The organism is Stenotrophomonas sp. 1337 (genome assembly GCF_031455455.1).
Taxonomy (GTDB): Bacteria; Pseudomonadota; Gammaproteobacteria; order Xanthomonadales; family Xanthomonadaceae; genus Stenotrophomonas; species Stenotrophomonas indicatrix.
Genome location: NZ_JAVDSR010000001.1, coordinates 111,023 through 166,360 on the forward strand (window position 1 = coordinate 111,023; position 55,338 = coordinate 166,360).

The 55,338-nt window shown below is 67.9% G+C and carries 51 protein-coding genes (1 of these 51 running past the window's edge); 27 read left to right on the plus strand and 24 right to left on the minus strand.

The features are described 5' to 3' along the window. Positions 1–56: 56 nt before the first annotated feature. From J2X70_RS00545 to J2X70_RS00585, 9 genes are all read left to right on the plus strand, one after another. Entirely contained in the window at positions 57–524 is a 468-nt protein-coding gene (locus J2X70_RS00545) for a hypothetical protein (RefSeq protein WP_032952020.1), read from the plus strand. Between the two features lie 557 nt (positions 525–1,081). Next, complete coding sequence (gene mnmG, locus J2X70_RS00550; protein ID WP_309908354.1) at positions 1,082–2,971, plus strand: tRNA uridine-5-carboxymethylaminomethyl(34) synthesis enzyme MnmG; 1,890 nt, start codon at positions 1,082–1,084, stop codon at positions 2,969–2,971. 149 nt (positions 2,972–3,120) lie between these two features. Next, positions 3,121–3,651, plus strand: coding sequence for a gamma carbonic anhydrase family protein (locus J2X70_RS00555; protein ID WP_059065523.1), 531 nt, complete (start codon positions 3,121–3,123; stop codon positions 3,649–3,651). A 124-nt stretch (positions 3,652–3,775) separates the two neighbouring features. Beyond that, the gene (locus J2X70_RS00560; RefSeq protein WP_032976856.1) at positions 3,776–4,465 is read left to right on the plus strand and encodes an RDD family protein; all 690 of its coding nucleotides are present in this window, start codon (positions 3,776–3,778) and stop codon (positions 4,463–4,465) included. Then, positions 4,462–5,454, plus strand: a complete 993-nt coding sequence (locus J2X70_RS00565; protein ID WP_032976855.1) for a stage II sporulation protein M — start codon at positions 4,462–4,464, stop codon at positions 5,452–5,454. The genes J2X70_RS00560 and J2X70_RS00565 overlap by 4 nt, the downstream gene beginning before the upstream one ends. Beyond that, positions 5,444–7,078: a DUF4129 domain-containing protein gene (locus J2X70_RS00570; protein WP_223483006.1), complete on the plus strand. Its 1,635-nt coding sequence runs from the start codon at positions 5,444–5,446 to the stop codon at positions 7,076–7,078. Before J2X70_RS00565 ends, J2X70_RS00570 begins: the two co-directional genes overlap by 11 nt. Next, the gene (locus J2X70_RS00575; protein ID WP_099785795.1) at positions 7,075–8,265 is read left to right on the plus strand and encodes a DUF4350 domain-containing protein; all 1,191 of its coding nucleotides are present in this window, start codon (positions 7,075–7,077) and stop codon (positions 8,263–8,265) included. The genes J2X70_RS00570 and J2X70_RS00575 overlap by 4 nt, the downstream gene beginning before the upstream one ends. Further along, a complete protein-coding gene (locus J2X70_RS00580; RefSeq protein WP_025877520.1) occupies positions 8,262–9,248 on the plus strand; it encodes a MoxR family ATPase in 987 nt (328 codons plus the stop codon). The genes J2X70_RS00575 and J2X70_RS00580 overlap by 4 nt, the downstream gene beginning before the upstream one ends. After that, positions 9,245–10,543, plus strand: a complete 1,299-nt coding sequence (locus tag J2X70_RS00585) for a DUF58 domain-containing protein (RefSeq protein ID WP_309908359.1) — start codon at positions 9,245–9,247, stop codon at positions 10,541–10,543. The genes J2X70_RS00580 and J2X70_RS00585 overlap by 4 nt, the downstream gene beginning before the upstream one ends. 163 nt (positions 10,544–10,706) lie before the next feature. On the opposite strand, the gene J2X70_RS00590 is transcribed toward J2X70_RS00585, so the two are convergent. From J2X70_RS00590 to J2X70_RS00600, 3 genes are read right to left on the minus strand one after another with little or no spacing between them, the layout of a single operon-like run. Next, the gene (locus tag J2X70_RS00590; RefSeq protein ID WP_025877524.1) at positions 10,707–11,354 is read right to left on the minus strand and encodes a hypothetical protein; all 648 of its coding nucleotides are present in this window, start codon (positions 11,352–11,354) and stop codon (positions 10,707–10,709) included. Further along, on the minus strand, positions 11,354–12,532 hold the full coding sequence (locus tag J2X70_RS00595; RefSeq protein ID WP_025877526.1) for a glutathionylspermidine synthase family protein: 1,179 nt from the start codon (positions 12,530–12,532) through the stop codon (positions 11,354–11,356). The genes J2X70_RS00590 and J2X70_RS00595 overlap by 1 nt, the downstream gene beginning before the upstream one ends. 7 nt (positions 12,533–12,539) lie before the next feature. After that, positions 12,540–13,109, minus strand: a complete 570-nt coding sequence (locus tag J2X70_RS00600; protein WP_032976852.1) for a DUF1190 domain-containing protein — start codon at positions 13,107–13,109, stop codon at positions 12,540–12,542. 364 nt (positions 13,110–13,473) lie between these two features. Between J2X70_RS00600 and ilvD the strand changes: the two genes are divergently transcribed. Together ilvD and J2X70_RS00610 are read left to right on the plus strand one after the other, a co-directional pair. Continuing rightward, entirely contained in the window at positions 13,474–15,312 is a 1,839-nt protein-coding gene (ilvD, locus tag J2X70_RS00605; RefSeq protein ID WP_025877530.1) for a dihydroxy-acid dehydratase, read from the plus strand. Positions 15,313–15,433: 121 nt separating this feature from the next. Then, positions 15,434–16,033, plus strand: a complete 600-nt coding sequence (locus J2X70_RS00610) for a hypothetical protein (protein ID WP_309908362.1) — start codon at positions 15,434–15,436, stop codon at positions 16,031–16,033. Between the two features lie 65 nt (positions 16,034–16,098). Here J2X70_RS00610 and dinG read toward each other — a convergent pair whose 3' ends face one another. The 3 genes from dinG to aroE all read right to left on the minus strand — a co-directional run bounded on the left by dinG (position 16,099) and on the right by aroE (position 19,553). Then, entirely contained in the window at positions 16,099–18,201 is a 2,103-nt protein-coding gene (gene dinG / locus J2X70_RS00615) for an ATP-dependent DNA helicase DinG (protein ID WP_025877533.1), read from the minus strand. Between the two features lie 152 nt (positions 18,202–18,353). After that, positions 18,354–18,704 carry a hypothetical protein gene (locus tag J2X70_RS00620; RefSeq protein WP_025877535.1) on the minus strand — a complete coding sequence of 117 codons (351 nt, stop codon included), beginning with the start codon at positions 18,702–18,704 and terminating at the stop codon, positions 18,354–18,356. A 3-nt stretch (positions 18,705–18,707) separates the two neighbouring features. Continuing rightward, complete coding sequence (gene aroE, locus J2X70_RS00625) at positions 18,708–19,553, minus strand: shikimate dehydrogenase (protein ID WP_033832490.1); 846 nt, start codon at positions 19,551–19,553, stop codon at positions 18,708–18,710. 48 nt (positions 19,554–19,601) lie between these two features. On the opposite strand from aroE, the gene J2X70_RS00630 reads away from it, so the two are divergent. Further along, positions 19,602–20,465, plus strand: a complete 864-nt coding sequence (locus J2X70_RS00630) for a hypothetical protein (RefSeq protein ID WP_309908365.1) — start codon at positions 19,602–19,604, stop codon at positions 20,463–20,465. A 253-nt stretch (positions 20,466–20,718) separates the two neighbouring features. Here the strand turns inward: J2X70_RS00630 and J2X70_RS00635 are convergent, their stop codons facing one another. The 4 genes from J2X70_RS00635 to J2X70_RS00650 all read right to left on the minus strand — a co-directional run bounded on the left by J2X70_RS00635 (position 20,719) and on the right by J2X70_RS00650 (position 23,320). Beyond that, positions 20,719–20,988 (minus strand): SHOCT domain-containing protein, encoded by a 270-nt coding sequence (locus tag J2X70_RS00635; RefSeq protein ID WP_309908367.1) that lies wholly within the window; start codon positions 20,986–20,988, stop codon positions 20,719–20,721. A gap of 33 nt (positions 20,989–21,021) precedes the next feature. Beyond that, complete coding sequence (hemB, locus tag J2X70_RS00640; RefSeq protein ID WP_032976846.1) at positions 21,022–22,011, minus strand: porphobilinogen synthase; 990 nt, start codon at positions 22,009–22,011, stop codon at positions 21,022–21,024. Between the two features lie 19 nt (positions 22,012–22,030). Then, on the minus strand, positions 22,031–22,948 hold the full coding sequence (locus J2X70_RS00645) for a bestrophin family ion channel (protein ID WP_093819441.1): 918 nt from the start codon (positions 22,946–22,948) through the stop codon (positions 22,031–22,033). Between the two features lie 123 nt (positions 22,949–23,071). Further along, a complete protein-coding gene (locus J2X70_RS00650; protein WP_032952021.1) occupies positions 23,072–23,320 on the minus strand; it encodes a hypothetical protein in 249 nt (82 codons plus the stop codon). Between the two features lie 181 nt (positions 23,321–23,501). Here J2X70_RS00650 and J2X70_RS00655 point away from each other — a divergent pair, with 181 nt between their 5' ends. Next, complete coding sequence (locus tag J2X70_RS00655; protein WP_025877548.1) at positions 23,502–23,960, plus strand: hypothetical protein; 459 nt, start codon at positions 23,502–23,504, stop codon at positions 23,958–23,960. Between the two features lie 73 nt (positions 23,961–24,033). On the opposite strand, the gene J2X70_RS00660 is transcribed toward J2X70_RS00655, so the two are convergent. From J2X70_RS00660 to J2X70_RS00675, 4 genes are all read right to left on the minus strand, one after another. Continuing rightward, positions 24,034–25,845 carry a DUF885 domain-containing protein gene (locus J2X70_RS00660; RefSeq protein ID WP_309908370.1) on the minus strand — a complete coding sequence of 604 codons (1,812 nt, stop codon included), beginning with the start codon at positions 25,843–25,845 and terminating at the stop codon, positions 24,034–24,036. A gap of 76 nt (positions 25,846–25,921) precedes the next feature. Continuing rightward, positions 25,922–26,437, minus strand: a complete 516-nt coding sequence (locus J2X70_RS00665; RefSeq protein WP_080149602.1) for a cytochrome c oxidase assembly factor Coa1 family protein — start codon at positions 26,435–26,437, stop codon at positions 25,922–25,924. A 25-nt stretch (positions 26,438–26,462) separates the two neighbouring features. After that, complete coding sequence (locus J2X70_RS00670) at positions 26,463–28,688, minus strand: DPP IV N-terminal domain-containing protein (protein WP_025877552.1); 2,226 nt, start codon at positions 28,686–28,688, stop codon at positions 26,463–26,465. Positions 28,689–28,845: 157 nt separating this feature from the next. After that, complete coding sequence (locus J2X70_RS00675; RefSeq protein ID WP_033832494.1) at positions 28,846–29,535, minus strand: glutathione binding-like protein; 690 nt, start codon at positions 29,533–29,535, stop codon at positions 28,846–28,848. Positions 29,536–29,648: 113 nt separating this feature from the next. On the opposite strand from J2X70_RS00675, the gene J2X70_RS00680 reads away from it, so the two are divergent. Together J2X70_RS00680 and J2X70_RS00685 are read left to right on the plus strand one after the other, a co-directional pair. Continuing rightward, positions 29,649–30,278 (plus strand): TIGR00645 family protein, encoded by a 630-nt coding sequence (locus J2X70_RS00680; protein WP_127564843.1) that lies wholly within the window; start codon positions 29,649–29,651, stop codon positions 30,276–30,278. A 200-nt stretch (positions 30,279–30,478) separates the two neighbouring features. Next, positions 30,479–31,486 carry an energy transducer TonB gene (locus J2X70_RS00685; protein WP_309908375.1) on the plus strand — a complete coding sequence of 336 codons (1,008 nt, stop codon included), beginning with the start codon at positions 30,479–30,481 and terminating at the stop codon, positions 31,484–31,486. Positions 31,487–31,560: 74 nt separating this feature from the next. Here J2X70_RS00685 and J2X70_RS00690 read toward each other — a convergent pair whose 3' ends face one another. Further along, the gene (locus J2X70_RS00690; RefSeq protein WP_140228319.1) at positions 31,561–31,815 is read right to left on the minus strand and encodes a hypothetical protein; all 255 of its coding nucleotides are present in this window, start codon (positions 31,813–31,815) and stop codon (positions 31,561–31,563) included. A gap of 75 nt (positions 31,816–31,890) precedes the next feature. On the opposite strand from J2X70_RS00690, the gene J2X70_RS00695 reads away from it, so the two are divergent. Next, positions 31,891–32,694: a helix-turn-helix transcriptional regulator gene (locus J2X70_RS00695; protein WP_309908377.1), complete on the plus strand. Its 804-nt coding sequence runs from the start codon at positions 31,891–31,893 to the stop codon at positions 32,692–32,694. Positions 32,695–32,766: 72 nt separating this feature from the next. Here the strand turns inward: J2X70_RS00695 and J2X70_RS00700 are convergent, their stop codons facing one another. From J2X70_RS00700 to J2X70_RS00710, 3 genes are read right to left on the minus strand one after another with little or no spacing between them, the layout of a single operon-like run. After that, on the minus strand, positions 32,767–33,951 hold the full coding sequence (locus J2X70_RS00700) for an ABC transporter permease (RefSeq protein WP_025877563.1): 1,185 nt from the start codon (positions 33,949–33,951) through the stop codon (positions 32,767–32,769). Further along, positions 33,948–34,694 carry an ATP-binding cassette domain-containing protein gene (locus tag J2X70_RS00705; protein ID WP_059065551.1) on the minus strand — a complete coding sequence of 249 codons (747 nt, stop codon included), beginning with the start codon at positions 34,692–34,694 and terminating at the stop codon, positions 33,948–33,950. The genes J2X70_RS00700 and J2X70_RS00705 overlap by 4 nt, the downstream gene beginning before the upstream one ends. Continuing rightward, on the minus strand, positions 34,691–36,217 hold the full coding sequence (locus tag J2X70_RS00710) for an alpha/beta hydrolase (protein ID WP_059065553.1): 1,527 nt from the start codon (positions 36,215–36,217) through the stop codon (positions 34,691–34,693). The genes J2X70_RS00705 and J2X70_RS00710 overlap by 4 nt, the downstream gene beginning before the upstream one ends. Before the next feature lie 271 nt (positions 36,218–36,488). Here J2X70_RS00710 and J2X70_RS00715 point away from each other — a divergent pair, with 271 nt between their 5' ends. The 3 genes from J2X70_RS00715 to J2X70_RS00725 all read left to right on the plus strand — a co-directional run bounded on the left by J2X70_RS00715 (position 36,489) and on the right by J2X70_RS00725 (position 39,768). Then, the gene (locus J2X70_RS00715) at positions 36,489–36,974 is read left to right on the plus strand and encodes a DUF1203 domain-containing protein (RefSeq protein ID WP_309908381.1); all 486 of its coding nucleotides are present in this window, start codon (positions 36,489–36,491) and stop codon (positions 36,972–36,974) included. A gap of 236 nt (positions 36,975–37,210) precedes the next feature. After that, a complete protein-coding gene (locus tag J2X70_RS00720; protein WP_025877568.1) occupies positions 37,211–38,380 on the plus strand; it encodes a lytic polysaccharide monooxygenase in 1,170 nt (389 codons plus the stop codon). A gap of 215 nt (positions 38,381–38,595) precedes the next feature. Continuing rightward, positions 38,596–39,768, plus strand: coding sequence for a lytic polysaccharide monooxygenase (locus tag J2X70_RS00725; RefSeq protein WP_025877570.1), 1,173 nt, complete (start codon positions 38,596–38,598; stop codon positions 39,766–39,768). A 64-nt stretch (positions 39,769–39,832) separates the two neighbouring features. Here J2X70_RS00725 and J2X70_RS00730 read toward each other — a convergent pair whose 3' ends face one another. Then, positions 39,833–40,582: a ferredoxin--NADP reductase gene (locus tag J2X70_RS00730; RefSeq protein WP_025877574.1), complete on the minus strand. Its 750-nt coding sequence runs from the start codon at positions 40,580–40,582 to the stop codon at positions 39,833–39,835. An 84-nt stretch (positions 40,583–40,666) separates the two neighbouring features. On the opposite strand from J2X70_RS00730, the gene J2X70_RS00735 reads away from it, so the two are divergent. The 4 genes from J2X70_RS00735 (at position 40,667) to J2X70_RS00750 (ending at position 44,991) form a co-directional block, all read left to right on the plus strand. Further along, a complete protein-coding gene (locus J2X70_RS00735; protein WP_051501690.1) occupies positions 40,667–41,635 on the plus strand; it encodes an ABC transporter ATP-binding protein in 969 nt (322 codons plus the stop codon). After that, positions 41,632–42,432, plus strand: coding sequence for an ABC transporter permease (locus J2X70_RS00740; RefSeq protein WP_088101854.1), 801 nt, complete (start codon positions 41,632–41,634; stop codon positions 42,430–42,432). Before J2X70_RS00735 ends, J2X70_RS00740 begins: the two co-directional genes overlap by 4 nt. A 692-nt stretch (positions 42,433–43,124) precedes the next feature. Then, positions 43,125–44,063, plus strand: a complete 939-nt coding sequence (panE, locus tag J2X70_RS00745) for a 2-dehydropantoate 2-reductase (RefSeq protein WP_309908384.1) — start codon at positions 43,125–43,127, stop codon at positions 44,061–44,063. 4 nt (positions 44,064–44,067) lie between these two features. Next, positions 44,068–44,991, plus strand: coding sequence for an NAD-dependent epimerase/dehydratase family protein (locus J2X70_RS00750; RefSeq protein WP_309908386.1), 924 nt, complete (start codon positions 44,068–44,070; stop codon positions 44,989–44,991). A gap of 89 nt (positions 44,992–45,080) precedes the next feature. On the opposite strand, the gene J2X70_RS00755 is transcribed toward J2X70_RS00750, so the two are convergent. Further along, the gene (locus tag J2X70_RS00755) at positions 45,081–45,878 is read right to left on the minus strand and encodes a TatD family hydrolase (protein WP_309908387.1); all 798 of its coding nucleotides are present in this window, start codon (positions 45,876–45,878) and stop codon (positions 45,081–45,083) included. Positions 45,879–45,946: 68 nt separating this feature from the next. Here J2X70_RS00755 and hrpB point away from each other — a divergent pair, with 68 nt between their 5' ends. Both hrpB and J2X70_RS00765 read left to right on the plus strand, forming a co-directional pair. Then, on the plus strand, positions 45,947–48,454 hold the full coding sequence (hrpB, locus tag J2X70_RS00760) for an ATP-dependent helicase HrpB (RefSeq protein WP_309908389.1): 2,508 nt from the start codon (positions 45,947–45,949) through the stop codon (positions 48,452–48,454). 128 nt (positions 48,455–48,582) lie between these two features. Then, positions 48,583–48,972 carry a hypothetical protein gene (locus J2X70_RS00765; protein ID WP_025877588.1) on the plus strand — a complete coding sequence of 130 codons (390 nt, stop codon included), beginning with the start codon at positions 48,583–48,585 and terminating at the stop codon, positions 48,970–48,972. A gap of 90 nt (positions 48,973–49,062) precedes the next feature. Here the strand turns inward: J2X70_RS00765 and J2X70_RS00770 are convergent, their stop codons facing one another. Both J2X70_RS00770 and J2X70_RS00775 read right to left on the minus strand, forming a co-directional pair. Next, positions 49,063–49,602 (minus strand): pseudouridine synthase, encoded by a 540-nt coding sequence (locus J2X70_RS00770; RefSeq protein ID WP_134833251.1) that lies wholly within the window; start codon positions 49,600–49,602, stop codon positions 49,063–49,065. Between the two features lie 80 nt (positions 49,603–49,682). Further along, positions 49,683–50,540 carry a methyltransferase gene (locus tag J2X70_RS00775; protein WP_309908391.1) on the minus strand — a complete coding sequence of 286 codons (858 nt, stop codon included), beginning with the start codon at positions 50,538–50,540 and terminating at the stop codon, positions 49,683–49,685. A 169-nt stretch (positions 50,541–50,709) separates the two neighbouring features. On the opposite strand from J2X70_RS00775, the gene J2X70_RS00780 reads away from it, so the two are divergent. Further along, positions 50,710–51,666 (plus strand): aldo/keto reductase, encoded by a 957-nt coding sequence (locus tag J2X70_RS00780; protein ID WP_032976826.1) that lies wholly within the window; start codon positions 50,710–50,712, stop codon positions 51,664–51,666. Positions 51,667–51,732: 66 nt separating this feature from the next. Here J2X70_RS00780 and J2X70_RS00785 read toward each other — a convergent pair whose 3' ends face one another. Both J2X70_RS00785 and J2X70_RS00790 read right to left on the minus strand, forming a co-directional pair. Next, positions 51,733–52,638 (minus strand): NAD(P)/FAD-dependent oxidoreductase, encoded by a 906-nt coding sequence (locus tag J2X70_RS00785; protein ID WP_080149589.1) that lies wholly within the window; start codon positions 52,636–52,638, stop codon positions 51,733–51,735. Beyond that, positions 52,628–53,083, minus strand: a complete 456-nt coding sequence (locus J2X70_RS00790; RefSeq protein WP_025877596.1) for an Rrf2 family transcriptional regulator — start codon at positions 53,081–53,083, stop codon at positions 52,628–52,630. Before J2X70_RS00790 ends, J2X70_RS00785 begins: the two co-directional genes overlap by 11 nt. A gap of 183 nt (positions 53,084–53,266) precedes the next feature. Here J2X70_RS00790 and J2X70_RS00795 point away from each other — a divergent pair, with 183 nt between their 5' ends. Further along, positions 53,267–55,338: the 5' portion of a methyl-accepting chemotaxis protein gene (locus J2X70_RS00795; RefSeq protein WP_309908394.1), read on the plus strand. It continues 49 nt past the right edge of the window; 2,072 of the gene's 2,121 nt are visible here — the first part of the coding sequence; it begins with the start codon at positions 53,267–53,269; its stop codon lies beyond the right edge, outside the window.

The following is a 55,338-nucleotide window of genomic DNA, read 5'->3' on the forward strand; positions in this document are numbered from 1 at the left end:
GATTCAACGCCGGCGGCTGAAGCTGCCTGCATACCCGTCCTCTGGGGGGACCCATCATGAAAACGCGCCTGATGCTTGCCGGTGGCCTGCTGCTGGCCCTGACCGGTTGCACCACCTATGACTATGTCGGTGGCCGCGGCGGTGGCTACTACCACGGTGCGCCGTCGGTGGAGTACCGCTACCCCTATGGCTACCCGGCCGACTACGGCTATCCGTATTACGGCGGCGGTGGCTATTACGGCTATGGTGGCCCGTACTACCAGCGGCCGATCTACCGCCCGCCGCACCACAACCACCGCCCGCCACCGCGTCCCGGCAACGGCGGCGAAAACCGCCCGCCACCGCCGCCGCGCCAGAACAATGGCGGCTCGCCCTGGCGCAACATGGATTCGATGCGTCGACCGCCGCAGCCTGCACAGCGGGTCGAGCGCCCCTCGCCGCCGCCGCAGGCGCGTCCGGCTCCGGCTCCGCGTGCGCCGAGGATGAACAGTTCCCCTTGGCGTGCCATGGATCGTGAGAGATAGCGCACAGTTGACGCTTGTTCCATCTTGCATTTCACACGGTCCAAGCCTCAATCTACGCAGGTGGTGACGGCCAGCGTCACAAAGTGACAAAAGCGTTAAGGGCCCGTCCCAAACAGCTCTACGTCGATATCCGACAGGAACATCTGGATCCCCCCTGTTCCGGCCCTGTCGGATGTCGGCACCTTTAAAGACGAACGGCCCCGCACTGCGGGGCCGTTCGTTGTTTGGGACATCAGGGCGCGCGGGCAGTAGATCCACGCCATGCGTGGATGACGCGTTCCCAGCCGCCCCAAAAAACAGGGCCGGACAGTCCCCCGACTGCCGGCCCCTCTGCTTCCCCACCGTGCGCCTGTACCGGCCCCTGTTCCAATTCCGGTCACCAGCGCCTGCGGCGCCAGCCACGGTGGGTGCTATTGGGTTATCTGCAAAAATCCTGCCAACTTTAGGGTTGATTTCGACGCCGGCCGGCCGGCGCCAACGTCCCTGCCCCGATTGGCGCTAAAATCGCCACCCCGGCGCCGTCTCCGGCTGCGCCTGCCCCTTGCTGAACAGCCCCCATGATCGATTCCTTCCATCGTTACGACGTCATCGTCATCGGCGGTGGCCACGCCGGCACCGAGGCCGCGCTGGCTGCGGCCCGTACCGGCGTGCGCACCCTGTTGCTGACCCACAACATCGAAACGGTGGGAGCGATGAGCTGCAACCCGGCCATCGGTGGCATCGGCAAGGGCCATCTGGTCAAGGAAATCGACGCCCTCGGCGGTGCGATGGCGCATGCCGCCGACCGCGCCGGCATCCAGTGGCGCACCCTCAACGCCTCCAAGGGCCCGGCCGTGCGCGCCACCCGCTGCCAGGCCGACCGCAACCTGTACCGCATGGCGATCCGCGCCATCGTCGAGGGCCAGGCCAACCTGACCGTGTTCCAGGCGGCGGTGGATGACCTGGTCATCGAGGGCGACCACGTGCGCGGGGTCCTCACCCAGACCGGCCTGCGTTTCGATGCCGAGGCCGTGGTGCTGACCGCCGGCACCTTCCTGGCCGGCAAGATCCACGTCGGCCCGACCCAGTACGCAGCCGGCCGCATGGGCGATCCGCCCGCCACCACGCTGGCTGCACGCCTGCGCGAGCGGCCGTTCCAGGTGGACCGCCTGAAGACCGGCACGCCACCGCGCATCGACGGCCGTTCGCTGGACTACAGCGTGATGGACGAGCAGCCCGGCGACACGCCGCGCCCGGTGATGTCCTTCCTCGGCTCGGTGGATGAGCATCCGCAGCAGGTCAGCTGCTGGATCACCCACACCAGCGAGCAGACCCACCAGATCATCCGCGACGCCCTGCACCGTTCGCCGCTGTACAGCGGCCAGATCGAAGGCATCGGCCCGCGCTACTGCCCCTCCATCGAGGACAAGGTGGTGCGCTTTGCCGAGAAGGCCAGCCACCAGATCTTCGTCGAGCCCGAAGGCCTGGGCATCGTCGAGATCTATCCCAACGGCATTTCCACCTCGCTGCCGTTCGACGTGCAGCTGGAGATGGTGCGCAGCATCCGTGGTTTCCAGAACGCGCACATCACCCGCCCCGGCTATGCCATCGAGTACGACTTCTTCGATCCACGCGGGCTGAAGGCTTCGCTGGAAACCAAGCTGGTCAACGGCCTGTTCTTCGCCGGCCAGATCAACGGCACCACCGGTTATGAAGAAGCTGCCGCACAGGGCCTGCTGGCCGGCCTCAACGCCGCTCGCCAGGTGCGTGGCGTCGAGGGCTGGTGCCCGCGTCGCGACGAAGCCTACCTCGGCGTGCTGGTGGATGACCTGATCACCCACGGCACCAACGAGCCGTACCGCATGTTCACCAGCCGCGCCGAGTACCGCCTGCAGCTGCGCGAAGACAACGCCGACCAGCGCCTGACCCCGGCCGGCCGAGACATGGGCCTGGTCGATGATCGTCGCTGGCGTGCCTTCGAAACCAAGCAGGCTGCCGTGGCCGCCGAGCGCACGCGCCTGGGTGCGCTGTGGGCCACGCCGGCCAATGCGCTGGGCCGAGAAGTGCAGGAAACGCTGGGCGTGGCGGTCAGCCGCGAAACCAACGTGCTGGACCTGATCAAGCGCCCGGAACTGGATTACGCGCAACTGATGCGGGTGCCCTCGCTCGGCCCGGCCGTGGCCGATGGCAAGGTGGCCGAACAGGTGGAGATCGGGGTGAAGTACGCCGGTTACCTGGATCGCCAGCGCGAGGAGATCGAGCGCCAGCAGCGCCATGAAGCAACGCCGATTGCCGGCGATTTCGACTACGCCATCGTGCGCGGGCTGTCGGCCGAAGCGCTGCAGAAGCTCGAGCGGGTGCGTCCGCAGACCATCGGCCAGGCCCAGCGCATTCCGGGCATGACCCCGGCGGCGATCTCGCTGCTGCTGGTGCACCTGGAGCGCGCACGGCGCGGACGCGTGGCATGAAAAAACGGTAGTGCCGGCCGCTGGCCGGCAACCCGATGCACCTTCGGCAGAACCTCTGCAGTTGCCGGCCAGCGGCCGGCACTACCGGCAGGGCTGCGTGCTGCACGCGGTATCATCATCGCGATTGCCCTGCTCTTCCGGAGATGCCGATGACCCCGCTGCGCCCCTTCCGCGACAAGATGCCGGTGCTCGGCCAGCGCGTGTATGTCGATCCGGCCTGCACGATCATCGGTGATGTCGAACTGGCCGATGACGTATCGATCTGGCCGGGCACGGTCATCCGTGGCGACGTCAATTTCGTGCGCATCGGTGCACGCACCAACGTGCAGGACGGCACGATCATCCACGTCAGCCACCACAGCCCGTACAACAAGGCCGGCTACCCGACCCTGATCGGCGAAGGCGTCACCGTCGGCCATGGCTGCATCATCCACGCCTGCAGCATCGGCGATTACAGCCTGATCGGCATGGGCGCGTGCATCCTCGACGGTGCCCGGGTCGAGCGCCATGGCTTCGTCGGTGCCGGTGCGGTGGTCGGCCCCGGCAAGGTGGTGGGCGAGGGCGAGCTGTGGGTGGGCAACCCTGCCCGTCCGGCGCGCACGCTCAGCGACAAGGAGATCGAGTCGCTGCACTATTCGGCCGACCACTACGTGCGGCTGAAGGACGAATACCTGGGCTGAGGCCGCCTCGCCAATGGCCGGGCTCTGCTAAAGTCTGGGCCCGACCAGGAACCGTCGAGACCCCCATGCCCGTGGCTGCACGCCGGAGAGGACTCCAGCGCCCACTTCGGCGGCCATCGCGCTGATGGCCGCGCCGATGCTCGATACCTACCGCGAGGTGGTAACGCCGGAAGGCGTGCCGCTGCAGTTGCCTGCGGCCGGCCCGATGCCGCGTGCGCTGGCCTGGCTGATCGACCTGGCCGTCCGCTTCGGCGCGCTCACCGCGCTGTCCATTCCGCTGGCCCTGCTCGATGAGTTCGGCCGCGGCCTGTACATGGCGCTGATGTTCCTGCTGATGTGGGCCTACCCCATCGTCTGCGAAGCGCTGTGGGGCCGTACCCTCGGCAAGCGCGTGCTGGGCCTGCGGGTGCTCGCGCAGGATGGCGCACCGGTGGGCTGGATGGCCTCGATCACCCGCAACCTGCTGCGCACCGTGGACATGCTGCCTTTCGGCTACGCACTGGGCCTGATCAGCAGCCTGTTCGATCCGCATGGCCGCCGCCTGGGCGATCTGGTTGCCGGCACGATGGTGGTACATGCACCGCCGCATTACCTGCCGCCGCCGGCCACCATCGACAGCGCGCTGGCGCCGCCGCAACCGCTGCGGCCGGAGGAACAGGCGGCGGTGATGGCCTTCGCCGAGCGCGCGCCACGCCTGTCACCCGCACGCCAGCAGGAACTGGCCGGCATCGCCGAGCCGTTGACCAGCGCGTCCGGCCAGGTCGGTGTGCTGCGCCTGTATGCAATGGCCAACTGGTTGCTGGGACGACGATGAAGCAAGAGCAGTTCGTCGCCCGCCATCAACAGGAATGGCATGACCTGGAGCAGTGGCTGCAGCATCGCGCCGGTGCCTCGCGTCGGCGTCGGCGCAGGCCGGGCGCGGAAGAAGCCGGCGATGTCAGCTTCCCGCAGCGTTACCGACGGCTGTGCCAGCAGCTGGCGCTGGCCCGCGAACGCGGCTACAGCCCGCAGCTGGTGCAACGCCTGCAGCAGTTGATGCAGCACGGCCATGGCGTGCTGTACCGCACGCCGCCGACCCGCTGGCGGCGCGCGCTGGAATTCCTGGTTGCTGATTTTCCGCTGCTGGTGCGCAGCCAGGCGCGCAGCATGTGGGCAGCGCTGGCGATGTTCGCAGTGCCGGCGCTGGCCTGCTTCGTGCTGGTGCAGGTGTACCCGGACAGCATCCACCTGCTGATGGACAATGGCCAGATCGCCGAGATGGAGCGCATGTACGATCCATCCGCCGAGCGCCTGGGCCGCGACAGCGGCACCGACTGGATGATGTTCGGCTACTACATCATGAACAACATCAGCATCGCCCTGCGCACCTTCGCCAGCGGCCTGCTGGCGGGGTTGGGCACGCTGCTGGTGCTGCTCTTCAATGGCATCACCATCGGCGCGGTCGCCGGCCACCTGCAGCACATCGGCCATGGCGGCCCGTTCTGGCGCTTTGTGGCCGGCCACGGTGCGTTCGAGCTGACCGCGATCGTGATTGCCGGCGGCGCCGGCCTGCAGCTGGGCATGAAACTGCTGGCTCCCGGGCGGCGGCGCCGCCTGGATGCGCTGGTCGAAGGCGGGCGCATCGGCGCGCGGCTGTGCCTGGGCGTGGCCTTCATGCTGCTGCTGGCCGCGTTCGTGGAAGCGTTCTGGTCTTCCATCGCCGACATTCCGGCCGCAGTGAAGTTCAGCGTGGCCGGGGTGCTGTGGGCCGGCGTGCTGCTGTGGCTGTGGCGCGGTGGACGCGGAGGTGGCCATGCGGATTGACCATCTGGACGTGGTGCTGCGCGCGCGCAGCAGCTGGGAAGCGATGGAGTTGGGCAGCGCGCTGGCCCGCCGCCACGCCCGCGGTGTGTGGGGCAGCTGGCTGCTGGCCAGTGCACCGTTGTTCGTGCTGTTCAATGCACTGGCCTGGTGGCTGGATGCCTTCGGCTGGGCGTGGCTGGCGATGTGGTGGTGCAAACCGTTGTTCGAACGCGCACCGCTGTACGTGCTCTCGCGCGGCATCTTCGGCGAACGGGTCGGCCCGCGCGATGCGCTGCGCGCACAGCGGCAGTGGGGCGGCAGCGGCTTCTGGGGCTATCTGGGCTGGCGCCGTTTCAGCGGCCTGCGCAGCCTGTGCCTGCCGGTCAATCTGCTGGAGGGCAATGCGCCCGCCCAGCGTGGCCCACGCAGGCGTGCAGTCGCCGCCGGCGCTGCGGGCCCTGCGCTGGTGCTGGCGGTGATCTGCCTGGCATTCGAACTGGTGCTGGTGGTGGGCGCGATCGCCACTATCTTCATCTTCATCCCGCTGGAACTGCTGCCCGAATCCTGGCGCGCAGCGTGGGCGATGGTCAGCGTGGAGGCGCCTGCGTGGGCCAAGCTTGGCTTCAACCTGTTGTGCTGGCTGGCGGCGGCGCTGATCGGGCCGTTCTACGTGGGCGCCGGCTTCGGCCTGTACTTGAACCGACGCACGCAGATGGAAGCCTGGGACGTGGAAATCGCCCTGCGCCGCCTGCGCGAACGCCTGCTGCCGGTCGCCTCTTCGTTGGTGCTGCTGTTGTGCCTGGCGCTGCCGTTGGCGCCCGTGCACGCACAGGACGCCGACACGCCGGACGCCGCGCAGACCGCCACGGCCAACGCCGATGAAGACGAAGAAGCGGAAGACGCTGAAGAAGCCGAAGAAGCGGCCACTGCGGAAAACGATCCGGCCAATACACCGGCGCTGATCTTCGGCGACACGCCGGTGGATACCGCTGGCTTCCGCCAGGCCGTGAACCGCGCCTACGAAGATCCGTTGCAGCGGCCGACGCGGCAGGTCAGCCGATGGAAGCCGATCGAAGACGCCGCCGAGAAGCAGAAAGACAAGAAAGAGCTGCAGAAGGACAGCAGCAGCAACGCGGACCGTACGTCGCGCAAGAGCGGCCAGTTGTGGCTGGCCCGGCTCGCCGAATGGGGCCTGTGGGGGCTGCTGGGGGTCCTGCTGCTGGTGCTGCTGTTGACCGCGCGGCTGTGGCTGCCGTGGTTGCGCGGTTCCGGCCGCCGCAAGGAAAAGCAGGCACCGCAGATCACCGAAGAGCAGGTGGAAATGCCGGTGGTGCTGCCGCCGGATGTGGCGACCCAGGCCGGGTTGCTGTGGGACCAGGGACGGCCACGGCAGGCGCTGGCGCTGCTCTATCGTGCCAGCGTGCGCACGCTGGTGGAGCGCACCGGCATCGCGTTGCCGCCCGGTGCCACCGAAGCACAGTGCCTGCGTGCCTCGCGGCGCATGTCCGACAGCACCGACCGTGAACTGTTCGCGCGCATCGTGCGCATGTGGCAGTACGCCGCATACGGCGGGCGCCTGCCCACCCGCAGCGATTTCGACGCGTTGGCCAGCACGCTGCGCCAGCAGTACGGGTGGCAGGCATGAGCCCGCGCCTGTTCTGGTCGTTGCTGCTCGGCGCGCTGGTCCTGCTCGGGGTGCCGCTGACCATCCTGTTCCTGCGCACGCATGAAAAGGTGACCGAGACCATCGTGCTGCCGCCGCAGGGCGAAGCCAGCTACAACCCGCTGTATGTGCTGGGCCAGGCGCTGCGCGCCGACGGCATCGAGGTGCAGTCCCGGCAGCGGCTGGACCTGGCACAGATGCCACTGGCGGCCACCGATACGGTGGTATTGCTGCAGGACACCGCCGACATGCCGCCGCGCACCGCACAGGCCCTGCTGGACTGGGTCGGCACGGGTGGCCATCTGCTGCTGCGCACGCAGCCACCGGCCGAGGACGATGCCAGCAGCACGCAGGGCCCCCTGCTGGACAGGATCGGCGTGGACAGCCTGTTCCATGGCAGCGACTGCCAACCCTTCCACGTAGTCGATGATCCCAGCCACGTCGAGTTCTGCGGCGGCCGGCGCTTCAGCCTGGGCTTCCAGGCCAACGCCACGGCCGAGCGCCGCTGGGGTGGCCAGGAAGGACTGGTGTTCGCGCGCCTGCCGCACGGCAAGGGCCGCATCGACGTGCTGGCGGACATGGACGTCATGCGCGGTGAAGGCCCGTCCGCATCAACACGCCGCCGCGCGGTCGACGCCGATGCCGTTGCCCGCGATGGCCTGCATGACCTCTCCCACCGCGACCTGACGCGCTACCTGCTCGATCCCAACTATGGGCGCGGCACGATGTGGCTGGTATACGGCAGCCGCCCGCCCTCGCTGGGCGCGCGCATCTTCTACCAGGGCTGGCCGCTGTGGGTGCCGCTGCTGCTGGCGATCCTCGGCTGGCTGTGGTCACGCGCGCAACGCTTCGGCAGTGCCCTGCCCGCGCCGGTGGTCGAACGCCGTTCGTTGCTGGAACACGTCCGCGCCAGTGGCGAACTGCTGCTGCGCTTCGGCCATGGCACGCGCCTGTACCTGGCCGTGCAGGCGCTGTTCCTGCACCGCTTGCGCCTGCGCGCGCCCGTCGCTGCGGCACTCGACGGTGCTGCGCGCGACCAGGCCATCGCCGCAGTGTTGCAATGGCCCGTCAGTCGAGTCGCCAGTGCCCTCACTCCGCCTTCGCCGCATGATTCCTCCGCCCTGCGCGAGCGCATCCGCTTGCTGCTCCAGATGAGATCCCTGCTATGACCGATGCCCCTGAACTTCCGGCGGCCGCCACCGCCCGCCTGATCGAACGCGTCGACGCCATCCGCCAGGCCGTCGGCCATGCCTTCATCGGCCAGGCCGATGTGCTCGACCAGATCCTGGTCGCCCTGCTGGCCGGTGGCCACGTGCTGATCGAAGGCGTGCCCGGCCTCGGCAAGACCCTGCTGGTGCGCGCGCTGGCACAGGCACTGGAACTGGACTATGGCCGCGTGCAGTTCACCCCCGACCTGATGCCCAGCGACGTCAGCGGCCATGCGGTGTACGACCCGAAGAGCGAGAGCTTCAAGATCCGTCGCGGCCCGGTGTTCACCAACCTGCTGCTGGCCGACGAGATCAACCGGGCCCCGGCCAAGACCCAGTCCGCGCTGCTTGAAGTGATGCAGGAAGGCCAGGTCACCATCGAAGGCAAGGCCTTCACCCTGGCACCGCCGTTCATGGCGCTGGCCACGCAGAACCCGCTGGAACAGGAAGGCACCTATCCGCTGCCGGAAGCGCAGCTGGACCGTTTCCTGCTGAAGGTGCTGATCGACTATCCGCAGCTGGAGGACGAGAAGCGCATGGTCGCGGCGATCACCAGCGGCCGTGCCGCCAGTGATTTCGACCTGAGCCAGGTGCCGCGCGTGCTCGGTGCCGGCGAACTGTTGGCGTTGCAGCAGGCCACCGCGGCAATCACCGTGGATGACGAAGTGATCGACTACGCGGTGCGCATCGTCGCCGCCACCCGGCAGTGGCCGGGCATCGCCGTCGGCGCCGGCCCGCGCGGCAGCATCGCCCTGGTGCGTGCCTCGCGCGCGCAGGCGGTGCTGGCCGGTCGTGACTTTGTCACCCCCGATGATGTGCGCGACATCGCCCGCCCTGCCCTGCGCCACCGCATTGCATTGGCACCGGAGCTGCAGATCGAAGGCCAGGGTGCCGACGACGTGCTGGGTGCGCTGCTGGCCAAGGTGGAAGCGCCGCGCCGATGAGGCCTGCGCCGCTGCTGCTGGCGTTGTTGTTGGCCTGGGCTGCGCTGGGCGGCGTGGTGCTGGCCGGGCTGCTGCCACGCTGGAGCTGGGCGCTGGCCGGCGCACTGGTTGCGGTGGTGGCACTGGTTGATCTGTCGCGGCAGCGGCGACGACCATCGCCCAGCGTCGAGCGCGACGTGCCCGAGGCCCTGGCACTGGGCGTGCGCCGCGAGATCGGCCTGCGCCTGCAGTCCGGGCAGGCCATGCAGGTACAGGTATTCGATCTGGTGCCAGGCGGTTGGCCACTGGAATCACTGCCGCAACGCGTGCAGTTGCGGGCGGGCCATGCCAGTTCGCTGCATTACCACGTGCAGCCGCAGCAGCGCGGTCGCTTTGCCTTCGAAGGCGTGCAGCTGCGCATCCGCTCGCCATGGCGGTTGTGGTGGCAGCAACGCACGCTGCCACCGGCGCTGGAGGTGCGGGTCTATCCCAACTTCGTGCCACTCACCCGATTTGCGCTGTTCAGTGCCGACCAGGCCTCGCGACTGGTCGGTGCACATGTGAAGCGCCGCCGTGGCGAAGGCACCGACTTCCACCAGATGCGCGAGTACCGCATCGGCGACAGCCTGCGCCAGCTCGACTGGAAGGCCACCGCCCGCGCGCGCAAGCTGATCTCGCGCGAGTACCAGGACGAGAAGAACCAGCAGCTGCTGCTGATGCTCGACAGCGGCCGGCGCATGCTGGCCAGCGAAGGTGGGCTCTCGCATTTCGACCATGCCTTGAACGCCTCGCTGGTGGTGGCCTACCTGGCATTGCGCCAGGGCGATGCTGCCGGCCTGTTCGCGGTAGGCGGCGAGCGTCGCTGGGTGGCGCCGCAGCGCGGCATGGACACGGTGCAGCACCTGCTGCGCGCCAGCTACGACCTGCAGCCGCAGGCCGTGGCCACCGATTACCTGGCTGCCGCCACCGAAGTCTCACTGCGCCAGCCCCGGCGCGCGCTGGTGATGCTGGTCAGCAACGTGCGCGACGAGGACATCGAAGACCTGCTTGCGGCGGTGCGCCTGCTGCAGCGCCGTCATCTGGTGTGCGTAGCCAGCCTGCGCGAGCGCGAGCTGGATGCTGCGCTGGAAGGTGAGGTGCACACGGTGGAAGATGCCGCGCAGGCCGGTGCCGCCGCGCTGTACCTGCAACAGCGCGCGCAGGCGCATGACGCGCTGCGTGCCGAACGGGTGATGGTGCTGGACGTCACGGCCGATGCCCTGCCCGCCGCGCTGGTGGAGCGCTATCTGGCGGTGAAGCGCGAAGGGCTGCTGTAACCGGTAGTGCCGGCCGCTGGCCGGCGGATCACCACAACCGCCGGGCATGGCCCGGCGCTACCGACGCTCCGCCTTGGTAGATGCCAACCTTGGTTGGCACACCATCAACGGCGCCGACCAAGGTCGGCCTCTACCCACAACGGTTGCCGGCCAGCGGCCGGCACTACCCCTGCAGCAAGCGCTTCTGCAACCGCTCCACCGCGCGCTGCAGCAGCACGCGATGCCGCGCCAATTTCATCCACTGCGGCAGCCGCGAGAACATCGAGCGATGATGCCCTTTGGTTTCACGCAGTGTCGCGACGGCGTACTCATGAAGCGCCTGCAGATGCTCCGCGTTGTAGGCCCACAGCAAGCCCGCACGGGTGGGTTCAACAAGATGCAGCGGCAGGCCGAAGTGCGGATCAGCCGGCTCGGCATCGCGCAGCGGGGTGGCCGACACGTCGACATCGCTGCTGCGCCCACATTGCCCACATCGCGCGGGAAAGGTGGCCGGCGAACGAACGCCCGACGCTATCCGGCGATGCACGTACAGCCATTGGTGCCCGCAGTACCCGCACGGCCGACGCCCCTGCATGCACACCGCGCCCACCCAGTCGCCACTGTCCAGCGCAACGCTGCAGCCGGTGCAGCGGAAACGCACCGTCCAACGGTAGGGCTGCCAGCTCGCCAGCACCCAACCCGGCGTATCGCAGCGGTGGCAGCGCACCGCGATGCGGTCGGCGAACGCATTCAGGCCGCGACCATCGTCGAAGTGACGGCCCGGCACGGGAGCAGGACGCCCGCGCCGACCGGGCGGGCGTTGCACCGCCATCAGACGTAGATCCGCGTCGGCGCTTCGTCGATGATCGCGTGCGGCACGAAGCGCGCACTGTCGCGGGTGATCGCGCTGTCGTCCTCGCGGATGCCGATGCCGCAGGCGTGGTCGCCGATCACCCAGCTGCCGATCAGCGGGTAACCGCCTTCGAAGCGGGTGAGCGGATGCGCACGCTGGAGGATCGCCGGACCGTCGTACGGACCGTCGCTGCGCTGCGTGCTGCCGTCGGCCAGGTGCATCTCGATGTTGGCACCTTCGCGCGAGAACAGCGGCTTGCGCACCCAGCCCGAGGCCAGCGCGCTGCCGTCATCGAAGTGTGCTTCCAGCAGGTTCGGATGGCCGACATTGCGCTGCCACAGCAGCGGCAGGATGCCCTTGTTGCTCAGCACCGCCTTCCATGCCGGTTCCAGCAGCTGCACGCCCGAGCCCGGCAGCGCGCGACCGAATTCCTCGGCCATCAGGTCTTCCAGCGGGTACAGCTTGAACAGCGTGCCGATGACCGTATCGTCCAGCGCGGTGAAGCGCCCGTCTTCGGACAGGCCGATGTCCTCGATGGCGATCGCCTGCCCGTGCAGGCCCGTCTGCGAAGCGCAGTCGCGCAGATACTCGACCGTACCGCGGTCTTCGTCCGAGCTGCCCACCGCACTGAAATACAGCGGCGGCGGCAGCTGCGTGGCCAGTTCGCCGAAGCGTTCGACCAGGGCTTCATGGATCGCGTTGAACTGGTCGGCGTGCTGCGGCAGGCGGCCGGCGTTGCGCTGGTCCTCCAGCCACTGCCACTGGAAGAAGCTGGCTTCGAACAGCGAGGTCGGCGTGTCGTAGTTCAGTTCGTACAGCTTGGCCGGGCCGGTGCCGTCGTAGGCCAGGTCCAGGCGCCCGTACAGGTGCGGCTGGCGCTGGCGCCAGCTGTCGGCGATCCAGTCGCGGTAATGCGCGGGGATCGCCAGCTGGTCCATCAGGCGCTCGCTGGCGATGACATCGCCGACCAGGTCCATCGCCATCTGGTGCAGTTCGGCGCTGGGGTCTTCGATGTCCTGCTCGATCTGGCGCAGGGTGAACGCGTAATACGCGCTTTCATCCCAGTACGGCTGGCCGTCGATGGTGTGGAAGCGGAAACCGGCTTCCTCCGCGCGCGCCCGCCACTGGGCGCGCTCGGCAATACGGATACGTTGCATGGGTCGATCAGCCGCCGACGCTGCTGCCGCTGCGGCGCGCGCTGGTGCTGCCAAAGCCGCTGCGGCTGGCGGTCACCGCACGGTTCGGTTCGCTGCTGACCGGGGCCAGCCCGGCCTTGCCCGCGCCGATGCCGCTGGCGGTGTTCAGGCCGCCGCTGCCGCCCGGGGCAGGACGCGCCCAACCGGCGCTCTTGTCCTGGTAGGCCGGCGCCGAAGCCGGCGCCTGCGGGGCCAGGCCACCGCGGTTGCTCAGCATCTGCGACATGAAAAAGCCCATCATCATCGGACCGATGAACGAGGTGCCGGCCGAGGTGTGCTGCTGCACGCACTGCTCAGGCTTGTAATCCTGTTCGCAGGCTTCCTTGGTCGCGTACTTCGGCGCTGCGTCGGCAGACTTCTTCTGCGCCTCGGCAAACGCATTGCGGCACGCCGAAGGATCAGCGGTAGCCGTGGTGCAGGCCTCCACCGAGGTATACAGGCCTTCCTGCACCTGCACCTGCTCTTCCTTCTGGCAGGCAGTGAACAGCAGCGGCGCAGCGCTCATCAGCAGCAGCGCGGTGGTGCGGGAACGTTTCATGGCCTCATGCCTTCAAGTCGGAACAATGCCCCATCATGCCAAATCCGGGCCAACAACCGGAATCGGCAAAGTGGGAAAGATGAACGGAATTTCATTTTCGTCGTCCTCTCCCTCGATCCATCCACGCATGGCGTGGATCTACTGGCCCACGGCCACCTGTCGGAGGCGGGTGGGTCCGGTGGCGTCCCCTGCCGCCGGACCCACCCCGCCATCCCGCGGATAGCCCGCTTTTGATTTTGACGTTGATTCGGCAGGTGCAGGGCGCAGCCCTGCCGGACCGCCTCCGGTGGTTGCAGCAGCAACCGAAAAAATTGGCCATGATCAACCGACCCCCACGTCGTACGGCCCGCCCGTTCCGCCAGCCATGCCCGAATACCGCTCCCGCACCTCCACCGCCGGCCGCAACATGGCCGGTGCCCGCGCCCTGTGGCGTGCCACCGGCATGAAGGATGGCGACTTCCACAAGCCGATCATCGCCATCGCCAACTCCTTCACCCAGTTCGTGCCCGGCCACGTGCACCTGAAGGACCTTGGCCAGCTGGTCGCGCGCGAGATCGAACAGGTTGGCGGCGTCGCCAAGGAATTCAACACCATCGCCGTGGACGACGGCATCGCCATGGGCCACGACGGCATGCTGTACTCGCTGCCCAGCCGCGAGATCATCGCCGACGCCGTCGAATACATGGTCAATGCCCACTGCGCCGATGCGCTGGTGTGCATCAGCAACTGCGACAAGATCACCCCCGGCATGCTGATGGCGGCGCTGCGCCTGGACATCCCGGTGGTGTTCGTCTCCGGCGGACCGATGGAAGCCGGCAAGACCAAGCTGTCCGAGCACAAGCTGGACCTGGTCGACGCGATGGTCGTCGCTGCCGATGACAGCGCTTCGGACGAGAAGGTCGCCGACTACGAGCGCAGCGCCTGCCCCACCTGTGGCTCGTGCTCGGGCATGTTCACCGCCAACTCGATGAACTGCCTGACCGAAGCACTGGGCCTGTCGCTGCCGGGCAACGGCACCACGCTGGCCACGCATGCCGACCGCGAAGCGTTGTTCCGTCGCGCCGGCCGCCTGATCGTCGAACTCTGCCACCGCTGGTATGGCGGCGAAGACCCGCGTGCGCTGCCGCGCGGCATCGCCACCCAGGCCGCGTTCGCCAACGCCATGACCCTGGACATCGCCATGGGCGGCTCGACCAATACCATCCTGCACCTGCTGGCCGCCGCGCAGGAAGGCGAGGTCGACTTCGACCTGACCCACATCGATGCACTGTCGCGGCGCGTGCCGCAGCTGTGCAAGGTGGCACCGAACACGCCGAAGTACCACATCGAGGACGTGCACCGCGCCGGTGGTGTGTTCGGCATCCTCGGTGAACTGGATCGCGCCGGCCTGCTGGATACCTCGGTGCCGACCGTGCACAGCGCCACGCTCGGTGAAGCACTGGATCGCTGGGACGTGATGCGCAGCGACAACGACACCCTGCACACCTTCTTCAAGGCGGGTCCCGCCGGCATTCCCACCCAGGAGGCCTTCAGCCAGGCCACGCGCTGGCCGTCGCTGGACCAGGATCGCGCCGAAGGCTGCATCCGTGCGCTGGAACATGCCTATTCGCAGGAAGGCGGGCTGGCCGTACTGCGCGGCAACCTCGCCGTCGACGGCTGCGTGGTGAAGACGGCAGGCGTGGACGAATCGATCCACGTGTTCGAAGGCAATGCGCGCGTGTTCGAAAGCCAGGACGCCGCCGTGGCCGGCATTCTTGCCGATGAAGTGAAGCCCGGCGACGTGGTGGTGATCCGCTACGAAGGCCCGAAGGGCGGCCCGGGCATGCAGGAGATGCTGTACCCGACCAGCTACCTGAAATCGAAAGGCCTGGGCAAGCAGTGCGCATTGCTGACCGACGGCCGATTCTCCGGTGGCACCTCGGGCCTGTCGATCGGCCACGTTTCGCCGGAAGCGGCCAGCGGCGGTGTGATCGGACTGGTGGAGGATGGTGACCGCATCCGCATCGACATCCCGGCGCGGCGCATCGACCTGCTGGTGGAGGAGGCGACGCTGGTCCAGCGCCGCGCCGACGCCGATGCACGGGGCTGGAAACCGCGCGCACCGCGACCACGCAAGGTCACCAGCGCGCTGAAGGCCTACGCCCTGCTGGCCACCAGCGCCGACAAGGGCGCCGTACGCAACACCGCCCTGCTGGGCGACTGAATACCGGTAGTGCCGGCCGCTGGCCGGCAGCTGCAGCGCATGTTGCCTGTCGTGCCGGCCAGTGGCCGGCACTGTCCATCCCAGGGGTGCATCATGTGCGGCCCCACACATGGACGTCCTGATGCGCCGTTTCCTCAGCCTGATATCGCTGGCACTGGCCACTGCGTCCACGCCGGCGTTCGCCGACGAATGCCGCTTCGACAATCGTGCCCAACTGCTGGCGATGTCTCCGGCAGCATTCGACCACGGCCCCGGCGAGGGTTGGGACGCGCTGGTCCGGCGCGCCGGCTGCCAGTTGGAACTGGCTGACCTGTTCGCCGCATACCGGCGCCAGGCCAAGGCAAGCGTCCACCCAGCGTTGGCCTGGCACGAGGCGCAACTGCGCGCCTACGCGGGGCAACGCGATCCGGCCAGCGCGCTGATGCGCTTGACGTACAAGCCGGCGGGCGCCGATCCGGAAGGATGGAACCTTTATGTGGATGCGACCATCGCCTTTCTCGACGACGACCTGCCGGCACTGCGACGTGCCCGCGCGCGGTTGGCGGCGCTGCCGCTGCCGCCGGGCGCCACGCTCAGCGACGGCATCGCCGGATTGCAGACCAGGCAAGGCCCGCAGCGCGTCGCATGGCCGCCGCGGCTGCAGACCGTGGATGACCTGATCCGCTGCATGTACCAGCCCTACGCACTGGCATTCGAGTCGTGCCCGCAGTCGCAGGACTGAAAGGCTAAACGCCCTGCTCGCGCGGCCGGGTCAGAGCCCTTGCGGAGGGGATCTGACCCCGCAGCTCAGCCGATGGTGCGCTTGAACGGCGGCAGCGCGTCGATGATGCGCTTGCCGTAACGGCGGGTCAGCAGGCGCGAGTCGAGGATGATCACCCGCCCGGTGTCGGTGGAGGTGCGGATCAGGCGGCCGGCGAACTGGGTCAGCGTGCGCAGCGCATGCGGGATCGCGATCAGGTTGAACGCATTGAGCCCACGCGCTTCCACCCATTCGCTCAGGGTGGCGGTCTGCGGATCGGTCGGCACCGCGAACGGCACCTGGGTGATCACCACCGTGGTGCAGGCCTCACCGGGAAGATCCAGGCCTTCGCCGAACGAGTTCAGCCCGAACAGCACCGAACCCTCGCCGGCGGCGACACGGCGCAGGTGTTCGTCGATCATGCGCGTCTTCGACATCTCGCCCTGCACCAGCACCTGCTTGCGCTTGGCGGCCGGCATCAGGCCCGCCACCTTCTCCATCTTCCAGCGCGAGGTGAACAGCACCATCGAGCCCTTCGTCCAGTCCAGTTCCTTGCCGATGTAGCGCGCCACTTCGCGCGGATGGCCTTCGCGGTCATCGGGCGTGACCGGGAACGGCGGCACGATCAGCTCGGCCTGGTTGGGCAGGTCGAACGGCGAGGACAGCGAGACCATCTCGGCGGTTTCGGGGATGCCGTTGTCGATCGCCAGCGCCTGGAAGTCGCCGCCACCGGTCAGCGTCGCCGAGGTCATCACCACCGAATCCACTTCATCCCACAACAGCTTGCGCAGCACGTGCGCGGCCGACACCGGCGAGCCATGCAGCACCAGGTCGCCATCGCGGGTGGCGGTCACCCAGCGTGCCATCGGTGGCGCGCCTTCCTTGTCTTCGCGGCGCCAGACCTGCCACAGGTTGTACTGCTGCTCGATCATCTCCAGGGCCATGCCGAGGTTGCGCTGCAGGCGCTCGCGCGCCGGATCGTCCGGCTTGCCCTTGGCGACCTGCGCGGTGGCCGCGTGCGCCCAGTTGTAGAGGCTGCGGGTATCGTCGGCCAGCGCCTCGATCGGCTCGCGCCAGGCCTCGGGCAGGCGTCCGTTGGCCGCGCGCCACATCGGCTCCTCGTCGGCCGGCGCCGGCATCCATACCGCCTCGACGTGGTCGCGGAACGCACGCAGACCCTTGGCCACGTTGCTGGCCGCGTCGATGGCTTCGTTCGGCAGCAGGTTGCCGAGGCGATCCTTGTCGACCGCGCGGTAGGCACCGGCGATCAGAATCTGCAGGCGGCCGGTGCGCTTGGCCATTTCATCCAATGCCAGGCTGGCCGCGCCCTGGTCGATGGCCACGTTGCCCACGTGGTGGCCTTCGTCGAGCACCAGCAGCATGTCCGACGGCGCGGCGATCATCGGCTGGCCGTTGTCGCTGTCACCAATGGACAGCGCCGACAGCAGCAGCGCGTGGTTGGTGACCACGATCTGCGCATCGCGCACGGTGTTGCGCGAGCGCAGCACCGCGCACTGCGCCGAGTACGCGCAGCGTCGCCCCGCGCAGCCTGAGGCCGGGGTGGTGATGCGGCTACGCAGGCCAGGACTGATGGTTTCCGGTGCGTTGTCGATGTCGCCGTCCCAGCTGCCGCTGGTGAAGGCCACGGTGAGGCGCTTGGCGATGTCCATCTCGATCGGCGCCAGCGGGCGGTCGAACAGCGGCTGCTCGTCCTCGAACATGCCGTTCTGCGCGCCCTCGCCGTGCGCCTCGGCGGCGTTGCGCGTGCACAGGTAGCGGGTGCGGCCCTTGGCCAGGGCAACGGTCGCCTCCAGGCCGGTGGCCTTGAGGAAGTTCGGAATATCGCGCTCGACCAGCTGCGACTGCAGCGCCACGGTACCGGTGCTGATCACCAGCTTCTTCTTGCTGGCCAGGGCAATCGGCACCCCGGCGGTCAGGTAGCCCAGGCTCTTGCCAACGCCGGTCGGCGCTTCGACCACGCCCACGCCACCGCTGGTGGACAGCGCACGCGACACCACGCCGATCATCTGGCTCTGCGAGCGGCGGGTGGAGAAGCCGGGGGTGTTGGCCTGCAGCGTCGTGTACGCCTTGCGGATCGCGTCCTTCAAGGTGTCATCGAGCTTGCGTGGAGCGGCGACGGTTTCGGTCACGCCAGAACTACCGTAGCGGGGTCAGGCCGGCCATTGTCGCATGGCCGGCCACGGGCTCCGAGGCGCGGGCGCTGAACAGGGTCAGCCGCGTCGCGCGATGGCTGGATGCGCGCCCCGCAACGCTACCGACGCGGCCAAGGCCGCCATCGGAGTCAGGGCGTAGCGGCGCGCTGCCGCAGCAACCGTACCAGTGCCCAGACCAGCAGGACCGTGCCGACGGCATCCAGCATCGCCAGGCCGAAGTGCACCACGCCCAGCACGGTGCTCAGCTGCGAGATCGCGCCGAAGTCGCCGTTGCTGACCATCCACATCGGCACCAGGTTGGCCAGCAGGCTGCCCATGCTGGACGCCAGCAACAGCAGCAGGCCGGTCAGCGCGCCGGTACGTGCCGGATCGCGCGGCGCGCCCATCACCCAGACCAGGCCGACGCACAGGGCAATCAGCACCGGCAGGCGCACGCCGACCATGGTCAGCAGGGAGACCATCAGAGCCTGGGTATCCATCGATCAGTCCTGCCCGGCGAAGGCGCCTGCACCGGCGCGCAGCTGCTGGTAGACCTCGTCGGTCTGCGGGCGTACGGCATGCCACTGCAGGAAGCTCTCCGCCGCCTGCTCGACCAGCATGCCCAGGCCATCGACCGTGTTGCGGCACTGCGCGGCGCGCGCCCAGGCCAGGAAGGCGATGGCGGCCTCGCCGTAGTTCAGGTCGACGGCCGTGGTCATCGAATTGACCAGCGACAGCGGCAGCTTGAACTCGGCGTCGCGATCGCGGCCGGCCGAGGTGGCGTTGAGGATCAGTTCGAAATCACCGAGGTCGCGCAGATCGTCCCAGTAGCGGCTGAGCGCGCGGCCCGGCTCGCCCATGGCATCGATCAGTTCATCGGCACGTTCCGGCGTGCGGTTGACCACCACCAGTTCGGTGATGCCGGCATCCAGCAGCGCCGGAGCGACGCTGCGCGCCGAACCACCGGCACCCAGCAGCAGCACGCGGCGGCCGCGCAGGTCCAGGCTGTGGCGGTCGGTGAGGTCGCGCACCAGGCCGATGCCATCGGTGGTGTCACCGTGCCAGCGGTCGCCCTTGCGCAGCAGGGTATTGACCGAGCCGGCGCGGCGCGCGCGTGCGGTCAGCGTAGTGCACACCGAGAACGCCGCTTCCTTGTGCGGTGAAGTGACGTTGGCACCGACCCCGCCTTCGGAGGCGAACGCCTCCAGCCCGGCCAGGAATGCGTCCGGGGCGAGATCGATGCTGCGGTAGTCGAGGGAGATGCCTTCCTGGCGACCGAACGCCGCATGGATCTGCGGCGACTTCGAGTGGGCGACGGGGTGTCCGAAGACGGCGTAACGATCGGTCATGGAATCCTCAAGCTGGCTAGACTGGTGCTCTTTCGTGCATGGACCTGGATGATGCGTATCGCCCCGACCCTGCTGGTGCTCGCCGCCAGTCTACTCTCTGCCCCGGTGGCGATGGCGTTGAACGAGTACGGCATCGAAGGCATGGGCGTGGTCTCCACCCGTGCCGATGAAGGCCGGGCCACGATCAGCGCCGATGGCCAGCGCATCGTCTTCGCCCGCCGTGGCGAGGCCGGCTGGGGGCTGTGGCAGGCGCGCGTGGTCGACGGCCGCTGGCAGCAGGCGCAGGCGTTGCCGCTGGCGGTGTCTGGCGAGGTGCGCGATCCGTATTTCAGCCGCGATGGCCGCTGGCTGCTGTTCGCCGCAGGCCGCGAGGGCCGGTCGGGGCTGTACCGGGCGGCGATCGCCGCCGATGGCAGCGTGGGGGCGCCGCAAGCGCTGGCAGGCGATGGTGGCCGCCATGAAGAGCGCGGGCCGGCATTGAGCGCGGACGGGCGACAGCTGCTGTTTGCCCGCCAGCAGGGCCGTGGTGCCGGCTGGGACCTGTTCGTGGCCTCGTTGGACGCGCAGGGCGTGCGAGGCCCGGCGACGGCATTGCAGGCATTGAACAGCCCCGCCGATGAAACCGATGGCGACTGGCTGGGCAGCGCTGGCGCGGTGGCCTTCAGCCGTGGCAGCGGTGACACCGCGCAGGTCTGGACCAACGGTTGTGCATGGACGGGCGCTGCGCTGCAGCCGATCGGACTGTCGTTCAACCAGGCCAGCGGCTGGACCGGCGCGCCGGTGGTCGACAACGCCAAGCCGGGCGAAATGATGGTGGCCAGCAGCGCGGCGAAGTCGCCCCGCGCCGGTGGCGTGGATGTGTACCGGCTGGCCGTGCCGAAGGTGGCGGCAGTGCCCGGGTGCATGCAGTAGATCCACGCCATGCGTGGATGATGGTTCGGTGGATACCGACCGCCCCCCCCCGCTCCGGTAGGTGCCGACCTTGGTCGGCACAGAAACAAAACCGCCAACCAAGGTTGGCGACTACCAGTAGATCCACGCCATGCGTGGATGACGCCTTCTGGCCGGTGCCGACTTCGGTCGGCACACGGAGCGCCAACCAGGGTTGGCGGCTACCAGTAGATCCACGCCATGCGTGGATGGCCCGGGTCCCGGGCCACGGCGCTCAGCGCGACAGCACCTCCGCGCGCTGCTGTTCGTACTCCGCTTCGCTGAGCTGGCCGTTGTCCTTGCGCCGGTTCAGGGCGGCCAGTTCGGCCTGCACGCTTTCCGGCACGGCCTGCTCGCGGGCAACCCGGGCCGCAGCGGAGAGCTGCTCGGGCGGGCGCCGCGCGGCGCGCCAGGCAGCAACGAACACGCCGACGATGATGGCCCCGAACACCAGCGTACCGGTGCCCCAGATCAACCATTGCATCCAACCCATTTCAGGTCCCATCGCGTGTTCCTCCGTCCGTCGTGGGCGCTATTGTCAGCGCTCGCGCAGCCAGCGCGCCACCTGCGGCGCGAAATAGGTCAGCACGCCATCGGCGCCGGCACGCTTGAAGCCCAGCAGCGATTCCAGCACGCAGGCGCGCTCGTCCAGCCAGCCGTTGGCGAACGCCGCCTTCATCATCGCGTACTCGCCACTGACCTGGTAAGCGAAGGTCGGAACCCCGAAGGTTTCCTTCACCCGCCGCACCAGGTCCAGGTACGGCATGCCCGGCTTGACCATCACCATGTCCGCGCCCTCCTCCAGGTCCAGGGCGATCTCGCGCATCGCCTCGTCACCATTGGCCGGGTCCATCTGGTAGGTCTTCTTGTCGGCCTTGCCGAGGCTGGCCGCGCTGCCCACCGCATCGCGGAACGGACCGTAGAACGCCGACGCGTACTTGGCCGAGTAGGCCATGATGCGCACGTTGAGGTGGTGGTCGGCGTCCAGCGCACGACGGATCGCACCGATGCGGCCATCCATCATGTCCGACGGCGAAATGATGTCCGCGCCTGCCTCGGCATGCGACAGCGACTGCTTGACCAGCGCTTCGACGGTGATGTCGTTGAGCACGTAGCCCTTGTCATCGATGATGCCGTCCTGGCCGTGCGTGGTGTACGGATCCAGGGCCACGTCGGTCATCACCCCCAGCTCCGGGAAGCGCGACTTCAGCGCGCGGATCGCACGCTGCGCCAGGCCGTCCTCGGCCCACGCCGCCGAGGCGTCCAGCGACTTCTGCGAGGCATCCAGCACCGGGAACAGGTCGATCACCGGGATGCCCAGTTCCAGCGCTTCCTCGGCCACCTTCAGCAGCTCTTCGATCGACAGCCGCTCCACGCCCGGCATCGACGGCACCGCCACGCGACCGGCCGGTTCGTGCACGAACACCGGATAGATCAGGTCGTTGGTGGTCAGCGTGTTCTCGCGCATCAGGCGGCGCGAGAATTCGTCATGGCGCATGCGCCGCGGGCGGTAATGGGGATGAGGCATGGCAGGCTCCAGGGAGTGGCTATTGCAACAGGTAGCCCTGCGGCAGCAGGGGTGCGGGCAACGGGCGTTCGCCGAGGGCGTCGAGCTGGTCGATCTCGATGGTGCGCACCAGCGCGTCCAGCGGCAGGTCGTTCGGCTCCAGGCCGAACGGGTCTTCCATTTCTTCACCCAGCTGGTCCAGGCCGAAGAAGGCGTAGGCCAGCACCGCCGACAGCACCGGCGTGGCCCAGCCCAGCGAGCTGGCCAGGCCGAACGGCAGCAGCACGCAGAACATCCACGCGCAGCGGTGCAGCAGCAAGGTGTAGGCGAACGGCAGCGGGGTGGTCAGGATACGTTCGCAGCCAGCCTGGATCGAGGACATCGCGTGCAGGCGCTCTTCCAGCTGGACGTAAAGAATGGAATCGAGCGTGCCGGCGCGACGGGCCTGGGCCAGTTCGGCGGCGATCATCGCCAGCAACGCATCGGGCACGTTCTCGCGCTGGGCGAGCTGCCCGCGCTGTTCCTCGTCCAGCCATGGCACCGCCGCCAGCGCAACGTCGCGGGCGCGCAGGCGCGCGGCCAGTGCATGGGCGAAGGCGGTGGTCAGGTAGCCGAGGCGCTGGCGGCGCGGTGCGTCATCGGCCAGCAGCACCTGTACCTGCCGCGCCAGCGAGCGCGATTCGAACACCAGTTGGCCCCACAGCTTGCGGCCCTCCCACCAGCGGTCGTAGCAGGCGCTGTTGCGGAAGCTGAGGAAGATCGACAGGACCAGGCCGAGCAGGGTGAACGGGGTGACCGAGACGCGCTCGATGCCGATCGGCGGCGCCATTTCCACCACCGCGGCGACCGCGATGGACAGGACGAGGATGGCCAGCACCTTCGGCGCGATGGCCGGAACGATCGAGCCACGCAGGATGTACAGCAGTTGCCAGCCGTGGGGACGGGAACGAATGATCATGGGAGCAGCCGCGCAGGGCGCGGTTCGACAGGCACGCGGGGGGCTCGCGCAGCCGCCCATTCTACTCCCTGCCCGGCCGGCGGCCGTGTCCCTGCGACGCCCGGTCGCACCGGCCCGGCCGGCTCAGATCACGCCGCCGCCCAGCCCCAGGCGGAGGATGCCGACCACCACCACGATGCCGTTCAGGATCAGCCCGGTCCACGCCCGGCCGCGCTTGCTGGGGTGGGTGAACAGGATGCCGAGCGCGGCGATGATCGCGCCGACCGCGGCGAACGGGATCAGGAACCAGTTGCCCCAGCCCAGCAGCGGTATCAACGCCAGGATCATCCACAGCAGCGCCAGCACGCCCCACAACAGACTGATCACACCCATAGCGCCCTCCCGTGGTTGTTCATGCGCCAACCATAGCCGTTCCCGGCAGCGCCGCCTACCGCCGTTGCCGTCAACCTCACCGGCCCCATGCTAGCGTGCGGCCATGGGTCGAGCCCCGATGTTGGCGCCGATTCAGAGTGCCCGGCTGATGATCCGAACCAGTCCTACAGGGGTATACGCCATGAACATCCGTTGGGTCGCCTTGGCGGCCATGCTGCTGACCGTTGCCGGTTGCGCCAGTACCTCCAAGGTCATGCTGGGCCGCGCCCGCGCGCCGATCGATCCGTCCCAGGTGCAGATCTATTCGACGCCGCCCGCCGGTTCGCAGGAAATCGCCCAGCTGGAATCGTCTTCGGCGGTGGGCTTCGGCACGCAGGGCCAGACCGATGCCGCCGTGGCTCGCCTCAAGCGCGAAGCGGCTGCACTGGGTGCCAACGGCGTGATCCTGATGGGCGTGGGCAGCAGCGGCTCACCGGTCGGCATGTCGGTGGGTGCCGGCAGTTACGGTTCGCACGTGGGCGGCGGCGTGGGCATCGGCATACCGACGACGCAGAAGCGCGCCGCCGGCGTGGCGATCTGGGTACCGGATCCGGCGCCGCCGGCACGCCTGCCGACGCAGACGATCACCCCGCAGCGCTGACGTGGCGGTAGTGCCGGCCGCTGGCCGGCAACCGCAGGCAAAGGCAATGCCGGCCAGCGGCCGGCACTACCGGTCAGTTCTTCCTGTATTTCGGAACGAACTGCTGCTGCACGGCTTCGGCCAGCTGGTCCGGCGGCAACAGGCCCTGGTCGAGCAGGAAGTTGTTGAACGCCAGGCGGTCGAACTTCGCGCCCAGTGCCAGCTCGGTCTGCATGCGCAGTTCGAGGATGCGGGTGTAGCCGTAGAAGTAGCTGCCCGCCTGGCCCGGCATGCGCACCATGTAGCGGTCCAGTTCCTGGGTGGCCATCGCCTTGGACAGACCCACCTGCTCGATCAGCACGCGCTCGCCGTTGGCACGGTCGGTCAGGCCGAGATTGAGCATCGGGTCCAGCATCGCGCGGGCGGCACGCAGCAGGCGGAACTGCAGCGCGATCATCTGCCCGTCCAGCGGCTCGTACGGCACCATCTCCGCCTCGGCATACAGCGCCCAGCCTTCCACGTTCACCGAATTGAACGCGAACATGGTGCGCGCCAGCGACACGCCACGCTCGACCATCGCGGTGAACTGCAGCTCGTGGCCCGGGCGGCCTTCATGCGCGCTCAGCGTCCAGGCCGCCGAACCGAAGTTGAAGTCGTCGTACTGCGCACCCGCACCGGCGGCCGGGTTGCCCAGCGGCAGCACGAAGGTGCCCTGCTGCCCGGTGTTGTTGACCAGCGGCGCAGGCAGGAAGTGCGGTGCCGGGCTGGCAGCGCTTTCGGCGGCCGAGCCCAAGCGCATCTGCATCGCGCGCTGCGGCACGTCGACGATGCGGTGTTCGCGGATCAACGGATCGATGGCATCGATCACCTTGCGGTAGTGGCCTTCAAGCTGGTCATCGGCAATCTTCTCGCCCTTCAGCGCGCGGATCACCGCCACCGGGTCGCTCGGATCACTGACCTTCAGGCCCTTCTCTTTCACCACCAGCGGCGCCAGCTGGCGCATCGCCGAGCGGGTTTCCATGAACTCCAGCTGCGCGCGCTGCATCAGCAGCTTCGGGTCGATATCAATGCCGACCTGCTTGAGCTGGTAGGCGTACAGCGGAGCCGGCAGGCGCGCATCGGCACGTGCCTTCGGCAGCACCTCCTTGCGGGTCCATGCGGCGTAGTCCTTCATCTGTGCGGCAAGCGCCTTCATCGCCTCGTCGGCACCAGCGACCTGGTACTTCTTCAGCAGCGACTCGATGCCGGTGATGTAGGTCTCGACGTTGTCCAGCGACTGCTGCACTTCGATCTTCGTCGGCTGCAGCAGCGTGCTGTCCTTCAACCGCTCTTCGTAACGCTGGCGGGCCAGCGTGGTGAACGCGGTGCCGCCCGGCTGCAGGCCCGCATACGCCTTGAGGCGATCGACCGCCTTGGCCCGGCGCTCGGCCGGCACCTGGTCGGACAGCAGCAGGTTGAGGCCGCTGAACACGCTCTGCGGCGCATCACGCCACGGCAGCAGGTACTTCTGGTTGAGCTCGCTGCCTTCGATGCTCTGGTTGGCGGCGGCGATCATGATCTCCAGGTCCTGGCGGACGTTGGGATCCTTCTCGCTGGCCAGCTTGGCCTTCAGTTCGTCGCGGGCCTTGGCCATCGCGGCGCGGTAGCGCTGGTCGTTGTCAGGGCCGAGGTCGGCGACCTTGTCGTCGTAGCCGGGCACGCCGAAGAAGCCGGTCTCCTCGGGCTGGAACGGCCCCTGCGCATCAAGCAGGATCTGCGCCAGTGCATTGCTGCGCGCGACCCAGCCCGGGCTGGCCGGCGTGGAGGCCTTGGTGGCCTTGGTGGCCGGTGCGGCCAGGGCCGGTGGGGCCGACAGCAGCGGGGCGGCGGTCAGGGCCAGGGCAACGGCCAACGCGATCGGCTTCATGGGACACTCCAGCAAAGGGTTGCCCGCAACTTACGCGCTCACGACGATGGCGACAATCGGCTGGAGGTCACGCCATCTACAGCGCTGCCGTCAGCGCGCATTCGCCACGATCGCGGCAGGCCTGCAGTTCGCATTCGCCGGCCGCCTCGGCATCATCCAGCGCGCTCAGGTCGAAGGTCTGCTTGTCTTCGGCCAGCACGTACATCACCGGGTAATCCCACACGTCGTCGCTGCGGGTGCCCTTCACGAACAGGCGGCCGTGCGCATGCGGCCCTTCCAGCGCCACGGTCAGGCCGACATCGCGCTCGCCGTTGATGGCGGTCTGCATGCTGCCCAGCGGCAGCGTGCCGGCCTGCAGCGGTTCCCCGAATACCTGCACCAGTTCGACGCTGCAGCCGGCGCGGCGCATGGCCTCGCGCATCGGCGCACTGTCGTGCGCGGCCTCGGTCCAGCGCAGCACGCTCCAGGCGATGGCGCCGCCCAGTGCGGCCAGGAACAGCAGCACCGCCAACGGCATCGCCCAACGCCAATGCCGGCACCACCAGCCGGAAGCCAGGGTGGAGGGCGCAGGAATCGGCGGCGGCAGGGTCATGGGCGGGCTCCTTCCCGGATGATGATCAAGGTTTCAGGCAACGCCCCAGGAAAGCTTCGGCAACGCGGTAGCGATGCAGTGCGTCGGCACCGGACAGTCCGTGCTTGGCACCGGGGTAGGTCATCAGTTCAAACGGCTGGCCGCGCTTCTGCAGCGCGCTCATCAGGCTGGTCGAATTGGTGAACAGCACGTTGTCGTCGGCCATGCCGTGGATCAGCAGCAGCGGCGAGCGCAGGCCCTCGATGTGGGTCAGCACGCGTGCTTCGCGGTAACCGGCGTCGTTGCGCGACGGCAGGTCCATGTAGCGCTCGGTGTAGTGGCTGTCGTACAGGCCCCAATCGGTGACCGGTGCGCCGGCCACGCCACAGGCGTAGCTGTCCGACGCCTTGGCCAGCAGCATCAGGGTCATGTAGCCGCCGTTGGACCAGCCCTGCACGCCGATGCGCGCCGGGTCCACCCACGGCTGCTGCTTCAGCCACGCCACGCCGCGCAGCTGGTCGGCCACTTCCACCGTGCCCTGCTTGCCATACAGCGCGCCGCCGAAGTCACGGCCGCGGCGCGGGGTACCGCGGTTGTCCAGCGAAAACACCACATAGCCCTGCTGGGCCAGGTACTGGTTGAACAGATGGTCGCCACGGCCAGGCCAGCTGTCGGTGACGGTCTGGCTGGCCGGGCCGCCATACACGTACACCGCCACCGGGTAGCGCTTGGCCGGATCAAAGCCTGCCGGCTTGATCACGCTGTAGTTCAGCGGCGTCCTGCCGTCGGCCGCGGTGAGCGTGCCGAATTCGACCGGGCGCTGCGCGTCGCGGTAGCGTGCATACGGATGCTTGGGATCGGCCAGATCGTTCTCGACCAGGGTGGCGATCTTCTCGCCATTGGCGCGGAACAGTTCGATCTGCGGCGGCGTGCTGCTGTTGGACCAGCTGTCCACGTACACGCTGGCGTTGCGCGCGAAGCTGGCGCTGTGCATGCCTGGCGCCTTCGACAGGCGCTGCGGCTGGCCACCCTGCAGCGGGACGGCGTAGATCTGGCTTTCGCGCGCCGATTCGATGCCGGCACGGAAGTACGCCAGGCCGGCCTTTTCATCGACCGCCAGCAGTTCATCCACCGACCAGTTGCCGTGGGTCAGCGCGGTGGCCTTGCCCTTGCTGTCGATGCGGTACAGATGCTGGAAGCCGGTGCGCTCGGACGACCACAGCACGCTGCCGTCGTCGAGGAAACGCAGGCTGTTGTGCAGCGGCACCCAGGTCGGGCTGGTCTCGTGGGCCAGCACGCGCTGCTGGTTCGAGGCCAGGGTGACTTCCACCAGGTCGAGCTTCTTCTGGTCACGCGACTGGCGCTGGAAGCTCAGGTGCTGCGGATCGCGCCAATCGACGCGGGCCAGGTAGATGTCCTGTTCCTTGCCAAGGTCGATCCACTGCGTCTGCGCATGTTCGGCCGGCGAGATCACGCCCAGCTTCACCTGCACGTTGGCATCGCCGGCGGCCGGGTAGCGCTGTTCGATCACATCGGTGCGGTCGGCATAGACCTCGTAACGCTTCTGCACCGGCACCGGGCTTTCATCGATGCGGGCGTAGGCGATGGCCGAATCGTCGGGTGCCCACCAGTAACCGGTATGGCGATCCATCTCCTCGTCGGCGACGAATTCGGCGACACCGTTGCCGATGGTCGTGCTGCCATCCCCGGTCAGCTGCATCTGCTTTCCGCTGGCCAGGTCGATTACCCACAGGTTGCGGCCGCGGATGAAGCTGACGAAGCCGCCCTTGGGCGACAGCTTGGCGTCGGTGGCAAAGCCTTCGCCGTGGGTCAGCTGGCGCACCGCGGCCTTGCCTTCCTGCTTGAGGTCGTACAGGTACAGCTCGCCGCCCAGCGGGAACAGCAGGCGCTGCGCGTCCGGTGACCACTGGTAGTCGACGATGCCGGTCATGGCGGCGATGCGCTGGCGCTCGCGGCGGGCCTTTTCCTCGTCGCTGAGGGTTTCGGTGCCGGGCAGCACCACCTTCGAATCCACCAGCAGGCGGGTCTGGCCGCTGCCGATGTCATAGCTCCACAGGTCCAGCTGGTTGCGGTCGCTGTCCTTGCCGCGCAGGAAGGTCACGCGCGAACCATCCGGCGCCACCTTCGGCTTCATCAGGGTCGGGCCGGACAACGGCAGCGGGCCGGTGATGGCTTCCAGGGTGAGTTTTTCAGCGTGGGCGACGGTACTGGTGGCAAGCATGAGGGCGAGCGAGGCGAACAGATGGCGCATGGAGGGTCCCGGCAAACGGCAGGTCCGCCACCGCGACAGGCGCGGGACGGTCAGCGTCCATCCTAACCAAGGCGGTGCAGGAAGACAGCATGACCTTCTGCCCATGAGGTCTTCCCATAATGAGTGCCGACCAACGGTCGGCACCCACCTTCCCGGGTCAGCGCTTGCCGAACAGGTGCCTGCGCTCTTCGTCGCTGAGCGGCTTGCCCGCGTCCGGGTTGACCTGCTGGCGCAGCGCATAGGCGCGCTGGGTCGCCGGGCGGGCGGCGATGGCCTGGTGCCAGCGCTTGAGGTTCGGGAACGCGTCGAAGTCCGCCGGCAGCTTGTCGTAGGCGCCAACCCACGGGTAGCTGGCCATGTCGGCGATGGTGTACTCCTCGCCGGCCAGGAAGGCGTGCTCGGCCAGGCGCTTGTCCATCACCCCGTGCAGGCGGCGCACTTCATTGTCGTAGCGCTCGATCGCGTACGGGATCTTCTCCGGCGCGTATACATTGAAGTGGCCCATCTGCCCGCTCATCGGGCCCAGCCCGGCCATCTGCCAGAACAGCCATTCCAGGGTGGTGACGCGGCCACGTGGGTCGGCTGGCAGGAAGCGGCCGGTCTTCTCGGCCAGGTACAGCAGGATCGCACCGGACTCGAACACGCTCTGCGGGGCACCGCCGTCGGCCGGGGCGTGGTCGACGATGGCCGGCATCTTGTTGTTGGGGGAAATGGCCAGGAACTCCGGCTTGAACTGGTCGCCCGAACCGATGTTGACCGGGTGGATGCGGTACTCCAGGCCGGCTTCTTCCAGCAGCAGGGTCACTTTGTGGCCGTTCGGGGTAGGCCAGTAATACAGGTCGATCATGGCGGCGGCTCTGGGGTACGGAAAGGAACCTGAAGTCTAGTGCGTGCGTTGGCTTGGCACCGTCATGGCGGGCCGGTAACCTCGCCTCTCCCCCGAAACGCAGCATCCTCCGCATGAGTGCAAACCGACCGCTACTGTCCCCGCTGTCCAGCCTGATCTTCGCTAGCCGCTGGCTGCAGCTGCCGCTGTACCTGGGTTTGATCGTTGCCCAGTGCGTTTACGTGTTCCTGTTCGGCAAGGAACTGTGGCACCTGATCTCGCACTCGGTGTCGATGGGCGAGCAGCAGATCATGCTGATCGTGCTGGGCCTGATCGACGTGGTGATGATCTCCAACCTGCTGGTGATGGTGATCGTCGGCGGCTATGAAACCTTCGTCTCGCGCCTGCGCCTGGAAGGCCACCCGGACCAGCCGGAATGGCTGAGCCACGTCAACGCCAGCGTGCTGAAGGTGAAGCTGGCGATGGCGATCATCGGCATCTCCTCGATCCATCTGTTGAAGACGTTCATCGCAGCCAGCCCGCTGAACGGCCTGCCGCTGTGCAAGCCGGAGCAATGGGCTGCGGCGGCTTCGTCGGCATCGGCAAGCTTCTACAACGCCGGCGCCGATACCTGCACCACCCTGACCCCCGATGGCGTGCTGTGGCAGACCATCATCCACTGCGTGTTCATCCTCTCGGCCATCGGCATCGCCTGGACCGACAAGCTGATGTCCAACAGCCACAGCAAGGCTGTCGCGCACTGACATCAACGCCGGCGGCGGCACGACTGCCGTTGCCGGCTCCGCTCCCGGCCCTTGTGCGCAAGGGTGGCCGGGATGCTAGATTGCACCCTCGCTACAGGCGACGGTGACGCTGGGAAACGTCCCCCGCCACGCCCGGACCTTGCGTCCCGGCCATGCGTATCTACGTTTTTCGTAACGTCGTCTTCTTAGAGGGGAGCAGGATGTCGCACGTCGCAATGATCGCTGCCGCGCGCCGGTGGTTGCCGGTCGCTCTGGCTTTGGCCCTGGCTGCCTGCTCGGGCAAGGATGAAACACCGGCTCCGGCCGCGCAGGGCGCCGCCGCTCCCGCCGCTGCAGCACCAGCCGCACCGGCAGTGGCCGCCAAGGTGCAGTCGATGGGTACCGAGCAGCTGCGCGAATCGGCCAGCCAGGCACTGCGCGAGAACCGCATGTACGCCCCGGCCGGCGACAACGCCATCGAGTACTACCTGGCACTGCGCGACAAGACGCCGGACGATGCCTCGGTGAAGAGCGCGCTGACCGATCTTCTGCCGTACACCCTGATCGCCGCCGAGCAGCATCTGGGCCGCGAGGATTTCACTGAAGCGCAGCGGCTGGTCGCCCTGATCGAAAAGGTCGATGCCTCGGCCCCGGCCCTGCCGCGCCTGAAGGAAGGCCTGACCAAGGGCGTGCAGGTTGCCGCCAAGCGCACCGAAGACGAGACCGAGAAGGTCAAGAAGGACGCTGAAGACCGCACCAAGCAGCTGGCCGAGCAGCAGCGCCTGACCGAACAGCGTGCCAAGGAAGCCGAAGCGGCCAAGCAGATTGCTGCGCAGCAGGACGTTGCCCGCCGTGACAGCGAGCGCCAGGAAGCCGAGCGCCAGGCTGCCGCGCGTCGCGATGCCGAGCAGAAGCAGCAGCAGGCCGCTGCGCAGCAGGCCAACGCCGCCCGCCAGGCCGCGACCGCCGCTGCACCAAGCCTGCGCCCGGTCAGCACGCCAGCCCCGCGTTACCCGGCCGAAGCACTGCGTTCGGGTACCTCCGGCGAAGTCCTCGTGGAGATCACCGTCGGCACCGACGGCTCGGTGACCAATGCGCGCGTACTGCGCGGCACGCCATCGCGTGTCTTCGATCGCGAAGCCCTCAACGCGGTCAAGCGCTGGCGCTTTGAGCCGGTCACGGCCCCGGTCACCACCCGCCGCACGCTGGTGTTCGCACCGGGCGGCTGATGCCCAAGGCGGTAGCGCCGGGCCGCGCCCGGCGGTTCTGGAGCAAGGCCCGGCATGTCCGGGCCTTGTGCGTTTCAGGCTGCGCTGTCGATCAACCGTTGCAGCGCAGGATCACGCGCGCTCAGCACCTGGAACAGGCCCAGCGCGTGCAGCCCGGGCAGCAGGCTGCGCAGATCGGCTTCGGCGGTGGCACGGAGGTCGGCATCACGGGCCGGGTCCTGCCACTCCCGCACGGTGGCGAGAAAGGCGCCGACGCTGCCCTTGCGCACGGTGAGGCCGTTCACCTGCACCTCGTTCTGGTGGTCGGGAAGGATGTCGTGCGGCTGCATGGCGTGCTCCTGGGAGATGGACGCCCAGTGTCGACGCTCGCCACCGACCGTTCTGCCGTATAACTGCCAATCGATATGGCAGAACAGACATTCCAGACACCACTGATCGATCCTGCACTGGCCGATGGCAGTGAGGGGCCGGCCCTGCTCGGCACGCAGCTGGCGATGCCGGGTTCACGGCGCACCGCCCGCCACCAGCACGCGCGCGGGCAACTGCTGGGCGCCCACACCGGCCTGTTGCGGATCGAGGTGGGCGACACCCACTGGCTGCTTCCGGCCGGGCACGTGGCGTGGCTTCCGCCACAGCATCCGCATGCACTTTCCAGCATCGGCAGCTTCGATGGCTGGAGCCTGTACTTCAGCAAGGCGGCCTGCGCGGGACTGCCCAATGCACCGCGCATCTTCCAGCCCAGCGACCTGCTGCAGGTGGCGGTGCCGCGGGCACTGCACTGGTGCGGGCAGGCGTTGGATGCGGGGCAACAGCGCTTGGCTGGGGTGATCATTGATGAGATCGCCGCCGGCACGCCATTGCCGCTGGCACTCCAGCAACCCAGCGACCGCCGCCTGCGCCGCATCGCCGCCGCCCTGGCACGTGCGCCACATGACACCCGCACCGTCGAGGACTGGGCAGTCGCCAGCGGCCTGTCCAGTCGCAGCCTCGCCCGCCGCTGGCAGGCCGAAACGAACATGACCCTGACCCGCTGGCGGCAGCGCCTGCGCGTGCTGCTGGCCCTGCCGCGATTGCTGGCCGGTGAATCCGTCACCACCGTGGCGCTGTCATTGGGCTACGACACGCCCAGCGCTTTCATCGCGATATTCAAGCGCGAGATGGGAGTGACGCCGGCGCGGTATGCAGAAGGAAACGCTTCACAGCGCTGAAATGCACGAGGCCCGGCATGACCGGGCCTCGTGCCACATCCGCCGGGCATGGCCCGGCGCTACCGGTTCCACTCAGCCGGAAATCGCCAGCCGCTCGTTGTGGTAGCGGCGCACGGCGGCGAACCACAGCACGGCGGCCAGCGCCAGGCTGGCGCCGAGGTAGATCGCCCAGATGGTCGGGCTGATGTCCTCGTGGCGGATCACCTTCAGCAGCATCTGGTTCTGCGACAGGAACGGCACCGCGTACTGCCACAGCTCGCTCTTCACCGGGTAAGCCATCAGCGCGTAGCCGGGCAGCATCGGCAGCAGCACCAGCCAGGTCATGTGGCTCTGCGCTTCCTTCATGCTCTTGGCCGCAGCCGAGAGGAAGGTCAGCAACGAGGTGCCGATCAGCAGCATCGGCACCATCACCAGCAGCATCTGCAGCATCGAGCCGATGTTCATGTTGAGCTGCCTGCCGACGTTGCCGGGCGCGATCTGTGCGCTGGCCTTGAACGCGATCAAGGTCAGCAGCAACGAGGCGAAGCCGACCACGCAGGCGGCGGCGATCTTGCCGCTGACGATGGCACTGCGCGATCCCGGGGTCGCCAGCAACGGCTCCAGCGATTGCCGTTCGCGCTCGCCGGCGGTGGCATCCATCACCAGGTACGCGCCGCCGATGAACGAGGTCAGCGTCAGCAGCACCGGCAGCAGCATCGACAGCATCATGCCGCGCTTGGCCTCGGCACTGGCCATGTCCTGGGTGGCCACATCCAGCGGTCGTGCAACCTGGGCGTCGACGCCACGCGCCATCAGCCGCAGCGCACCAACCTGGCCGTTGTAGGTTGCCAGGGCCGCCTGCAGGCGCGCACTGGGCACTTCGGCGGCGCGACGGGTGCTGTCACGGATCACTTCCACCAGCGCGGGCTTGCCATCGGCCCAGTCCTTGCCGAACTCAGGGCTGATGCGCAGGGCCACGTCGATCTCCTGCGAGCGGATCGCTTCGGCCAGATCCTTCGGTGCCGGCGCGGCGTTCAATCCCTGCGCCGCCAGGAAGCGCACCAGGTTCGGCGCATTCTCCGCACCGATGGTCGGAATCTGCAGCGGCTGTTCGATCTGGATCCGCACGCGGCTTTCCGCCAGCTTGCCCATGCCCAGGATCAGCAGCGGGTACAGCACGGGGCCGAACAGCAGGGTCAGCAGCAGTGTGCGGCGGTCACGCGAGAGGTCGCGCAGTTCCTTGCGCATCACCGTCATCAGGGTCGACATCATGCTCATGCGTGCAGGCCCTCTTCGCTGCCGATCAGTTTCACGAACGCATCTTCCAGGTTGGGCTCGCCGGACTGCGCGCGCAGTTCATCGGCACTGCCGGCGGCCATCACCGTACCCTTGGCGATGATCACGATGTGGTCACACAGCGCGCCGACCTCCTGCATGATGTGGCTGGACAGGATCACGCAGCGCCCCTCCTCGCGCAGGCCCAGCAGGAAGCGGCGCAGCGCGCGGGTGGTCATCACGTCCAGGCCGTTGGTGGGTTCATCAAGGATCACGTTGCGCGGGTCGTGCACCAGCGCGCGGGCAATGGCGGTCTTGGTGCGCTGGCCCTGCGAGAAGCCATCGGTCTGCCGATCGAGGATGTCGGCCATGTCCAGCGCATGGGACAGCACTTCGATGCGTTCGCGGATGCGCGATGCGGACAGGCCATGCAGCTCGCCGAAGTAGGCGATGTTCTCGCGTGCGGTCAGCCGCTTGTAGACGCCACGTGCATCCGGCAGCACGCCGAGGTGGCGACGCACTTCCACCGGATCGCGGGCCGCGTCGATGCCATCGACGGTGATGCAGCCTTCATCGGGCGTCATCAGCGTGTACAGCATGCGCATGGTGGTGGTCTTGCCGGCGCCGTTCGGCCCGAGCAGGCCGGTGATGCGGCCGTCCTCGGCGCGGAAGCCGACATCGGCCACCGCCTGGATGCGACCGGTGCGGGTATTGAAGGCCTTGTGCAGGTTGTCGGCGACGATCATGGGGCCCATCCGTTGAACGAGGTGAACGCCGGCACGTAGCTCAGCGTGTCCAGGCAGCTGGCATCCAGCGCCTTGGCATCGGTGGTGTCGATGAACTGGCCGAGCAGGCGTGGCATGCAGCCGGCGGTGAGGGTGCCGTGGCCTTGGCCGCGGGCAACCAGCGCGCGTCCCTTCGGCAGGCCCTTGAGCACCTGCTCGGCGTAACGCGGCGGCGTCACCGGGTCCAGTTCGCCGGACAGCAGCAGCACTGGCAGGTCGCTGTGCAGCGGCACTGCCGCAGCCGCCGCGGCCGGTTGGTGCGGCCACACCGGACAGGCGGCGAAGAACGCGCGCGCCACTTCCGGGCCGACCAGGCTGTCGCTGCTTTCGGCCGGCGCTTGGTAGCGCGGAGCGTCTTCGCTGCAGATCACCGACCACTGCATGCCGCGGTTGATCTGGAAATCCATGCTGCGGGTCGCACCGCGCGCCAGCGACGCCAGTGGTGCATAGCGACCCTGTGCCGCTTCATCCAGCACCAGCGGCAACAGCGAGGAGTACTGCGGTACGTAGGAGAAGGCGAACGCCAGGCCGACCACGCTGTCCGGGGTCAGCACCTCCTGCCGCGGTGCGTTGGTGCCGGGGTCGCGGTAGTCGACCGTGACCGGCGCGCGGCGCAGGGTTTCCACCACGCTGCGCAGCTGCGCACGGGTGTCGACCGGAAAGCGCTTGCTGCAGACAGCGTCCTTGCGGCACTGCTCGGACTGCAGGGTGATCGCGTTGTCGAAGGTCGTGGCGAAATCGCCGCCGACCACCAGCTCGTTCGGTACCACGCCATCGATCACGATGCTGCGGGTGTGCTGCGGGTACGCGGCCGCGTAGCGCTGGGCAACGCGGGTGCCGTACGAGCCACCGACCAGGTTCAGCGTGTTGGCGCCCAGCGCCTGGCGTACCGCGTCCAGATCGGCGATGGCTTCGGCGGTGGTATAGAAGCGCGGGTCGGCACGGTCCTTAAGCGACGCAGCGCAGCGCTCGGCGTACTCGCGCAGCAGTGCCTCGCTGGGCGCAGCGTCTTCATCCATCGGCAGCTCCTTGCCGTCCGCGCCCAGGCAGCTGAGCGGATTGGAGCCGCCGGTACCGCGCTGGTCGATCAGGAAAATGTCGCGCTGCTTGCGCACCTGGCGCAGTGCCGTATCGACGATGACGGCCACCTCGCTGGCCGCCTGGCCAGGTCCGCCGGCCAGGAAGAACACCGGGTCCGGCAGGCCCGAACCGCTGTTGCCCGACTCCAGCCAGGCCACGCGCAGATCGATCCTGCGGCCATCCGGCCTGCTCCGGTCTTCGGGCACCTGGAACGTCGCGCACTGCGCCTCGACGTTGGCATTGGCGCCTTCGGTGGCCAGCGTGCAGGGGCGGAAATCGATCTGGCCGTAGCGGCGGCTGGGTGTATCGCCCGCGCCGTCGGACCCTGCCTGCGGCGGTGCACTGCAGCCGGCAATCAGCATGCTGGCCAGCAACCCGGCCCGCGCGAAATGGTGTCTTTGCATCGTGCGTGATTCCCCTGGGGATGTTCCTGTCCACCACGACGGTGTGCCGCGGCAGATGTGACCAATCGAATGTGGCCCAACTTACACGCGCCGGGCGCTGGCGGCGACAGGCGGATGTCCTGGGCCGGCGTCGGCACGGCCACCAGACGGTTGCGACCCTCGGCCTTTGCCCGGTCCAGGGTGGTATCGGCCAGCGCGATCAGGTGGCGGAAAATGGCGAGCAGGCGACCCGTGGCGCCGGCAGAATGCGCGCAGAACCGGGAGACACTCCATGCATCCGTGGCAACTCAGTGGCATCGACCACCAGCCGTTCGAGGCGCTTTTCGAATCCAGCGATGATGCGCTGGCCGCGCGGGGAATCGTGCGCCGACGCGCCGGCGACAGCGGCGGCTACCCCTGCAGGGTCAGCCTGACCGACGCGCCTGCCGGTGCAGAACTGCTTCTGCTGCCCTACACACACCTGGCCACGCATTCGCCATACCGCGCCTCGGGCCCGATCTTCGTGCAGCGCGGTGCAACCCGCTGCGTGCTGCCAGCGGGCGTGGTACCTGCCTACGTGCAGCGTCGGCTGATCTCGGTGCGCGCCTATGACAGCGCGGACTTCATGCTGAGCGGCCGGGTCTGCCAGGGCACCGAGGTTGCCACGCACCTGGACCGGCTGTTCGCCGATACAACGGTGGCCTTCGTGCAGCTGCACAACGCAGGACATGGATGCTTTTCGTGCCAGGTGGATCGGGTCGGCCCCCCGCGGCAATGACGTTGCACGGGAACGTGATCGTCGCCGCGCCGCAGGCGTGACCGCCAGCGTGTTCGTTCAGTGTGGCGTGAAGCCTGCGGGAAGGGCTTCACACACGTAGTCACGGATCGGCATTGACGTGGTTTCCCACTGCGTGTTGCAGCTCGATACTCGCGGCGGTACCGCTCATCGTCCGTCGCGCGATACGGCGTGGGTGCTGCGGTCACCGCTCCCTTCGACGACCACAAGGATGCGCCATGTCTCTGCGATACACCCCATTGCTGTTGGCCACCGTCTTCGTTGGCGCCGGTGTTGGCGTTGCCGGCAACGCCGCTGCACACGGCACGATGATCACCCCGGTCAGCCGCGTCTATGCCTGCTTCCAGGGCAACCCGGAGAACCCCACCAACCCGGCCTGCGCGGCCGCCAAGGCAGTGGCCGGCTCGCAGGCGTTCTACGACTGGAACGGCATCAACCAGGCCAACGCCAACGGCAACCACCAGGCCGTGGTGCCCGACGGCAAGCTGTGCAGCGGCAACAACCCGACCTTCCGCGGCCTGGACCTGGAGCGCAGCGACTGGCAGACCACACCGATCCAGCCCGATGCGAACGGCAGGTTCACCTTCGTGTTCAAGGCGACCGCCCCGCACGCCACGCGCGACTGGAAGTTCTTCGTCACCCGCGCTGGCTGGCAACCGGGCAGCCCGCTGCGCTGGGCCGACCTGCAGGAATTCTGCTCGCTGGGCAACACGCCGCTGTCGGCCGATGGCACCTACAAGCTGCAGTGCACGCTGCCGCAGCGCAGCGGCCAGCATGTGATCTACAACACCTGGCAGCGCGCCGATTCCACCGAAGCGTTCTATACCTGCATGGACGTGCGCTTTGAAGGCGGCGGCGGTACCACGCCGGTGCCGCAGTGGCAGGATGCCGGGCCGGTGACTGCACGTACCGAGCTGCCGGTGGGCACCACCCTGGCGCTGCGTGTGTTCAATGCCAACGGCAACGACGTGGAACGCGTGGAAGCCACCTTGGCCGCAGGCCAGACCACGCCGGCGCAGTGGCCGTTGGCGCTTGCGCGCAAGGTCAACGCCAGTGCCCAGCATGCGCGCGTCGGCGTACTCAGCAACGGCGCGATCACGCCCACCGCCTCGGCCACCGACAACCGCGTGTACCTGAAGGATGGCAATCGCTTCCAGCTGGACACCAAGGTGCCAGATCCGGGTACGCCGTCACCCGGCGGTGATTTCGACCATGTGTATCCGGCCGGTATCGGCAGCTACGTGCCCGGGCAGACCGTGGTGAAGAGCAGCGACGGCAAGCTGTACGCCTGCCGCCCGTTCCCGGAAGGCGCGTGGTGCAACGTCAATGCCGAGGCGTACCGGCCGGGTGTGGGTTCGGCCTGGCGCGATGCCTGGGTGCCGTACTGAGTGACTGAGTGACTGAGCGGGGGCGGCGCGCGCGTGCCGCCCCGCTTCTGCAATGGGGCAGAGGCAGGCCTGCGGGTCCGGCTTGAAGTGTTAACCCGTTCGCGCAGGCACTGCACATCCCGTCGCAGCCTGCAGCTTTTCGGAATCGTTGAATGGTTAGCGCTGTGCATCGTGTGGAGACTCGCTGGACCTTCCACCGTCCACAGGACCCCATCATGCAACCGCTCAATCGACTTGCTCTCGCGGTGGCTGCCATCGCCAGCCTGGGCGCCTCTGCCAGCGCGCTGGCACACGGCACCATGTCCAAACCCACCAGCCGGGTGTACGCCTGCTACCAGGGCAATCCAGAGCAGCCGACCAACCCCGCCTGTGCTGCGGCCAAGGACATCGGCGGCGCACAGCCCTTCTACGACTGGGCCGGCATCAATCAGGCCAATGCCAATGGCAACCACCAGGCAGTCGTTCCCGACGGCGAGCTGTGCAGCGGTGGCAACAGCAAGTACCGCGGCCTGGATCTGGACCGGTCCGATTGGTCGACCACGCCGATCCGCGCCGATGGCAACGGCCGTTACACCTTTGAATTTCTTGCCTCCGCCCCGCATGCCACCCGCGAATGGAAGTTCTACGTCACCCGCGATGGCTGGCAGCCGGGCAGCCCGCTGCGCTGGGCCGACCTGCAGGAGTTCTGCACGCTGGGCGACGTCCCGTTGTCCGCGGGCGGTGTCTACAAGCTGGACTGCCCACTGCCCCAGCGCAGCGGCCAGCACCTGATCTACAACACCTGGCAGCGCTCGGATTCGGCCGAGGCCTTCTATACCTGCATGGACGTGCGTTTCGAGGGAGGCGGTGGCGTCGAGCCGCCACCGCAATGGCAGGATGCCGGTCCGGTCACCGCCCGCGGCGCGCTGGAAGTGGGCACCACCCTGACCCTGCGCGTGTTCAACGCCCAAGGCAACGATCTGGAGCGCCCGGAGATCACCTTGGCCGCCGGCCAGACTGCGGCGAACCAGTGGCCGCTGGCTCTGGCCCATGCGGTCAACGCCAGTGCACAGCAGGCGCGCGTTGGTGTGATGAACAATGGTGTGATCAGGCCGATCGCCTCGGCCACCGAGAACCGCGTCTATCTGAAGCCGGGTCATCGGTTCCAGCTCGACACGCGCGTTCCGGATCCGGTCGATCCTGTGGATCCACCGCCGGGTGGCGACTACGACTTCGTGTACCCGGCCGGACTTGGCAGCTACAAGCCCGGCGAGACCGTGGTGAAGGGCACCGACGGCAAGCTGTACGCCTGCCGCCCGTTCCCGGAAGGCGCGTGGTGCAACGTCAACGCCGAGGCCTACCGGCCGGGCGTGGGTTCGGCCTGGCGCGATGCGTGGGTGCCGTACTGAGGCATGGTCCCGGGGGCGGCGTGATGCCGCCTCCGGTGCGTGGGGTGCCGGCAAGCGGCCGGCACTACTTGCTGCTGACGTACTTCTCGCGGCGGATCTGCGGATTACCCAGGCCCGCCGCCTTCAGCGCTTCGGCGCAGGCGTCGACCATGTCCGGGTTGCCGCACAGGTAGGCGATGTCGGTGGCCGGGTCCGGCGTGAACGCCGCCAGCGCCTGCTGCACATAGCCATGGTGTACGTCCGGGTGCGGCTCGGCTGGCAGTTCCCGCGACAGGCAAGGCACATAACGGAAGTTCGGGTGCTTTTCGGCGAAGCTGTAGAAATCATCGCTGTACAGCAGCTCACCCGGGCTGCGCGCACCCTGCAGGAGAACCACCTGCACACCCCGCTCGGCCATCGCCGTTGCCAGCAACGGCAGCATCGAGCGGTACGGGGTGACGCCGGTGCCGGTGGCGATCAGCAGGTAGCGGCCGTTGTGGTCGCCCGGGTTCAGGCAGAACCGACCGTAGGGACCGGACGCGCTGACCTGGCCGCCGATGTCCAGCGCCTCGAACAGCGCCGTGGCGGCGCCACCGGGTACGAAGCTGACCGCGATATCCACCGCCTCGCCTGGCCCCAGCGCGTGGTCGTGGATGGTCGCCAGCGAGTAGCTGCGCTTGGTTTCGGTGCCATCGGCGTAGCTGAAATGGACCTGGATGAACTGGCCGGGCTGGAAATCCAGCGGCTGGCCGTCGTCACGCACGAACTGGTAATGGCCGATGGAGGGCGCCAGCATGCGGCGGTCGACCAGTTTGATGGGGAATTGGACAGGCACGACTTTTCGGGACAGTGTGTAGCCGGGGCAAGCCCTCGGGGTCTTCTATAATAGACCTTCCCCGCCCCTCTCCAGCGCCAGCCCATGGGCGCGAAGGCTTCGAGCTTGGCTTCCCTGAACGATACGGCGCCCGCCCTGCGCGTGCGCGACCTGCGTAAAACCTATGACAACGGCACCCAGGCCCTGAAAGGGGTCTCGCTGGAAGTGGCCCCGGGCGACTTCTTCGCCCTGCTGGGCCCGAACGGTGCCGGCAAGTCCACCCTGATCGGCATCATCAGTTCCCTGGTCAACCTCAGCGAGGGCCAGGTGGAAGTGTTCGGCAGCGACCTGGTGCGCAACCGCAGCGCCACCATGCGCCTGATCGGGCTGGTGCCGCAGGAGATCAACTTCAACCTGTTTGAAAAGCCCTTCGACATCCTGGTGAACTACGCCGGCTTCTACGGCGTGCCGCGCGCCGAAGCCGAGCAGATGGCCGAAGTCGAGCTCAAGCGCGCCCACCTGTGGGAGAAGGCGCAGGTGATGAGCCGCACCCTGTCCGGTGGCATGAAGCGCCGGCTGATGATCGCCCGCGCGATGATGACCCGGCCGCGCCTGCTGATCCTGGACGAACCGACCGCTGGCGTGGACATCGAGATCCGCCGCGACATGTGGCGGGTGCTGAAGGAGATCAACGCCGCCGGCACCACGATCATCCTCACCACCCACTACCTGGAAGAGGCCGAGCACCTTTGCCGCAACCTGGCCATCATCGACCACGGCCAGATCGTCACCCAGGGCCCGATGCGCGAACTGCTGGCCAAGCTTGACGTGGAAGGCTTCCTGCTGGACATCGACGGCACCCTGCCCGCCCAGTTGCCGGTGATCGAGGGGGCAACCCTGACCGCCACCGACGGCCATACGCTGGACATCGACATGCCACGTGCGATGGACCTCAACCGCGTGTTCGAGGCACTGAACGCGGCGGGCATCCGCGTGCGCTCGATGCGTACCAAGAGCAACCGCCTGGAGGAACTGTTCGTGCGCCTCACCGGCAACCAGGAGACGTCCGCATGAGCAGCACCCCGACCCCGGTCCTGACCGACGGCCAGCGCAACCGCATCGCACTGATGACCATCGTGCGCCGCGAAGTCGCCCGCATCATGCGCATCTGGGGCCAGACCCTGGTACCGCCGGCGATCACCATGACCCTGTACTTCCTGATCTTCGGCGGCCTGATCGGTTCGCGCGTGGGCGACATGGGCGGCTACACCTACATGCAGTTCATCGTGCCGGGCCTGGTGATGATGAGCGTGATCCAGAACAGCTACGGCAACATCAGCTCCTCGTTCTTCGGCGCCAAGTTCGGCCGCCACGTGGAAGAGCTGCTGGTCAGCCCGATGCCGAACTGGGTGATCCTGTGGGGCTACGTGGCCGGTGCGGTGCTGCGCGGCCTGATGGTGGGCGTGATCGTGCTGATCATCGCGATGTTCTTCACTCCGGTGCGCATCCCGCATCCGCTGGTGACGCTGACCACGGTGATCCTGGGCGCGACGATCTTCTCGCTGGCCGGCTTCATCAACGCGGTGTATGCGAAGAAGTTCGATGACGTGGCGATCGTGCCGACCTTCATCCTGACTCCGCTGACCTACTTGGGCGGCGTGTTCTATTCGGTGAAGCTGCTGCCGCCATGGGCGGAGGCGGCCACGCACGCGAACCCGATCTTCTACATGGTCAACGCGTTCCGCTATGGCCTGCTGGGCAGCAGCGATGTGCCGGTGGTGGTGGCGTATGCGCTGATGATCGGTTTCGTGGTGGTGCTGACGGCGCTGGCGCTGTGGTTGTTGCGCCGTGGCGTGGGCATGCGCAGCTGAGGCTGTTCTGCAGGGCCTGCGGCCCTGCACCCGCAGTGGTAGTGCCGGCCGCTGGCCGGCAACAGCAACAGCAACAGCAACAGCAACGTCAACGTCAAAAGCGAGATATCCGTGGGATGGCGGGATGGTGTCGGGTTGCGGGGACGCCGCAAGTACGTCCTTGTAGGCTTGGCCGCGCCATCCATGGCGCGGACACCCCGCAACCCGACACCACCCCGCCTTCGACAGTTTTCCGCTGCTGTCGGAACGGCGTCTGTGCTGCTGTTGGTGGGTGTCGACCCTGGTCGACACAGTAGATCCACGCCATGCGTGGATGAAGCATTCGCGATGGAGCCGAGCATCTGCTCGGCTCTTTTCGTTTGTGAGCTGATGGATATAGATCCATCGGAAAGATGATCGCGAGGAACGAGCGAAGCGACCCGCTGTTGCTTTTGATTTTCTTCTTTGTTTTCCGTGGTGGACGCACACGGAACACGTCCGTGGCCGGGTGGGTAGGTTGTGCAGGGGCGTGAGCCGCATGGATGCGGCGACCGAGCCTACAGGGACGTATTTACGGCGTCCCCTGCGCAACCTACCCACCCGGCCAGCCTCATGGACCGCGCTTTGCGCGAACCACCACGAGGGGCTCAGCCGTTGGCCGCAAACTCCGGCACAATCGCTGCAGTGAATCCCCCAACTGCAGTGAGCGTGCAATGCGTATCCTGATCCTCGGCGCCGGCGGTACCGGCGGTTACTTCGGTGGTCGCCTGGCCCAGGCTGGCGTGGACGTGACCTTCCTCGTGCGCCCCGCGCGCGCCGCGCAGCTGGATCGTGATGGCCTAGTGCTGCGCAGCCCGGTGGGCGATGCCACGTTCCCGGTACAGCACGTCATCGCTGATGCCCTGCCTGCGCTGGCTGCGGACAAGCCGTTCGATCTGGTGATCCTCAGCTGCAAGGCCTACGATCTGGACAGCTCGATCGATGCCATCGCCCCGGCGGTGGGCGCGGGTACCACCGTGCTGCCGATCCTCAACGGCCTGCATCACTACAACGCGCTCGACGCGCGCTTCGGCCGCGACGCCGTGCTCGGCGGTCTGTGCTTCATCAGTGCGACCAAGGCGCCTGATGGCGCCGTGCTGCACCTGGGCAAGCCGGCCAAGCTGACCTTCGGCGAACGCGATGGCGGTGCGATCTCCGCGCGCGTGCAGGCGTTCGCAGCAGCGTGTGCGCAGGCCAATCTCGATCATCTGGCCAGTGAGCACATCGGCCAGGAACAGTGGATCAAGTACACGTTCCTCACCGCGCTGGCGGCGGCCACCTGCCTGCTGCGTGCGGACATCGGCACGATCGTGGCCACCGACGACGGCGACGCCATCGTGCGTGGGCTCTATGACGAATGCCTGGCGGTGGCCGAAGCAGCGGGTGAGCCGGTGCCGCAGGCGGCGCAGGACACCGCGCGTGGCACCCTGACCCAGGCCGGCTCGGCGTTGAAGGCGTCGATGCTGCGCGACCTGGAAGCAGGCCAGCAGGTGGAAGCGGCCCAGATCGTCGGCGACATGCTGGCGCGTGCGCGCGCCGCGGGCCAGCAAGCGTTGCTGCTGCAGGTCGCCTACAGCAGCCTGCAGGCCTACCAGGCCCAGCGCTCGGTGTGATCCGATGAACATGCCTGGCCCGTTGCCGAAGCGCGTACTGATCCTCGGCATGGGCTGGAGTGGCCGCGTGTTGGCCGCGCGCCTTCAGGCCCAGGGCGTACACGTGGAAGGCACGGTGCGCGATCCGGCGTCGGCACCTGACGATGGCCTGCTGCGTCATCAGCTGCGTGCTGACGCCGCGCTTGCCCCGAGCCTGCTCGCTGCGATTGCCCATGCCGACGGGGTGCTGTGCAGCGTCCCTCCCGATGCCGAGGGCGACCCGGCGCTGCGCCTGCTGCATGCCGCGTTGCGCGACAGCAGTTCACTGCGTTGGCTCGGTTACCTGTCGTCGACCTCGGTCTACGGCGACCGCGACGGTGGCTGGATCGATGAGCACAGCGTGGCCGATGCCACCGGGCCGGCAGGCATGCAGCGTCGCCTCGCCGAAACGCAATGGCGTGCGCTGGCGGATGCGAGCGGTATCGCCTCGGCGATGTTCCGCCTGCCGGGCCTCTACGGACCCGGGCGCAACGCGCTGCTGCAGCTGGCGCAGGGCCGCGCGCGGCACGTGGTGCGGCCAGGGCTGGTGTTCAATCGCCTGCACGTGGACGACCTGGCTGCGGTGGTGATCGCCGCGATGCAACGCCCCATGGCCAACGCACTGTATCTGCCGAGCGATGACGAACCGGCGCCACCGCAGGATGTACTGGCCTTCGCTGCGCAGCTGGGGGGTTTCGCCATGCCACCCGCGGTGGCCTGGGACGATCCATCAGTCAGCGCGACATTGCGGCGCTTCTACCAGAGCAGCAAGCGCATCGACAGCCGCAGCACGCGCGACGCGCTGGGCTGGACGCCGCGGTTTCCAACGTATCGGGAAGGGCTGACGGATCTTGCCGCTTCGCTCGCCGGGCATGGCCCGGCGCTACCGGATCCGGACGCTCCCCGCTGACGGGTAGTGCCGGCCGCTGGCCGGCAACTGCGGCATCCCTGCGAAGATCGTGAGGTTGCCGGCCAGCGGCCGGCACTACCGTTTGCCGATCAGGCGGCGTCCGGCAACCGGAAGAACGCACGTGTGGCAGCCGTGGCGTTTGCGGCCGTGGTCTGCACATCCTCGCCGCGGTCCCGCGCCAGCTCTTCCACGATGTGCGACAGGAACACCGGTTCGTTGCGGCGATCCTTCGGCATCGGCTTCAAGGTGCGCGGCAGCAGGTACGGTGCGTCGGTCTCGATCATCAACCGGTTGGCCGGAATGTTCTTCACCAGCTCGCGCAGGTGGCCACCGCGTCGCTCGTCGCACAGCCAGCCGGTGATGCCGATGTACCAGTCCTGGTCGAGATAATCGAACAGCTCCTGGCGCTCGCCGGTGAAGCAGTGCACCACGGCCGGACCGATGCGGCCTTCGAAGTTCTTCATCTGTGCCATGAAATCGGCATGCGCGTCGCGCTGGTGCAGGAACAGCGGCTTGCCATTGTCTGCAGCCAGCTGCAGCTGGCGCTCGAACGCGCGATGCTGCGCCGGGCGCGGCGAGAAATCGCGGAAATAATCCAGCCCGCACTCGCCCACCGCCACCACTTCGGCATGGGCGTGCAGCGCGCGCATCTCCGCATCGCACTCGTCGGTGTACTCCACCGCGTGGTGCGGGTGCACGCCGGCGGTGGCGTACAGGAAGCCCGGGTGCTGCTGCGCCAGCTTCAGGGCCAGCGGCGAATGCTCGCGGCTGGCACCGGTGATGATCATCTGCACCACACCGGCCCGGCGTGCGCGGTCCAGCACGGCGTCGCGGTCGCGGTCGAAGGAGTCGTGGGTCAGGTTGGCGCCGATATCGATCAGATGCATGGGGGCAGCAGAGGCAGGAAAACCCGCGCATTGTACCCGTGCCCGCCATGGCCCCTTATCCTTTGCAGATGAACGCCCCGCAATTCCCCATCTCTCCGCTGCTGCCGCAGATCCAGCAGCACCTGGCCGTGCACCCGCGGCTGGTGCTGGAAGCCCCGCCTGGCGCGGGCAAGACCACCCAGGTGCCGTTGGCGCTGCTCGATGCGCCGTGGCTGGAGGGTCGCAGGATCATCCTGCTGGAACCACGCCGGGTGGCCGCGCGCAGTGCCGCGATGTTCATGGCGCGCCAGCTCGGTGAGGAGGTCGGCGGCATCGTCGGCTACCGTATCCGCTTCGAGAACAAGGTATCGGCGCGCACGCGCATCGAGGTCGTCACCGAGGGCATCCTGACCCGGATGCTGCAGGACGATCCAATGCTGGAGACCGTGGGCGCGATCCTGTTCGACGAATTCCACGAGCGCCACCTCAGTGGCGACCTGGGCCTGGCGCTGGCGCTGGACGTGCAGTCGCAGCTGCGCGATGACCTGCGGTTGCTGGTGATGTCGGCGACGCTCGATGGTGAACGCCTGGCACGCTTCCTCGATGCACCACGACTGAGCAGCGAAGGCCGCAGCTATCCGGTGGCGATCAGCCACTTCCCTGCCCGGCGTGACGAGGCGCTGGAACTGCAGGTGCGGCGCGCGGTACAGCAGGCGCTGGCCGAGCACCCCGGTGACCTGCTGGTGTTCCTGCCCGGCCAACGTGAGATCGCGCGCGTGCAGGCAGGCCTGCAGGACAGTCTTGCTGGCGCTGCGGTGGACGTATTGGCCCTGCACGGTGAACTGCCGGTGGAACAGCAGGCGCGCGTGCTGCAGGCCGCCAGCGACGGCCGCCGCCGCGTGGTGCTGGCCACCAACGTCGCCGAATCCTCGGTGACCCTGCCCGGCGTGCGCGTGGTGATCGACAGCGGCCAGGCGCGCGAGCCCCGCTACGACCCCAACAGTGGATTCACCCGCTTGGACGTGGTCGCCATTGCGCAGGCCTCGGCCGACCAGCGTGCCGGCCGTGCCGGGCGCGTGGCCGAGGGCGTGGCCTGGCGGCTGTGGCCGCAGTCGCAGCGGCTGGAACCGCAGCGTCGCGCCGAGATCGACCAGGTTGAACTGGCCGGCCTTGCGCTGGAACTGGCCGCCTGGGGCAGCAGCGACCTGCGCTTCCTCGACCCGCCACCGAGCGGGCCGATGGCCGCCGCACGCGAACTGCTGCAGCGCCTGGGCGCGTTGTCGAGCAGCGGCGCGATCACTGCACTTGGCCGTCGCGTGCTGGCGCTGGGTACCCATCCGCGGATGGCCGCGATGCTGCTGGCCGCAGCTGATGCCCGCGCGCAGGCGTTGGCCGCCGATCTGGCGGCATTGCTGGAAGCTCGTGACCCATTGCGCCAAGGCGGTGATGCACTGGCCGCACGCTGGCGCGCACTGGCGGCCTTCCGCAACGGCCGTGCGCCGGCCGATGCCAATCGCAGTGGCCTGGCCGCCATCGATGCCGCTGCCAAACAGTGGCGCCGTCGCCTGCGTTGTGACGCTACATCGCCCGCCAGCATCGAGGCCCACGAACTGGGCGACCTGCTGGCCCATGCCTTCCCCGACCGCATTGCCTTCCAGCATCCGAACGACCCGCTGCGTTACCTGCTGGCCAACGGCCGCAGCGCCCGCCTGCATGAACTGAGCGACCTGCGGGGCGAACCGTGGCTGGTGGCCAGCGAACTGCGCTTCGAGGCGCGCGACGCGCTGCTGCTGCGCGCCGCACCGGTGGATGAAGGCTATCTGCGCAGGCACTGGCCCGAGCGCTTCGTGACCGAAGACGCGGTGCGCTGGGATGACACCCGCCGCGCCCTGGTCGCGCTGCGCGAAACACGCTTCGACCGCATCGTGATGGACAGCCGTTCGGCTGGCCGGGTTGATCCGCAGCTGGCGGCGCAGGCACTGACCGACGCCGTTGCCGAGCTCGGCCTGCAGGCATTGCCATGGACCGACGGTCTGCGCCAGTGGCAGGCACGGGTGGAATCGCTGCGGCGCTGGATGCCCGAGCTGGGCCTGCCCGACTGCAGTGATGCCGCATTGCTGGCCAACCGTGCGCAGTGGCTGCAGCCGGCGTTCGCGGGCAGGACACGGCTGGATGCACTGGACGAGGCCAGTTTCGGCGAAGCGCTGAAGTCGCCACTGGAATGGTCGCAACGGCAGCTGGTCGAGCGCCACGCGCCCACCCGGATCACCGTGCCGTCGGGGCTGGAGCGGCCGATCAGCTACGCGCTGGACGGCGAAAGCGGCGAGCCGCTGCCGCCGGTGCTGGCGGTGAAGCTGCAGGAGTTGTTCGGCCTGGCCGATACGCCACGCATCGCCGATGGCCGGGTGCCGCTGACCCTGCACCTTCTGTCGCCGGGTGGCCGGCCGTTGCAGGTCACCCAGGATCTGCGCAATTTCTGGGAGAACACCTACGCCGAGGTGAAGAAGGAGATGAAGGGCCGTTACCCGCGCCACCCGTGGCCGGACGACCCTTGGACGGCTACGGCGACCCACCGGGCCAAGCCGCGCGGGACGTAATGCGCGCCGACACCCCGCCCGTTCCTGAATGGCTGCGGTAGAGTCACACCACGCGCCCGCCTGACTGACATACCGTTTACGGGCAACAGGCGACACTGGACTTCGACCCGAGGCAAGGACACCCCCGCATGAGCAAGCTGACCGTAATCACCGACCGCGCCCTGGAGCGCGCCCTCGACCTGGCCCATACCGCAGGCGATGGCCTGAAGAGCGCGGGCGGCAGCCTGCGTCACCTCGGCCCGCAGGCCAGCGACTGGATCAAGACCGGTGCCGCCCTTGGCGCGGTGAAGACCGGCGGCAAGGTCGCCACCAAGTTCGCCCGCCGCAATCCGGCGGTGACCATCGCGGCAGCTGCCGTGGGCGTAGGCCTGCTGGGCTATGCGCTGTACCGCAAGCAGCAGAAGAAGAAGGCCGCCAATGGCCATGTGGTCAACGGCCAGGCCCAGCGCATCAACGCGCGCGATCGCCGCAACGACACCGTGGTCGACGAGCACAGCGATATCGGCAGCGACGCCTGATTGACCGGGGTCGGAACCCTTCCGCAGGAAGGGCTCTGACCCCATGACGCTGCACGAGGGTCGGACGCCGCAAGGCCTCCGGCCTTTTTTTCAGCCGATCTGCCGCCACTGCCCGGGCTGCAGGTCATCCAGCCGGTATGGCCCCATTGCAGCGCGTACCAGCCGCAGCGTCGGCAGGTTCACCGCAGCGGTCATCCGCCGCACCTGGCGGTTACGCCCCTCGCGGATCGTGATCGCCAGCCAGCTGTCGGGCACCGTCTTGCGGAAGCGCACCGGCGGATCGCGCGGCCACAGTTCAGGCGCAGGATCGAGGCGCTCGATTTTCGCCGGCAGCGTCGGCCCATCATTGAGCACCACGCCATCGCGCAGCTGCTGCAGCTGCCCTTCGCTGGGCGTGCCTTCCACCTGCACCCAGTAGAGTTTGTCCGCCTTGTGCTTCGGGTCGGTCAACTTGTGCGCCAGCGTACCGTTGTCGGTCAGCAGCAGCAGGCCTTCACTGTCATGGTCGAGGCGGCCGGCAGCGTAGACGCGCGGCGGCAAACCGAAGCCTGCCAATGTCGGCCGCGGCGGCACGCTGCGGTCGGTGAACTGGCAGAGCACGTTGAACGGCTTGTTGAAGGCAATCAGCATCGCGGGGACGGCAGGCGGCGGGCAGGGCATTGTCCCATGCCACGCCGCGAGCTCGCCGGGCATGGCCCGGCGCTACCGGGTCACGGCTTCACGAAACGCAGGGTCATGCGGTCGCTTTCACCGATGGCCTGGTACTTGGCGTCATCCGCCTTGTCATGCTGGTTGGTCGGCGGCAGGGTCCACACGCCATTCGGATGGTCCTTGGTATCGCGCGGGTTGGCATTGACCTCGGTGCGCGCGTCCAGCTTGAAACCGGCGGCCTCGGCCATCGCGATCACCTGCTGCTGGCCCACATAACCGGTGTCGTCAGCGTCGGCCACGTCGGCCTTGGCGCGGTGCTCGACCACGCCGAGCACGCCGCCCGGCTTGAGCACGTTGAAGAAGCCCTGGAACATGCCCTGCGCCTGGCCGGCCTTGCGCCAGTTGTGCACGTTGCGGAAGGTCAGCACCACATCGGCCGAGTTGGCTGCAGCGAACACCGGCTTGGCCGGGTCGTAGGCAACCACGGTGGTTTTGTCGAACTGTGCCGGTGCGGCGGCGTACTTCTTTTCCAGGCTGTCGCGGCTGCGCTGCTGGTAGTCGCGGCCGCGACCTTCAGCCACGGCCTGCGGATCGACCACCGCAGCGATGTAATGACCCTTGTCGCGCAGCAGCGGCGCCAGGATCTCCGAGTACCAGCCATTGCCCGGGGTGATCTCGATGACGGTCTTTTCCGGCGCGACGCCAAAGAAGCCCAAGGTCTGCGCAGGATGACGGAAACCGTCGCGCTTGACGTTGGCGGGGTCGCGGGTCGAGGCCTTCACCGCGGCATCGATCGCGGGCGACACCTGGATCTTTGCCGGTGCGACCGTGGCCGGCGCGGCGAATGCGGGAACGGCAACCAGCAGGGCCGAAGCAAGCAGCAGGCGGCAACCACGCAGGGATGAGGCAGCAATCATCGGGGCGACTCCAGCGGAAGATGCGGCGAGACTAGCAGCCGGCGCGCCGCAGGTGTTCACAAAACGTTAGCCGCGTGCGCGGTGCGGAACACAGTTTTGTGGTCAGCGCCGCAGCGCGGTCACACATCGCGTTCTATCCTGAAGGACTTCCCCCAAGGAGTCCGTGCCCATGACGGCAAACCGCGAACTGGGCCGTTCAGGCCTGCATGTAGCTCCGCTCGCCTTCGGTGGCAACGTGTTCGGCTGGAGCGCCGATGAGAAGGCCAGCTTCGCCCTGCTGGATGCCTTTGTCGATGCCGGCTTCAACCTGGTCGACACCGCCGACGTGTACTCGGCGTGGGTGCCGGGCAACCAGGGTGGCGAGTCGGAAACGCTGCTGGGCAAGTGGTTCGCGCGCAGCGGCAAGCGCGACAAGGTGGTGCTGGCGACCAAGGTGGCCAAATGGGCCGAGCGCCCCGGCCTCACCCCGGACAACATCAATGCGGCGGTGGAGGACTCGTTGCGTCGCCTGCAGACCGAGGTGATCGATCTGTACCAGGCTCACGAGGACGATGAATCCACGCCGCTGGAAGCGACCCTGGCCGCGTTCGGTCGCCTGATCGAGGCGGGCAAGGTGCGCGCGATCGGCGCGTCCAACTACAGCGCCACGCGTCTGGCCGATGCCTTGAAGGTCTCTACCGACTACGGGCTGCCGCGCTATGAAACCCTGCAGCCGGAGTACAACCTGTACGACCGCGCCGGCTACGAGAAGGAGCTGGAACCGCTGGTGCAGCGCGAGCAGATCGGCGTGATCAACTACTACGCACTGGCCAGCGGCTTCCTCAGTGGCAAGTACCGCACGCCGGACGACGCCGGCAAGAGTTCCGCGCGCGGCGCCACCGTGGTCAAGCGCTACCTGAACCCGCGCGGCCTGCGCATTCTGCAGGCACTGGATGACGTGGCCAGCAAGCACAACGCCACTGCCGCGCAGATCGCGCTGGCATGGCAGATCGCACGACCGTCGATCACCGCACCGATCGTCAGTGCCACCAGCGTGGAGCAGCTGCACGACCTGCTGGCGGCGGCGAACGTGGCGTTGAGCGTGCAGGATGTGGCGCAGCTGGACGCGGCCAGCGTGGAAGGTTGAAGGCGGAGGGTGCCGGCCAACGTCGGCACCCTTCAACGGATCCGCACCATGCGTGGATGCTTTGCGTCAGCGCGGCAGGCTGTCTTCGGCCACCAGCGCATGGTGCATGCCGATGCCCGCGCGCACGCCTTCGGCCATGGCCAACGTGATGTTGCCGACCGTGGTCGCATCACCGGCGGCGTACACGTTCGGCACCGAGGTCTGTTTCATCATGTCCACCTCGGCCAGCACGCCCAGCGGACTCTCCACCAGCGCGCAGCCCAGCTGCTGCACCAGAGGCGTGGCCATCTGCTGCATGGCCGGCACGAACAGCGCACGCTGGGCGACTCGGCGACCGTCGGCAAGTTCCACTTCCAGCCACGTCGGCTGCTCGCCGTGCACACCTACCACCGGCGTGGTTTCCACCTGCACGCCGCGTTGCTGCATGGCGGCCAGCTCCTCGTCGCTGATCGGCAGGCCCTGGCTGAAGAAGGTGACGTTGCCCCAGTCGGCGAACAGCGGCGCCTTGCCGGCCGACATCGGATGGCCGCCGAGCAGGCCGATCGAACCGCCACCCACTTCATAACCATGGCAGTACGGGCAGTGCAGCACGGTGCTGCCCCAGCGCTCGGCCAGGCCGGGCAGATCGGGCAGCTGGTCGGCGATACCGGTGGCCAGCAGCAGCTTGCGCGCGGTCAGTACCTGGCCGTCGGCCGTACGCACTTCCACACCTTCGGTGCGGAGCGTGGCCTGCACCGCTTCGGCATTCAGCCAACGCACGGTCGGGTAGTCCAGCAGTTGCTGGCGCGCGTTCTTCAACAATTCGGCGCCACTGATGCCGTCCAGGCCCAGCACGCCGTGCGAATGGCTGGCGAAGCGGTTTCGCGGCGAACCCGCATCGATGATGGTGACCGGCCGGCGCGCACGCGCCAGGATCAGTGCGGCGGCGATGCCGGCGTAGCTGCCGCCGACGATGAGGACATCAGGATTCATGGTGACCTTCCAGGGAACGGTGATGGGCAAGATGGCGGGCGAAGTCGGCGCCAAGCTGGTCGAGGGTGGTTGCCTGCAGCCGCTGCTCGAGCAGGCGCTGCGCTTCGCGGGCACTCTCCAGCAGGGCCTGGTTGACCAGCTGCTGGATCGGGCAGCCGCCCCTGCCTTCGCGGGTACCGACCTGGACCATCGGCGGCGCGCCGATGGCCTGGTAGACGTCGTGCAGGGTGATCGTCGCCGCATCGCGGGCGAGCTGGCTGCCGCCACCGTGGCCGCGCGTGCTGCGTACCAGGCCGGCCTTGTGCATCTGCGCCAGCAGGCGGCGGATCACCACCGGATGGGTCGGCAGGCAGGTCGCCAGCTGTTCGGAGGTTCGCGGCCCGTGCTGGCCGACCAGATGGGCCATCACGTGCAGAGCGTCGGAAAGCGGATTCGCGGATTTCATGTAACAACAATAGTTACATTTAAACCACCTGTCGAGGGTCTTCTTTCGTTCCATATGGACACATTTGTCCAATGAAACACATTCTTCACATCACTAAACAGAACGGGAATGTGACACGCATCGCACTTCAGAGCGCTAAAGGACGGTCGATACCGCATCGCACCCCTTCCGAGATCTCGTCCCATGAAAGCCTCTTCCCATGCGCCGCGGCTGCAGTCGAAGCTGCTCGGTGCCGTTTCTGTTGGTCTGGCTGTTGTCCTGGTATGCGCCCTGGCGGGCCTGGCGTCGGCCTGGTTGAAGCTGTCCACCGACGTACCGCCGGAGGTTGCCCACAGCCGTGACGCCGAGCGCCTGCAACGCGAATTCCGCGGACAGGTACAGGAGTGGAAGAACGTGCTGCTGCGCGGCCACGATGACGCGCTGCGCCAGCATCACCTGCAGGCCTTCGACAACGAAGGCCGCGTCGTTGCCGAACTGGCCACGGGCCTGGCCGCCAGCCCCGATGCGCGCACGCGCGAACTGGCGCAGGCGTTTTCCGGCCTGCACGCACAGTTGCAGCAGGACTACCATGCCGCACTGCAGGCCTTCGCTGACGCCGGCTACGACCCGGCGGTTGGCGATTCCCTGGTGCGCGGCAAGGACCGTCCGGTGGCCAGTGCGCTGGATGCCCTGAGCGTGCGTGCCACCGAGGTAGCCGAGGCTGCAGTGACCGCGCGTTCGCAGGATTCCCGACAGGTGCTGGTGGTATGCGCCGCGCTGACCATCGGCGCCGCCGTGCTGCTGCTGATCGCCCTTGGCTGGTGGCTGCGGCGCGCCGTGGTGCAGCCGGTGCTGGCGGTGGAAGCGGCCGCGCGTGCGGTTGCCGCCGGTGACCTCGACCACGTGGTGCAGGTGCGCAGCCGCGACGAGATCGGTCGCCTGGCACAGGCGATGCAGGCCGTGCAGAGCACCCTGCGTGGCGTGCTTGATGCGCAGACCGCGATGGCAAGGGCACACGACGCCGGCACGATCAGCCACCGCATGGACAGCAGCGCCTTCCCCGGCGCCTACGGCACGATGGTGGCCGACACCAACACCCTGGTCGATGCGCACATCCAGGTGAAGATGCGCGCGATCACGATCATGGGCCGCTATGCAGTGGGCGATCTCAGCCTGGACATGGAGCGCCTGCCCGGCGAGAAGGCCGTGATCACCCAGGCGCTGGATGCGGTCAAATCCAACCTGGGCGCGATCAACGGCGAGATCCGCCGCTTGGCCGAAGCTGCGGCAGCGGGCGACTTCAGCCAGCGCGGCGACAGTGCGCGCTTCGAGCATGATTTCCGCGCGATGGTCGATGGCCTGAACCGATTGATGCAGACCACCGAACAGAACCTGGGCGAGGTCTCGGCCATGCTGCGTGCCATTGCCGAGGGTCGACTGGGTGCGCGTATGGACGGCGACTTCCAGGGCGTGTTCGCCCGCATTGCGGGGGATGCCAACGCCACCGCTGCACAGCTGGCGACGATCGTCAGCGACATCAAGCACGCCTCCGGCAGCATCCATACCGCTGCTGCGGAAATTTCCGCCGGCAACAACGACCTGTCGCGCCGCACCGAACAGCAGGCGGCGAACCTGGAAGAAACCGCCGCGTCGATGGAGGAGCTGACCTCCACCGTGCGCCAGAACGCCGAGCACGCGCGGCAGGCCAACCAGCTGGCGATCGGTGCGCACAGCGTGGCCTCGCACGGCGGCGAAGTGGTCGGCCAGGTCGTGGCGACGATGGATGCGATCGAAGGCTCGTCGCGGCAGATCGCCGACATCATCAGCGTCATCGACGGCATCGCGTTCCAGACCAACATCCTGGCGCTGAATGCCGCGGTGGAAGCGGCGCGTGCCGGCGAGCAGGGCCGCGGGTTCGCAGTGGTCGCCAGTGAAGTGCGTACGCTGGCGCAGCGGTCGGCGGCGGCGGCCAAGGAAATCAAATCGCTGATCGAGGCGTCGGTGGAACAGGTTGGCCACGGTGCGCAGCGTGTGCGCCAGGCCGGCGACACCATGGCCGAGATCGTCGCGTCGGTGCAGCGCGTGACCGACATCATGGCCGAGATCTCCGCTGCGTCACAGGAGCAGTCGGCCGGCATCGAGCAGGTCAGCCAGACCATCATCCAGATGGATGGCACCACCCAGCAGAATGCCGCGCTGGTGGAAGAAGCCAGCGCCGCGGCACGCAGCCTGGAACAGCAGGCGGATCGCCTGATCGAAGCGGTGGATGTGTTTGA

Excerpts from the sequence above, each read along its gene's own strand:
- J2X70_RS00545 (WP_032952020.1), top strand. The coding sequence starts at position 57 with ATGAAAACGCGCCTGATGCTTGCCGGTGGCCTGCTGCTGGCCCTGACC.
- mnmG (WP_309908354.1), top strand. The coding sequence starts at position 1,082 with ATGATCGATTCCTTCCATCGTTACGACGTCATCGTCATCGGCGGTGGC.
- J2X70_RS00555 (WP_059065523.1), top strand. The coding sequence starts at position 3,121 with ATGACCCCGCTGCGCCCCTTCCGCGACAAGATGCCGGTGCTCGGCCAG.
- J2X70_RS00560 (WP_032976856.1), top strand. The coding sequence starts at position 3,776 with ATGGCCGCGCCGATGCTCGATACCTACCGCGAGGTGGTAACGCCGGAA.
- J2X70_RS00565 (WP_032976855.1), top strand. The coding sequence starts at position 4,462 with ATGAAGCAAGAGCAGTTCGTCGCCCGCCATCAACAGGAATGGCATGAC.
- J2X70_RS00570 (WP_223483006.1), top strand. The coding sequence starts at position 5,444 with ATGCGGATTGACCATCTGGACGTGGTGCTGCGCGCGCGCAGCAGCTGG.
- J2X70_RS00575 (WP_099785795.1), top strand. The coding sequence starts at position 7,075 with ATGAGCCCGCGCCTGTTCTGGTCGTTGCTGCTCGGCGCGCTGGTCCTG.
- J2X70_RS00580 (WP_025877520.1), top strand. The coding sequence starts at position 8,262 with ATGACCGATGCCCCTGAACTTCCGGCGGCCGCCACCGCCCGCCTGATC.
- J2X70_RS00585 (WP_309908359.1), top strand. The coding sequence starts at position 9,245 with ATGAGGCCTGCGCCGCTGCTGCTGGCGTTGTTGTTGGCCTGGGCTGCG.
- J2X70_RS00590 (WP_025877524.1), bottom strand. The coding sequence starts at position 11,354 with ATGGCGGTGCAACGCCCGCCCGGTCGGCGCGGGCGTCCTGCTCCCGTG.
- J2X70_RS00595 (WP_025877526.1), bottom strand. The coding sequence starts at position 12,532 with ATGCAACGTATCCGTATTGCCGAGCGCGCCCAGTGGCGGGCGCGCGCG.
- J2X70_RS00600 (WP_032976852.1), bottom strand. The coding sequence starts at position 13,109 with ATGAAACGTTCCCGCACCACCGCGCTGCTGCTGATGAGCGCTGCGCCG.
- ilvD (WP_025877530.1), top strand. The coding sequence starts at position 13,474 with ATGCCCGAATACCGCTCCCGCACCTCCACCGCCGGCCGCAACATGGCC.
- J2X70_RS00610 (WP_309908362.1), top strand. The coding sequence starts at position 15,434 with ATGCGCCGTTTCCTCAGCCTGATATCGCTGGCACTGGCCACTGCGTCC.
- J2X70_RS00620 (WP_025877535.1), bottom strand. The coding sequence starts at position 18,704 with ATGGATACCCAGGCTCTGATGGTCTCCCTGCTGACCATGGTCGGCGTG.
- aroE (WP_033832490.1), bottom strand. The coding sequence starts at position 19,553 with ATGACCGATCGTTACGCCGTCTTCGGACACCCCGTCGCCCACTCGAAG.
- J2X70_RS00630 (WP_309908365.1), top strand. The coding sequence starts at position 19,602 with ATGATGCGTATCGCCCCGACCCTGCTGGTGCTCGCCGCCAGTCTACTC.
- J2X70_RS00635 (WP_309908367.1), bottom strand. The coding sequence starts at position 20,988 with ATGGGACCTGAAATGGGTTGGATGCAATGGTTGATCTGGGGCACCGGT.
- hemB (WP_032976846.1), bottom strand. The coding sequence starts at position 22,011 with ATGCCTCATCCCCATTACCGCCCGCGGCGCATGCGCCATGACGAATTC.
- J2X70_RS00645 (WP_093819441.1), bottom strand. The coding sequence starts at position 22,948 with ATGATCATTCGTTCCCGTCCCCACGGCTGGCAACTGCTGTACATCCTG.
- J2X70_RS00650 (WP_032952021.1), bottom strand. The coding sequence starts at position 23,320 with ATGGGTGTGATCAGTCTGTTGTGGGGCGTGCTGGCGCTGCTGTGGATG.
- J2X70_RS00655 (WP_025877548.1), top strand. The coding sequence starts at position 23,502 with ATGAACATCCGTTGGGTCGCCTTGGCGGCCATGCTGCTGACCGTTGCC.
- J2X70_RS00660 (WP_309908370.1), bottom strand. The coding sequence starts at position 25,845 with ATGAAGCCGATCGCGTTGGCCGTTGCCCTGGCCCTGACCGCCGCCCCG.
- J2X70_RS00665 (WP_080149602.1), bottom strand. The coding sequence starts at position 26,437 with ATGACCCTGCCGCCGCCGATTCCTGCGCCCTCCACCCTGGCTTCCGGC.
- J2X70_RS00670 (WP_025877552.1), bottom strand. The coding sequence starts at position 28,688 with ATGCGCCATCTGTTCGCCTCGCTCGCCCTCATGCTTGCCACCAGTACC.
- J2X70_RS00675 (WP_033832494.1), bottom strand. The coding sequence starts at position 29,535 with ATGATCGACCTGTATTACTGGCCTACCCCGAACGGCCACAAAGTGACC.
- J2X70_RS00680 (WP_127564843.1), top strand. The coding sequence starts at position 29,649 with ATGAGTGCAAACCGACCGCTACTGTCCCCGCTGTCCAGCCTGATCTTC.
- J2X70_RS00685 (WP_309908375.1), top strand. The coding sequence starts at position 30,479 with ATGTCGCACGTCGCAATGATCGCTGCCGCGCGCCGGTGGTTGCCGGTC.
- J2X70_RS00690 (WP_140228319.1), bottom strand. The coding sequence starts at position 31,815 with ATGCAGCCGCACGACATCCTTCCCGACCACCAGAACGAGGTGCAGGTG.
- J2X70_RS00695 (WP_309908377.1), top strand. The coding sequence starts at position 31,891 with ATGGCAGAACAGACATTCCAGACACCACTGATCGATCCTGCACTGGCC.
- J2X70_RS00700 (WP_025877563.1), bottom strand. The coding sequence starts at position 33,951 with ATGAGCATGATGTCGACCCTGATGACGGTGATGCGCAAGGAACTGCGC.
- J2X70_RS00705 (WP_059065551.1), bottom strand. The coding sequence starts at position 34,694 with ATGATCGTCGCCGACAACCTGCACAAGGCCTTCAATACCCGCACCGGT.
- J2X70_RS00710 (WP_059065553.1), bottom strand. The coding sequence starts at position 36,217 with ATGCAAAGACACCATTTCGCGCGGGCCGGGTTGCTGGCCAGCATGCTG.
- J2X70_RS00715 (WP_309908381.1), top strand. The coding sequence starts at position 36,489 with ATGCATCCGTGGCAACTCAGTGGCATCGACCACCAGCCGTTCGAGGCG.
- J2X70_RS00720 (WP_025877568.1), top strand. The coding sequence starts at position 37,211 with ATGTCTCTGCGATACACCCCATTGCTGTTGGCCACCGTCTTCGTTGGC.
- J2X70_RS00725 (WP_025877570.1), top strand. The coding sequence starts at position 38,596 with ATGCAACCGCTCAATCGACTTGCTCTCGCGGTGGCTGCCATCGCCAGC.
- J2X70_RS00735 (WP_051501690.1), top strand. The coding sequence starts at position 40,667 with ATGGGCGCGAAGGCTTCGAGCTTGGCTTCCCTGAACGATACGGCGCCC.
- J2X70_RS00740 (WP_088101854.1), top strand. The coding sequence starts at position 41,632 with ATGAGCAGCACCCCGACCCCGGTCCTGACCGACGGCCAGCGCAACCGC.
- panE (WP_309908384.1), top strand. The coding sequence starts at position 43,125 with ATGCGTATCCTGATCCTCGGCGCCGGCGGTACCGGCGGTTACTTCGGT.
- J2X70_RS00750 (WP_309908386.1), top strand. The coding sequence starts at position 44,068 with ATGAACATGCCTGGCCCGTTGCCGAAGCGCGTACTGATCCTCGGCATG.
- J2X70_RS00755 (WP_309908387.1), bottom strand. The coding sequence starts at position 45,878 with ATGCATCTGATCGATATCGGCGCCAACCTGACCCACGACTCCTTCGAC.
- hrpB (WP_309908389.1), top strand. The coding sequence starts at position 45,947 with ATGAACGCCCCGCAATTCCCCATCTCTCCGCTGCTGCCGCAGATCCAG.
- J2X70_RS00765 (WP_025877588.1), top strand. The coding sequence starts at position 48,583 with ATGAGCAAGCTGACCGTAATCACCGACCGCGCCCTGGAGCGCGCCCTC.
- J2X70_RS00770 (WP_134833251.1), bottom strand. The coding sequence starts at position 49,602 with ATGCTGATTGCCTTCAACAAGCCGTTCAACGTGCTCTGCCAGTTCACC.
- J2X70_RS00775 (WP_309908391.1), bottom strand. The coding sequence starts at position 50,540 with ATGATTGCTGCCTCATCCCTGCGTGGTTGCCGCCTGCTGCTTGCTTCG.
- J2X70_RS00780 (WP_032976826.1), top strand. The coding sequence starts at position 50,710 with ATGACGGCAAACCGCGAACTGGGCCGTTCAGGCCTGCATGTAGCTCCG.
- J2X70_RS00785 (WP_080149589.1), bottom strand. The coding sequence starts at position 52,638 with ATGAATCCTGATGTCCTCATCGTCGGCGGCAGCTACGCCGGCATCGCC.
- J2X70_RS00790 (WP_025877596.1), bottom strand. The coding sequence starts at position 53,083 with ATGAAATCCGCGAATCCGCTTTCCGACGCTCTGCACGTGATGGCCCAT.